Raw genomic sequence first — 57,671 nt, 5'->3', positions numbered from 1 at the left:
TGCGGATTTGATAAATCACCCCATCGCCATCGAGGTCTTCTTCGGGGTCTTCGTCGAGCAGGCCGTCGCGGTCATCGTCTTTGGGCCGCACGGTGCTTCGGTTGCGTTGCGCCGTAAAAAGATACATCATAGAGCCATCGGGATTATTCTCGGGGCGCAGATAAATGGATTTGGTGTCAATGAGTTGGGTAATAGACGCATCTTTACCGTAGTTTTCGAGCAAATGCTGCGTAAGCCAGAGAATGGCTTCGCTGCTCGTGACCTCGCCGCTGTGTCGGCCAGCCTCAAAATAAGCCGCGGGTTTGTCGGTATGTTTGCCCGTTTTTTTGTTGGTAATGGTCATTTGCAAAATAGGCCGGCCCTCGTAGCTTTTAGCTACTTCGTAGAGGTCTACGATGTCGGGATATTGGGCGGCCCATTTTCGGTACCAGTGGTACATTACATCGGGTGAGTGATAAACGTCAAATGCCAGTTTATTGCTGGGTTGGTATTCCACATCTTTAAAATAATGTTTCTTGAAAAAGCTAACGCCATGCCGCTCACCTTTGACGGTGTAAAACTTATTGGCCGTGTCTTGTTCGGGCCATTTTTGTTCACCATAATAGGGTTTCTGGGCGGCAGCATTTGCCAACATAAACAGCGATAGAAGCAGTATAAAGGGTTTTTTCATAAGAAAAAGAATAGGAAAAAAGTGTAAAATACTATTTGGTTTTAAGGGGTTAATTTTCAGGCTGATATTACTAAAATTTATCTTCCGGGCGTAGTCTTGAATGGAGTAATTTTTTAAAAAAAAAAGGGCGTTGGTTAATGATTGTTAATCCTCGTGTTTAGGGGATCCCAATTGAAATAGAATTGGGGGGAATTTCGTTTCATTTGTAACCGAACTACGTCGCCGAAATGTACGCCAACGACGAGGGAAAGTTTCATTTAACCAAAAGAAATGTCATGAAAACAATCCATAAAATACACGCCGCTTGCCTGCTCTTTGTGCTGGCCATCGGGTTGACCATTCCGAGCAATGTTCTTGCCCAGCCCGGGGTGGGTATTTCGCGGCAGGACTTCTACAATGAACTCTCTCCCTACGGCGACTGGATGGACAACCCGTCGTATGGGCAGGTGTGGCGGCCGCGCGTATCGCAAGATTTTCAGCCTTATGCCACCGATGGCCATTGGGAAATGACCGAATACGGCAATACATGGGTTTCAGACTACGAATGGGGCTGGGCTCCTTTCCATTACGGCCGCTGGCTGTTTGATGATTACTACGGCTGGATTTGGGTTCCCGGCGATGAGTGGGGACCGGCGTGGGTATCTTGGCGCTCGGGTGGAGGCTATTACGGCTGGGCACCTTTGGGCCCTGGGATGGGAATAGATATAAATATTAATATCAACATTCCGTATAATTACTGGGTCTTTGTGCCTGATATTTACATTCGAAGCCCGCGCGTGTACAGTTATTGTGTACCGCGCAACCGAATTGGCGTAATTTATGGTGGAACATCTTATCTCAACAATTACTATCGCTACAACAACCGAGCGTATGTATATGGCCCCCAACGCTATGATATTGAGCGTATAACGCGCAACCGTATCAATGTGTACCGGGCCGATGACCTTTATCGTCAGGGACGGGGCCGCAGTTATGCCCGTGGCAACGGCAATAATCGTCAATACGACTCTCGGCCCAATTACAACGACCGAGGACAGTGGAACAACAACGACCGTCGAAACCAATCTCCGCGCTATGACGACCGGATATCGCGCAACGAACGTGATCGTTATGATAACAACAATCAAGGACGTGAGCAGCGGCCAAACAATCCGCAGCCGCGCCAAGATGACAGACCGTATACGGCTCCTGAGCGCGGCAATGCCCAACGGACTTGGTCGGACAACAACGGCTCAAATCAAAATCAACAGCCTCGGGCCAATAATCGGGAACAGGCACCGCAGCGTTCATACGAAAGCCGCGAAAACTTGCCCCAACGCAGAAACAATGATGCTCCCCAACAGCAGCAGCGCACTGCAGAGCCTCGGCAGCAACCACAATCGCGAGGAAATCGTGAATCTGCCCAGCCAAGGGTGCAGGAACAGGGACAACGCAATGCGCCAGAGCATTCAAGTGAAGGCAGTGGTAGACGCAGAAATTAAGGACTGCTTTTTAGGAAAATCGAAATAAGGGTAAATAATAATGGACGTAAATCGGAGTAATAAAAACCCCGGTTTACGTCCATTTATTTAAGAACTGCGTGAAGGTATCTTTGTACTGGTCGCTGACTGGAATCGTGACATTGCCGATTTGAATACTATTGCGGGTCAGAGACGTGATTTTATCCAACGAAACAATAAATGACCGGTGTACCCGCATAAACTTACGGGCGGGAAGTCGGTCTTCGAGGGCTTTGAGGCTGGTGAGTGATAAAATCGGTTTCGTGGAGCTTTGCAAATGGACTTTTACATAGTCTTTGAGGCCTTCGATGTACAGAATATCATTGTACGATACCCGTACCAACTGGTACTCCACTTTCAAAAACAGAGAATCTTCTTCGGGTTCTGGTGCGGTGGGGGCAGCGGCGGTAGATGCAGGTCGATTGATTAATTCAAAATAGGCTTTAGCTTTGGTGGCCGCCCGCAAAAATTCTTCGTAATTAAACGGTTTGAGCAGGTAATCCAAGGCATCTACTTTGTAACCTTCGATGGCGAAATTGTTGAAAGCTGTCGTAAAAATAATGCGGGGACCAGCGCCCCCTTGTTGGGATTGCCCCAATACCCTTGCCAATTCAATGCCCGTCAAATCGGGCATTTGAATGTCCAAAAATATCACATCCACCTGCTGATGATGCAACGCCTGCAATGCTTCGATGGCGCTGGAATACTTTCCAGCCAAATGCAAAAAAGGTGTTTTTTCAATGAAAACACTCACCAATCCAAGGGCGAGGGGTTCGTCATCAACGGCGATGCAGTTAAGCGTCATAATGCGTGGGGCTTAAAGTGGACGTTTGCTGTTTAAGGGGGGCGGTATGGAGGGTTAACTCTACTAAATACTCATCGTTGGGGGTGCGTTCGGTAATAACCAAAGCATACCGATTAGGATATAATAAATCAAGCCGGCGGCGCGTATTGACCAAGCCTATTCCGTTACTTTCATCCAACGTAACCCTTTTTTCAGTAAAGAGCGTATTCCTCACTTCTACCCGTAGTGTTTGTTCGATTTGGGTCAAGCCAATAAAAATTTCGCTTGGGCGCGTGGCGCTGACCCCGTGCTTGAAGGCATTTTCAAGAAAAGGTAAAAGCATCATCGGCGCAATGGCTACGTCTTGGTGCGCGGCGGGCAAGTCAAAAGTCACTTTGACTTTGTCGGTCAGACGGAGTTGCATCAATTGAATATAATCCTGCAAAAAAGCAATCTCCTGACTCAGTCTAACGGTTCCTTCTTTGGTTTCGTACAACACATAGCGCATCATTCGCGACAGACGGTGCAGGGCTTCTTGCGCCGATTCTACGTCCATCATGGTGAGGGCGTAGATGTTGTTGAGGGTATTGAAAAAGAAGTGCGGATTGATTTGTGCTTTCAGAAAAGAAAGCTCTGAAACTACTTTTTCGCGTTCTAGTTGTTCACGAATTTGGGTATCCTTCTGCCATTTTTGCACAACCGTTAAACTGGTACTTACGCCGAGCGATAACATTGAATATAAAAAGGTAAACATATCAAAACGATGTCCACGCTTGGGGTTAAAAGGGCGGTCGGGGCGGGTGGCTTTGTGCCATAGTTCGGGCAAATGAAGCCATGATTCTACCCCCTGAATTGTCCAATAAATAGCCAATACTGCCCCAACAATAGAAATTATGTACCAAAGAGAGTGGTTTTTAAATAACAATCGAGGCAGAAGAACCTTGGCATTGAGGTAGAAAGCACCTGCGAGCAATCCCAACAAAATGCCCTGCTTTATCCAATACTCATCGGGCATCGTAAAACGCCCGCCAAAGGGGGGCATCATGACCAGCGCGGCCAATAATCCCCAGGCTAATATATGGATAACAAGGGTTATATTTTTTCTGTTTGGGCGAAGTAACATAGTTGTATTTTTTTTAGGTCGGTCGATAGGAATACAAATCGACTTTTTCAAAATGACAACAATCCTATTAAAACAATTTCATACTTCTTCTAGCAATCGCCAGTTTGCTCATTTTTACCGATAATTGAACATTTTTTATCTTTAAAGGTACCTACTATACCTTGTTTGTGCCCCAAAAGGCAACTCATCGGTCATTAATTGCCGCTTATCGGTATTATACGGGCGGTCGGTCTATTGTATTTTTTTGTGAATATAAGTCGACGTTACTTTGAATCATCAAAACGGAAAAATCCGTCATCAATATAAAAGAAACGTGACGACAAACAAATAAAAAAATGAAAACACTTATCACCTCCATTCTTTTTGCGTTAGGTATGACAGCCGCCTACGCTCAGTTTCCCGGCGGTATGCAAGGCGGCGACGGAAACGGTCGCAACAGAAATACCGGTGCTATGCAAAACCCTACTTTGAACCTAGAAGGAACTGCTCCCAAAGGCAATTCAAAGATAACGGGTTTTGTGATTGATTCTGCCGCTACTCAAGCCGTTGAATTTGCCAATATCGCCCTTTATAGCAAAGCGACTGGCAAAGCCATCGACGGCACAATGGCCGATGAAAAAGGAAAGTTTACCCTTAAAAGCATTGCCGTTGGAGAATATAAATTGATGATTTCCTTCATCGGATTTAAAGATAAAACGATTGACAACTTAAAAATTGCCAAAGGTCAAGACCTAGATTTGGGCGTCATCAAAATGAACCCCGACATCAGAACGCTTGATGAAGTTGTGGTAACGGGCGAAAAATCACTCATTGAAGAAAAAGTAGACCGCTTGGTGTACAACGCCGACAAAGACCTCACAGCCCGGGGCGGTGATGCAGGCGATGTGCTCAAAAAAGTACCAATGTTGTCGGTCGATTTGGACGGAAACGTATCGCTTCGTGGTAGCCAGAATATTCGGGTATTGATTAACAATAAGCCTTCTACGATTGTAGCGAGTAGCATTGCCGATGCCTTAAAAATGATTCCAGCAGATTTGATTAAATCGGTGGAAGTAATCACTTCTCCTTCGGCCAAATACGATGCAGAAGGCTCGGCAGGGATTATCAACATCATCACTAAGAAATCAACGCTGCAAGGACTTACCCTCAGTGCCGATGCGGGAGTGGGAGCACGGGGTTCAAACCTTAGCCTCAACGGAAACTATCGCCAAGGAAAATTAGGAATTACACTTGGAGGTTTTGGACGGGCTTTCTACAACAAATCTGCTACTTCTTTAGACCAAACTATTCTGCAAAACGGAGCTTCGTTGTTGACTAAACAAACCTCTGATGCGTATGATAATGGACTTTTTGGTCGCTACAATATTGGTTTTGATTATGAATTAAGTAAAACACAATCATTGACCGCTGGCGTAAGTTTCGGAACCCGTAACATGACTCGTTCGCAAGACATGACCAGCAACCTGTTTACTAACAGCGCGTTGACTTCCACAACGTATCGGGATGTGACTACCAAAGACTTATCCAACAACGTCGACATGAACCTCGACTATATTCGCACCTTCAAAGTGCCAGGTAGAGAGTGGTCTATCTCAACACAGTATAGCCGCAATAACCTCACCAACAACTTCAATGCCGATTTGCTGAGTGAAAGCAACGCTTTGTTGAGCCGTCAGAAAAACCTGAATGCCAACCTGAACCAAGAAGCCACGATTCAGACCGATTATCAGACGCCCATCAAGAAAAATCAAATGATTGAGTTTGGGGCAAAAACGATTATGCGTCAGGTAAATAGCGATTACAGCTATCAAGTAGCAGGGTCTACGGGTGCTTTTGCCGCCGATGCTCGCAACCCTGTTGGTAATTTGGATTACAGCCAAAGCATTGTGTCGGGGTACTTATCTTACACGTATTCAACCGCCAATAAATACACATTCAAGTTGGGGTCACGGTATGAGTACACCACCATTGATGCTAAAGACCAAATCGGTAAAATCTCGATTCCAAGCTACGGAACGCTCGTGCCAAGCATTAACGTATCTAAAACCATCAAAGCGGGAACAACGCTGAAAGCCGCTTACAACCGTCGTATTCAACGCCCGGGTTTGCAACAGTTAAATCCCAACTACAACGCTGCTAACCCGTTCAATATCAGTATCGGAAACCCGAATCTGAAGCCTGAAATGACCAATAACTTTGAGTTGAGCTTAAGCACTAGCATTAAGAAAACCTACTTAAATGCCTCGGTATTTAGCCGCTCTACCAACAACAGTATCATGCGCTTGAGCGCTCCTTCCGATACCTTGGCGGGTGCCATCATCACCACTTTCCAAAACATCGGTAAGCAGCAAGTGATGGGTGCCAACGTATTTGCCAACGTGTATCTGACGCCCAAATGGACATTGAACGGTGGGGTAGATGTATATTATAACTACCTCGAAGGAAAAGTACAAGGATTGGATGGTACTTCGATTAATACCAGCAACTCTGGAATCGTGATTGGTGGACGTGTGATGTCGAGCCTCGCGCTTAACAAAGGTTGGGCCATGCAACTAAACGGCGGGATGCGCGGAAACCAAGTCACGCTTCAAGGGGTTCAGGGTAGCTTCTACATGTACTCATTTGGGGTGAAGAAAGACCTGAACAACAAAAAAGGAAGCATTGGTTTAGCTACCGAAAACTTTTTTGGTGGAATGAAGATGAAATCTACCTCAGTAACGCCGATATTGAACCAAACGATGGTCAACAATATCTACAACCAAAACATCAAATTGACGTTTAGCTATAAAATTGGTAAAATGACTTTCGTCGCTCCTAAGAAAACCAAAGGTGTGAAAAACGACGACGTGAAAGAAGGTGGAGACAACAACTAAATTCTTCCTCTGACAATCCAAAATAAACAGCAATGAATGGATTAAAACTTGGGCTGGCTTCAATGGCTACTGTTGTAGCTGGCCCCTACCAAACAATCCCTGGAGTACAGGGATTGTTTGTTTCACACCTCGAAAATGTACTGGGAACGTCGTTTGATTTAAAAATTGTGGCTCGTTCCTATGCCGCAGCGCGGCAAACTGAAAAGGTTGTTTTAGCAGAAATAGAGCGTCTGAACAATATTCTCAGCAGTTATCTTCCCACCAGCGAATTCAGCCGCTGGTGGGTTTCTGCAAAACAAACCACACCGGTATCCGAAGATTTGTGGGCAGTTTTGAACGAATTTACCGAATGGCATCAGCAAACAGATGGCGCTCTCAATGCCGCCGCAGAGGTCATTAATCAACTCTGGCAAAAAGCTGCTCAAACGCAGACCTTACCCTCGGAGGCAGAACGACTAAATGCGGTCTTAGCGGCCAATCAACCCCACTGGAATCTTGACCCTGCCCATCAAACCGCCGCCCGACTCAGCCAAATCCCTTTGCGGCTGCATACGTTTGCCAAAAGTTATATTTTGGACCGTGCTGCCGAAGCGGCACTAAAAAATGTCGACGTTGATGCGGTGGTTTTAAACAGCGGCGGTGACTTAGTCATACGGGGAAATTGGACAGAAACTGTTGCCCTAACCGACCCCAAGACCCATGCCGAAAATGCTACCCCTTTGACTTGGCTGAATGTTAGCAACCGGGCGGTAGCCACGAGCGGCAATTATCGCCGAGGAGTATGGGTAAACAATACATGGTATTCGCACATTGTTGACCCCCGCACGGGCGTGCCCGCTCAGGACATTATCAGTGCTACGGTAGTACACCCCAACGCGGTCACCGCAGGAGCACTGGCAACGGCATTTAATGTGCTTACCCCCACCGAAAGCATCAAATTGGCGGCTTCTATACCGCAGACCGATTACCTCATCGTCACCAAAGAAGGCCAATCATTTACAAGTCCTGACTGGAATGATTTAGCAATGCCTCCCGCGTCGAATCCTTCCGTAAAAACGGCGCAGATTTTGTCGGTCTCAAACATCAAAGATAAACTTTGGAATGCCAATCAAGAGCTGCTTGTTTCGTTTGAACTCAATCGGTTTGAGGGGCGTTCGCATCGGCCTTTTGTAGCCGTGTGGATTGAAGACCAAAACCACGTTCCTGTGCGTCAGTTGGCGATTTGGTACAACAAACCCCGCTGGCTTCCTGAATTACGGACTTGGTACACCATGCAGCGTAGCAGTGGTTTGAATGCGGCGGCTATTGCGGGCGCTACTCGCTCAGCAGGCGTCTACTCATTGGTTTGGGACGGTAAAGACGACCAAGGGCAATACGTAAAACAAGGTAAGTACACCATCAATATCGAAGCGGCCCGCGAGCATGGTACGTATCAATTGACACGACAAGAAATGGATTTTAACGGAAAACCGAAACAACAGACACTAAATGGAAACACCGAGATCGCAGCCGCAGCCTTGGACTACCGTGAGAAAGGAAGCAACCGTTAATACCCGAGCGCGTGCTTCCGACGGAAATGCTGCTTGGCAGCGCCAAATGCCCGCACTGGCGCGTTGGCTTCATTTGTATCTTTCTATGTTCAGCTTTGCGTTGGTGTTGTTTTTTGCCGTTACGGGTTTGACGCTTAACCACGCAGATTGGTTTGACGATGCCTCTCGTACTTCTGAGTACAAAGGGAAGTTGAATGCAAGTTGGACAAACGTTACCGACACCTCAAAGGTGAATAAATTGGCAATTGTTGAGTACCTGCGAGAAGCGCATCACCCCAAGGGAGCCATGAGCGACTTTCGCATTGATGCAGCCGAATGTTCGGTGGCTTTTCGGGGCCCTGGGTATACTGCCGATGCATTCATAAACCGCTCTACGGGAGCGTATCAACTTACCGAAACCCAGATGGGCTTGGTGGCCGTCATCAATGATTTGCATAAAGGACGCGACACGGGAAAAACATGGTCGCTGGTGATTGATGCCTCTGCCATTTTTATGACATTAGTTTCGGCGACAGGACTGCTACTTTTACTTTTCTTAAAAAAACGTCGCACAAGCGGTTTGTTATGGACTTTGATAGGACTGGGTGTTTGTGTGGCACTATACGTGTTTTTATTTTAATGCCTTTTAAATTAAAAAATTACGCCAAGAAATTCAGCTTTTTTCTCAGCTTGAGAAAAGTGTCTTAACATCAAGAATGACTAAAGACAATGTAAAATAGATAATTGTGAGCTATTCAAACGGCGGGTATTTGCCCGCCGTTTGATTTTTTTTGTCCATAATAATGGCTTCGCGCATTAGAGCAGAAGATGCATACTATGGATGCATTGGTGGAGAAGCTCACCGAAATTTTTATGGTGGGCAATGGCGTAACGCTGGCGATGAAATTGAAGTAGCCAGTCTTAATTTTTATCGCTTCCTGGTCTCGGATTTGCTTAAAAACAAGCAGCGAGGTCGGGTTTTGTTTTGATTAAAAATGTATTTCATTAAGGGTAAATAAACTTCATAATTACTCCCAAAAGTGCTCCCATCAGAATGTCATTTCGGTACTCGTAGCGTTTTAACCGTAGTTGCTCTCTTTTTTATGGCTTTTGGGTAGGAATCGCTGTCGGCTTCACCAACGAATACATATATTTGTAGTTATATATTATTATGAGTTATTCTGCTGATTCAACTTTATATTATTCGACTACTTAACTGGTATTTTAATGAATTGCCCTAAAAGAATTCCCTCTACCTATATCCCTTTGTACACAATTTTGTTTTGTTTGACTTTCGCGGCCTGTAAAGAAAAGAAAGAAAAACCGAAAGGCGGCGATGAGAAAAAAGACAAGCCCACGATGGTAGATGTGATGGTAGCCGCTTCTCAACCTGTTACCAATGTCATTGAAGCCAATGGAACCATTATTCCGGGTGAGTCAACGGAACTGCGGCCCGAAGTCAGCGGGCGGCTCACTTACCTGAATGTCCCAGAAGGAAAATCGGTGGCTGAGGGAACGGTAATGGCCCGTATCAATAGTGCAGATCTAGAAGCACAGGTAAAGCGGACGAAAGTTCAGTTGGAGACTGCCATAAAGACCGAAGAGCGACTAAAAAAACTTTTGGAGGTAAACGGAATCAATCAGAGCGATTATGACGCTGCTTTGAACACGGTCAATACCCTGAAAGCAGATATTGCTTATACCCAAACATTGATTGATAAAACCATCATTCGTGCACCTTTCACGGGTACAGTTGGATTGCGGCAAGTGAGTCCTGGTGCGTATGTGACTCCGACGAGTATTCTTGCCACTATGCAGCAATTAGGTAAAATGAAAATTGACTTTACCCTTCCCGAAGAAAACAGCGACCTAATACGGATAGGAAGTGTGGTGAAAGTAAAGCTGGAAGGTAGGGATACCACCATGAGAAGAGCTACGGTAATAGCGCTTGAACCCCAAGCCAACCGCCTGACCCGCAACCTGATGGTGCGGGCATTGTTGGATGATTCACGGGTTAACCCAGGGGCTTTTGCCAAAGTGATTGTTAGTAGTGGCAATAACAAAAAAGCCATAATGATTCCGACCAATGCCATCATCCCCGACGATAGAAACAGCCAAGTGATTTTAGTAAAAGGAGGTAAGGCTTCCTTTGTCAATGTCCAAACAGGAGTACGTACTGCCAATAGTGTTGAAATCACGCAAGGAATCAGTGAAGGAGACTCGGTGGTAGTGACGGGAGTATTATTTGCCAAACCTGATGCCATTCTTAAAGTACGAAAAGCAACAAAGCGATGAACATTTCTGAATTATCAATTAATCGTCCCGTGCTTGCCACAGTCATGAACTTGGCAGTGGTTATCTTTGGAGTCGTTGGACTTACTTTTTTGGCCGTTCGTGACTACCCGGCCATTGACCCACCCCTGATTTCGGTCAGTACGTCTTACACAGGAGCCAACTCCGACATCATCGAAAGCCAAATTACCGAACCGTTGGAGAAACAAATCAACGGGATTCAAGGTATCCGTACCATCACCTCGTCTAGCTCGCAAGGCAACAGCCAGATTAGCGTAGAGTTTAACTTGGGAGTAGATTTGGAAGCCGCCGCCAGCGACGTACGCGATAAGGTAAGTCAGGCCGCACGCAGTTTGCCGCAGGATATTAATGCCCCGCCAGTGGTATCGAAAGCCGATGCCAACGGGGATTTTATTATGATTGTAGCCATTCAGAGCGAGACCAAAAGCCTCTTGGAGCTAAGTGATTATGCCGAAAACGTATTGCAACAACAGATTCAAACGGTTGATGAAGTAAGTGCGATTAACATTTTTGGGCAGAAAAGCTACGCCATGAGGATATGGCTCAATCCTGATAAAATGAGTGCCTTTAATGTGGCTTTTTCGGATATACGTACAGCACTCAACAGCGAAAATATTGAGCTGCCCCCTGGAAAAATATACGGCAACAACACCGATTTAACAATTCGTGTATTGGGGCGCATGACCACCGAAAAGCAATTTCAAGACTTAATTATTCGTGAAGATGCCACGGGAATTGTACGTTTGAGCGATGTCGCTAAAGTAGAACTAGGCCCCGAACAGCTTGAACAAAGCTGGAAATTCAACGGTCTGCACGCAGTGGGCTTGGCGATTATTCCTCAGCCGGGAGCCAATAACATCAAAATTGCTGACGAAATCTACAAACGCCTTGAGCAAATTCAGAAAAGCAGCAAAAGCGACATTCAGCTCAAAATCTTAAGCGATAACACCAAAAACATTCGTAATTCACTGGCCGAAGTAGAAGAAACCCTGATCATTTCTTTCATTTTGGTGGTATTGGTTATCTTCTTTTTCTTCCGCGATTGGCTTATTGCTATTCGACCATTGATTGATATTCCAATTTCGTTGGTCGCGACGTTTTTCATCATGTATTTGGCGGGCTTTTCGGTCAATATTCTTACCATGCTCGCTATTGTATTGGCCACGGGATTGGTGGTGGATGACGGGATTGTGGTCACGGAAAATATCTTTAAAAAACTCGAACAGGGATTCCCCATCCGTAAAGCGGCGATTGAAGGCAGTAAAGAGATTTTCTTCGCCGTTATTTCTACTTCCATTACCCTTGCTATCGTGTTTTTGCCCGTGATATTCTTGGAAGGCTTTATCGGAAGTCTATTTAGAGAATTTGGGGTAACGCTCGCTTCGGCGGTGTTAGTGTCGGCATTTGTATCGCTCACGATTACCCCTGTACTAAACGTGTATTTGACCCGCAAAAAAGCAGGGCATGGGCGGTTTTATCAAAAAACCGAACCATTTTTCAGGGGCATGGAAAACTTATATGAGGTCATGCTCAAGGCTTTTCTTAAAGTACGCTGGGTTGCTTGGATTGTCATAGCGGGTTGTGGAGGAATTATCTGGTTTTGCATGGGTAACCTAAAAAGCGAACTCGCGCCATTGGAAGACCGCAGCAGTATCCGTTTTAACGTGACTGCCCCCGAAGGCACGAGTTATAGCTCTATGGCCCAAATTGCCGACGATTTGGGCAAGTTTTTGTATGACTCTATTCCAGAGCGAGATTTTATCTTTGTACGTACTCCAGGCGGTGGTGGTGGAGGAGGTGGTAGTACCAACAGCGCGGCTCCGCGTTTGGCATTAGTACCCCCTACTGAACGTACACGCAGCCAAAGTGACATTACGAATGATTTACAGAAAAAACTGAGCCGTTTCAATCAAGCACGGATATTTGCCGTGCAAGAGCAAACGATTTCGGTGGGCTTTGGCTCACGCGGCGGACTGCCTATTCAATTTATTCTTCAAAATCAGGATTTAGACAAACTCAGGAACATTATTCCAAAATTTTTGGATGCAGCACGTTCCGATAAAACGTTTGCCAACGTGGACGTAAACCTGAAATTTAACCGTCCTGAATTAAAACTGACCGTAGACCGTATGAAGACCAAGGACTTGGGGCTAAGTACTCAAGATGTGATTGCGACCATTCAGGCGGCCTTCAGCGGTGGGCGATTGGCTTATTTTATCCAGAATGGCTTTCAATACTCGGTCATTGCGCAGGTAGAAAGAAGCGACCGCGACAAACCCGAAGACATCGGGCGGCTGTACGTACGCAACGTGCGGGGCGAAAATATCCCATTGAGTTCCGTCATTAAATGGGAAGAAAGCACCAACCCTACCACGATTTACCACTATAATCGTTACAAAGCAGCGACCATTTCCGCCTCCTTATCAGAGGGGTATACCATCGGCGATGGCCTAGCGGCTATGGATAAAATTGCCGCTAAATTATTGGACGAAAGCTACCAAACAGCTCTTTCTGGTCCTTCGAGAGATTTCTCGGAAAGCTCTTCCAATATCCTCTTTGCATTTGCACTGGCTTTGGTGTTGATTTACTTGGTACTAGCGGCTCAGTTTGAAAGTTTCATTGACCCCTTCACCATCATGATTACGGTGCCGTTGGCACTGGCGGGGGCGCTATTGAGCTTGTGGGTATATGACCAAACCCTCAATATTTTCTCGCAAATCGGGATGATTATGCTCATTGGCTTGGTGACCAAAAATGGAATTTTGATTGTAGAGTTTGCCAATAAACGGCGAGAACAGGGCCTCAAAAAGATGGATGCCGTGGTGGATGCGGCGACCCAACGCCTTCGTCCTATCCTCATGACCAGTCTGGCTACCTCATTAGGTGCGCTGCCGATTGCGCTGAGTTTGGGCGCGGCTGGTTCAAGTCGTATTCCTTTGGGTATTGTGGTCGTCTGCGGAATTTTGTTTTCGTTGGTACTTACCCTGTTTGTGGTGCCTGCCGTTTATACGTTTATTTCTGGTGAGCACAAAACCATAGAAGCAGAAGAAACGCCTAAAGAAGCAGAAATGCCCGTGCATTAACATCGCATTTCGACTTACTTAATAACGTCGGTGAGGTTCAAAACCTCACCGACGTTATTAAAAAACATAAAATTCTTATTTCTGTAAAATACGATCTTCAAAATGAAGAAATACACTTTAGTACTGTTCGTTTTATTTCTTTCTCCAAGAGTCTTTTCGCAAACACTTTCCCTATCTGATGCGGTCAGTATTGCACTGAAGAACAACCTTGATATTGAAGTGTTGAAAAATAACGTACAAATCGCCGACATCAATAACCACATTAGCATTGCGGGTGGGCGGCCTACCGTCACTGCGACCATCAATGACAATGAGCAGATTACGAACGTAAATCAGAAACTGAATACGGGCGTAGAAATCAGACGAAACGGGGCTGCGGCCAACCAGTTGAACTCAAACGTAACCGCAACGATATTGCTCTACAACGGAAATCGGGTGAAATTCGTAAAAAAGCGCTTGGAACAAGTGGAATTGCAGAGCCTCCAGTTGGTGAATGCGCAAGTACAAAACACCATCGCGGCGGTGATGACGAAATACTACGACGTGATTCGGCAACAGGCCTATACCCGAACCATTGACCAATCCATCGACGTAGCCCAAAAACGCCTTGACATCGTGAAAGCCCAGCAAAGTGTGGGGCTTGCCAACAATGCCGATTTGTTTCAGTCGCAAATTGATTTGAACACCCTGTACCAAACAAAACAATCGCAGCAACTTATCATCGAACAAGCCAAAACCGATTTATTGTTGTTGATGAATGTACGTCCTGATACGCTAATTTCGGTGCAGGATACCATCATCGTAGAGCGCGGAATTGGATTAAACGATATTCTAAAAAAATTAGATAGAAACGCCGAGTTGATGGCAGCCGATTATCAAATTCGGATTGCCGAACAATTGATTAAAGAAACAACGGCCTTGCGTTATCCTTCGCTTCGGGCCAATGCGGGGTATAGCTACAACCGGAACCAACAAGCGGCGGGCTTAACCCTACTCAACCAAAGCAGTGGCCCATTGATTGGATTATCTTTAAGCATCCCAATTTATAACGGTGGAATATTTAAAAGACAAGAACAAATAGCGGGGATAAACGCCAAGAATGCAGACCTGCAAAAAAGCATTTTGATGCGTAATTTTAGTAATACGGCCGTGCGGACCTATCAAGCCTATACCATGAGCCTGCAACAATTGGAGGACCAAAAAAAGAATATAGACTTGGCCAAACAACTATTGGATTTGACACTCCAGCGTTTTCAGCTTCGTCAAGCCACCATCGTGGAAGTGCGCCAAGCGCAGCAAAGCTTCGAGAGTGTAGGTTATACGTTTACCAATCTAAGCTTTGCGGCCAAGGCGGCTGAAATTGAATTATTGCGGTTGGTTAACGAACTGAAGTAGCTTCTCCCAAAAACTTACGTTTACTGTCGTAGGCGAGGCCAACGCCAACGCTGTCCAGTTTGTTTTCTTCGGAAACGGTGGCGTTGGGAAACAATTCACGGAACTTCAACTGTACCGCAGGAATCTCCGTTGAGCCACCCGTTAAGATAATCAAATCAATGTTTTCTGGACGTACCCCTGCGTCTTGCACGCATTGGGTGGCGGCATTGGCCACGTTGGTAATCTCCTGCGTGATGGCTTCTTCAAACACCGATTTGGCTGTTGTTACGGTAAAGCCATTTTCGATAAAATCTAACGGGGCATCGTGAACCTCGTCGGAAGTAAGGGCAATTTTGGTGTCTTCCACCACGCCCAAAAGAATGTGTCCGCTTTCCTGCGTAAACACGTTGAGCAGCCTCGAAAAACGGGTTTTGTCGTGCGACTGCCCCAAATATTGACGTAACAACATCAGGTTTTTGGGGGTGTACAACGAATTTATTTTACTCCACTCCGACAAATCATAATAAAACTTCAACGGAACGGGCAGGTTTTTGTCGCCGTAGGTGCTTCGGTAGCCCAGTTCGGGCATAAAAACGTGTAGACTTAGGTCTTTGTCAAAATCATTTCCCCCAATCCGGACGCCCGTATTGGCCAGAATGTCGCCCGAGCGGTCGAGTTTATTCAGGTATTTTTGGGAAAGCCGAATCACGGTAAAGTCGGACGTACCACCACCAATATCGACCACAAGCGCCAGTTGTTCGCCCGCCACATTTACCTCGTGTGCGAATGCCGCCGCAATGGGTTCAAACTGAAAATCAATGTTTTTAAAGCCTATATTTTGGGCAATGATTCTTAATTCTTCTTGCGCATTTTGGTTGCCAACGGGGTCATTGTCAATAAAATGAACTGGGCGGCCCATGATGACGCTTTCAATTTCCTGCTGCGCGTCGGTTTCGGCTTTGTCTTTTAGGTGTTTGATAAATTGGCCGATGATTTTATTGAAATGCATCGGAGCGCCGTTGACCATCGTTCCCTGTTTCATGACCGACGTGCCCAGTACACGCTTTAAACTGCGCATAAAACGCCCTTTTTCGCGTTCCAGAAATAAATCGACCGCTTCACGCCCATAGTGGGGCGCATTACTAATTCGTTCAAAAAAGAGGGCACTGGGGATGGTCGTATGGTGTTTTTCGACGGGCACCAACCTAAGGCGGTCGCCACGGTAATAGGCAATGGTAGAATTTGACGTTCCAAAATCTACGCCACAAGATATATCAGACATTCTTTCTTTTTTATTCTCCAAAAATTTCTTTTGCTAACGTTTTATCCAGTCCGTACAAATCATTACGGAAATTCAATTGACCCGTTTGGTCCACCCACGCCGTAAAATACACGATGTAAACGGGAATGGAGGGCCGCACGGTAATCCATTTTTCGCTTTGTGTGGCCCAAACGCTCTCCAGTTTTTCCAAATTCCAAGACGGAGTGTCTTTCAATACGTGCAGTGCCAATCGTTCGGGCTCCGCCACGCGGATGCACCCGTGGCTAAACGCCCGCCGCGATTCCCCAAACAGCCCTTTGGAGGGGGTATCGTGAAGGTAAATGCTGTAACTGTTTGGAAATAAGAATTTTACTTTTCCTAAGGAATTGGATTTGCCTGGTTTTTGTCGGATGGTGTACGGAACATGATTGCTGTAGGAACGCCACCGCACTGAATAGGGGTCGATGACTTTATTGCCCGAAACCACCTCCATGTTGTTGCGAGCGAGGTAACCCGGGTTTTGCTTTAAACGGGGTAATATTTCATTTCGAAGGATATTGTTGGGGACTACCCAGTACGGATTCAGGACCACATAAGACAGATTTCCCTTAAAAATGCTCGTTTTGGTCGCTTCTTTTCCCACCACAACGTTACACATCCAGAGTTGTTTTCCCTCGTCAAAAACGTGCAGTTTGAACTCAGGAATATTGACCAGCAGCATATTAGGTTCCATCTCGGTCGGTGCCCATCGCAGTCGCTCCATGTTGACCATGATTTGGCGGATGCGGAAACTTACGGGACGGTTGAGTTCGGTGGCGGTAGCGGCGTCTAGCTTGCCGCTTTCTTTTAGACCCATGCGGTGTTGAAATCGTTTAACTGCCATGGTCAACGAATCCGTGAAAACACCCGTAGTGTCAATGGCTTTTAAATCGCCCAGCACCAGCAACGTTTTTTGTACGTCCAAAATCACTGAACCAGTATCGCCTTCACCAAATGTTTTTTTGCCAATGTCGATGCTTGGCCATCCTCCTTGCTTTTCGATGCGGCGAAAGCGGCGCAGCTGTTCTTTAAGCAAGGTATAATAACGGTTGACGGGCTCGCGCATGGGATTGCCTTTGGCCGAAACAAGGGTATCGAGCAATGCTTGATAATTTTTCTTTTTTCGGGGAATGAACCATTCCAAGTCCAACGGATTTTTGATTGTTCCCGTAAAGGCTTTGTCCGTATAATTAAAAAAGGCCGCTGTCAGAAGTAGTTCTAATTTCTGAGCGTTTAAGGGATTTTTTAGAAATTCGGCAGGGCGGTTTTGTGCTTCTGAAAGTAAGAGGTCAATTTCAGCGTTGTAAAGGCTACTGTCGGCAAAATCGTTGATGTAGGCTTCGCGTTGCCCGTTGAAGTTGATGGCCGCGTTGGTGAGGCTGTTTTCGCTAAACCACGCATACTGATATGCTCGTCTTTGATAAAATTCAGTAATGTTTTTCTGCGTGCTGTCTGAGATTAAATGCGTTCGGTAAAAAGAGACCAAGGCCGCACTGTCCAGAATAAAATTGGTATAATTTTGCTTAGAATAGACGCTTGAATCAGGTGCAAAGGCCACCTGAGGTTGTTGTTTCTGACGAAATTGGAAGTACAAAACTACCGCGATAATTGCGACAACTCCTGCACCAAGTGCAATATAAAGCCGATTTTTTTTCATTCAACAGCGTTTGGGGGATTTCCTTTCCGCCGCAAATCTACGAATTTCCCCGTCGAAGAAGGCGCTAAAAAAGAAATCCCCCCAAACGATTATTGTACTCGACCGCTCATTCGTACATTTTTGCCAGTACGTTTTGTGATGTCATCTCCTAGATCTTCGCGGGCTTCTTCGGCTACTTTTTGGAGTTCGGCCAAAATTTCTGGATAAACTTCTTTTACATCATAACGCTCAGCGGGGTCGCGGCGGAGGTCGTAGAGCGCCAGCGGAAAAGGTGTGTTTTCGGGAGCTTTTCCCGGAAATCCGTCATTGCCAGGAATTTGCCCTTCGTAGGTACGGCCTTCGTGGGGTAAGACCAGTTTCCAGTCATCGCGGCGAACGGCCTCAAGGTTGTTGCGGCGGTAGTAATAATAAAAATACTTGCGTGGCGTTGCTTCCATATCGCCCTTTAAAAGTGGTAAAATATCAACACCGTCGATTTTCTTGGCGGGGAGCTTGGTGCCGCAAATGGTAGCAATGGTCGGCAATAAATCAATGGTGGAGGTCAGCTTGTTGCACACCAATCCTTCGGGCGTCACGCCTTTCCAGCGCACGATGCACGGCACGCGTTGCCCGCCTTCAAAGCTGTTACCTTTTCCTTCTCGCAAGCCGCCTGACGAACCAGCGTGGTTGCCGTAGTTAAGCCAAGGGCCATTGTCGCTCGTAAAAATGACGACGGTGTTTTTGTCCAACCCGCTTTCTTTGAGGGCTTTCATGATTTCACCCACCGACCAGTCGATTTCCATCAGCACATCGCCGTAGGTGCCTTGCTTGCTTTTTCCTTTAAACTTAGCCGATGCCGCGATGGGTACGTGGGGCATGGAGTGGGGCAAATACACGAAAAACGGGCTTTTTTTGTGTTGTTTGATAAAATTCACGGCCCGCTCGGTATAGATTCCCGTCAGCTTAGCTTGGTCATCGAGGGTTTTTATTTCCTGGAGGGTATCCGTGTTGTGCAATAAAGGCAAAAACGGGAAGTTTTTTTTGCGGTTATCGGAGGTGTTGGTGATGGCGGTTCCGTCGTAATGAACGGCCCACATATCGTTGGAGTAGGGAAGGCCTACGTACTCATCAAAGCCTTGTTTGTTAGGTAAAAACTCGGGACGGTCGCCCAAATGCCATTTTCCGAACATCCCCGTGGCATAGCCTTTGTCTTTCAAAAGTTCGGCGATGGTGGTTTCGTCGGGGTTCAAACCCACCTTTGCGTTGGGAAACAAGGCCCCCGAAATACCCACACGGTTGGGATAGCAGCCCGTCATTAGAGCGGCGCGTGAAGCGCTGCAAACGGCTTGGGCGGCCAAAAAATTGGTAAATCGAACGCCTTCACCCGCCAGTTTGTCGAGGTTGGGCGTGCGGTATTGGAGTGCACCGTAGCAACTCAAATCGCCGTAGCCCAAATCATCCATAAAAATCAAAATGATATTGGGTTGCCCTGCTTTCGGTGCTTTTTCTACGGGCAGGAATTGAAACGCCGAAATAATCGAAACGATAAAAAGGCTAAGGAGAAAGGCGGTTGTTTTTTTCATGATTGGAGGATAGTCTTTCAGCGTGTTACTTTTTTGTTTCAAATTTGGGGTCTACAAATTCCCATTCTTGCAAGTGCGACGGGCGGTGTTCGCGTTTAACGATGGCGTCAAACTGCGGAATAAGTTCAGGATGCTGGGCGGCCACGTTGGTTTGCTCGCTTTCGTCGGTTGCCAAATTATAGACTTCCCAAGCGGCGTTAGGATTGGTTTTCATGTTGCGTTTTACGCCTTTCCAGTTGCCGATTCGGATGGCCAGTTGACCGCCGTTTTCGGGAAATTCAAAATACAGAAAGTCATGTTTTTTTTGCGTTCCTTTATTGAGCAACATGGGTAAAAACGAAATTCCGTCGGTGGCGATGGCGGGTTTAATACCGACCAATTCGGCGCAGGTGGCGAGTACGTCGTATTGCGCTGATATGTGGTCGGTGGTCTGACCTGCTTTGATTTTATTTTTCCAATAGGCAATCATCGGCATTCGGATACCACCTTCGTACACGTCTCTTTTTACCCCACGCAGGTTACCGTTACTTGCAAAAAAACGGGTATCTACGGCTTTATCAAACGTAGCGCCGTTGTCGCTCGAAAACATAATGATGGTATTTTCTTCTAAACCTGATTTTTTCAGTAAATCCCAAATAATACCTACTTGTTTGTCTAGGTACGAGACCATCGCGGCGTAAGTTGCGTACTGGTAACGCGTTGATGCATAGCCATTTTGGCCGCGATAAGGCTTGTCTTCAAATTGGCCAATGTACTCCTTTACGGCCTCGGCGGGAGCCTGCAACGAAAGGTGCGGTAGGGTGTAAGGGAGGTATAAAAAGAACGGCTTGTTTTTGTTTTCGGTGATGAATGCGCTCGCCTGCTCGGTCATTTTGTCAATGGCGTATTCTTTTCCAGTGTAGTACTCGTAGTTTTCGTCGCCTTCGGCCATGGGTTTATGAACCCGAATAAATGAATTGTTCAACGGTACTTTCTCCCCGTTTTTCCAAAGGTGAGTGGGATAAAAGTTGTGGGATTGTTTCTGACAAAGCAAGCCGTAAAAGAAATCAAAGCCCTGTTGATTGGGGTTGCCAGTGGTGTTGGCCATGCCCATGCCCCATTTTCCTACGGCCCCTGTTTTGTATCCAGCTTGTTGAAAGAGGTGTCCTAGCGTAAAAGCTCCTTCATTGAGGGGCATTTGGCCGCCTTCTTTGTCGTCTTCAAAGCCGCCCAGTTCGTAATTCCCGCGAATATAGGCATGACCCGTATGGCGGCCTGTCATGAGACCGCAGCGCGAGGGCGCGCAAACAGGCGCGGATGAATAATGTTGGGTAAAACGCAACCCGCCCGCTGCCAAACGGTCAAGGTTGGGTGTTTTAATCTTTTTTTGTCCATAACAGCCCAATTCACCATATCCCAAATCGTCGGCAAAGATGTAGATGACATTGGGCTTTGGGCTTGGTTTTTGGGCAAATAGTAAAGCAGAAAATAAAAATAGGGGCAGGAATAGGAGTCGTTGCATAAGGATATTTTAGTTTAACCGTTGGGAGCAAGCAGGTTCTTGCCCCCGACGGTTATAAAACAAAAATGGGTGGAGATACTACTTTTTGTTGTGCTAAAATTACCAACCAGTGTTCTGGGTCAGCTCTGGATTTAGTTCACGCTCTTTTTGTGGAATGGCCCACAAATAATGTTTAGCAGGGTCAAAAACCCGTGTAAATGACGCAATCTGAATGGTTTTTAATTGTGTACCATCTACGTAGGTCATGCCGTATACATCGCCGACCATCACTTTTTCGGCGATTTTCCAACGACGAATATCGTACAGCCGCAGCCCTTCAAAGGCCAACTCCAACGTACGCTCTTTACGTACCGCTTCACGAAGTTGTGCTTGGGTCAGGCCAATTTCTAAGGCTGGAAGTTTGACGTCTGCGCGTTGACGAATCTGGTTGATGGCGTCATAGACGCTCGCGTCGATTTGATTTAGCTCGATTTTGGCTTCAGCGTAGGTCAACAAAACTTCAGCGTAGCGGAGCAGAATAAGGTTGATGCCGCAATTGCCACCCGTGGCCAAATCTTCTTTGTTGATGTATTTTTTCAACACAAATCCTGTTGAGGTAGCCAAATACGTGTTGCCAACGGCGTCGGCAGTGCCGCTTGTGGGGCGGGAGTCGAATTTTTTGCCGTCGGGAAGGTCATCGCCAGTCACAAAAATAGAAGCGCGCAGGCGCGGGTCGCGGTTAGCGTAAGGATTTTTAGGGTCAAATCCACTCGTTGGGTCGGTGATTTCTTTGCCATTGGCCATCGGATACGCATCTACGAGCGCTTTGGTGGGTACGTAGGTATTGTTGGCGGTGCGTTGGCTATAAGGCCCCATGTTTGCAAATACGTTGTTGGAATAAGTGTCCTTGATGAATTGTTTGTCCAAAATCACCTCTGAATTGTTTTCGGCCGCGTACGAGAATAAGTTGGTGTAGCTCGAATAAATCGAGTAGGTTTTGGAATCAATGACGGCTTTGGCGGCATCGGCGGCTTCCTGATAGCGACCAGCGTACAAGGCCGCGCGGGCTTTGAGGGCAAGCGCAGCCCCTTTGGTTACGCGTCCTTTTTCGGCCTGAACTGCGGGTAAATCGTTGGCGGCTTCGGTGAGTTCTTTCAGCACAAAATCCCAAATTTGGGCCGAGGGCGCCCGTTTCAACGCTCGACCTTCGTCAATGCCAATGCTCGTAGTGACCAATGGCACATCCCCAAACATCGCCACCAATTTAATGTATTGGTAGGCGCGTAGGGTACGTGCTTCGCCTTTTAGGCGGGCAATAAAAGCGGTATTTGCCGTTTGGACGGTGCCAATGTTCCCCAAGAAATCATTGGCCAAACGGATACCTCGATAAGCGCTTGTCCACTCGGTTTGGGGCCGTGAATTGAGGGCGTCGTGGATGCCCTTTTCAATGTTGGATTCCACCTGAAATACCTGATTTACGTGGGCAATATCGGTAACACCGTCGATGGCGAAAATGTTAACGCCGTCCAATGATGGGTATAAACCGTTGGAAGCCAGCGTAGCATCTTTTTCAGTTTTCCAAAAAATATCGGAAGAAATACGGTCGTTGGGAACGGTATCAAGTAAGTCTTTTTCGCAGCTGGTAAGTAGCCCAATGGTTAAAAGAGCTGGAAGGATATGTTTGATATTCATTGTGTTAAGACAGTTTGAGTTTTTGATGAATGTTTGGAAGACAAATCCAAACAAGCTTAGAATTGGACGTTCAAGCCGATGGTTGTCAACGAGGTTTGTGGATAATACGTTGCCCGTCCTGACTCGGCTTCGGGGTCGAGATTCCATTCGTTAAGCTTAGAGAATGTCAGCAAGTTGGTGCCGCTCACGTAAATCGTGGCGCGGTTGGCTTTGACTTTTTCCAGAATTCCTTTTGGCAGACTGTACGACAATTGAATGGTTTTTAGGCGGAAATACGACCCGTCAATAATCATTCGGTCGGAGGTGGATACGTTGCGTAAATCCAACTTTACAGGACGAGGAAAACGGGCGCTGGGGTTTTCGGGGGTCCAGTAGTTATCGGTGTATATTTTATGGGTAAAGCCTTCGTAATTTCCCATTTCGGCCAAAGCTCCCGACAAACGGGTATCAACGTCGGCAGCGCCCTGCCATTGGGTAAACAAGTTGAAATTTTTGTAGCTGAAATTGGTATTTAGCCCAAACGTATAACGCGGAAAGGTGAGTCCAATGAAGGTCATATCGTCGCTGTTGATTTTTCCGTCATTGTTCAAATCTACGTATTTAACATCGCCGGGTTTGGCATTTGAGACGATGGTCGGGTAGGCCTTGATTTCATCGGTTGTTTGAAACAAACCGTCGGTTTTATAACCCCAATGGGCATTGTAAGGCAATCCTTCTTTAATGATGTAGCGGGGGTCGATGTCGGAGCCAGAAATGTAAGGGCCAGTTTTGGCGAGGTCAATGACCTTGTTTTCGTTTTGGGCAAAGTTCAGCCCGAAATCATACGCAAAGCCGCTTTTGGTTTTATTGCGGAAATTAAGTCCTAATTCAATGCCTTTGTTGCCTACTTTACCCGCGTTTTGCGGCGGTGCGTTCAATCCTACGGTTGTTGGAATCGGTAGGTTGAGCAAAATTCCGTCCGTAAGTTTGTCGTAATAATCAAACGTAAAACTCAGGCGATTGTTCCAAAGTTGTGCATCCAAGCCGATGTCGGTTTGCGTGGTGGTTTCCCAAGTAAGGCCGGGGTTGGCCAGATTGGACTGGACATAGCCCTGAACCACACTGCCGCCAAAGGTGTATGTGGAAGAATTGAGGGTTTGGAAATAGCTGTAGAGACCCACGGCTTGGTTTCCTGTTTTTCCCCACGAGCCGCGTAGCTTCAACTCGCTGATGATGTTTTTGAAGGCATCGAAGAACTTCTCTTCGGATACTCGCCAACCCGCTGAAAATGAAGGGAAAAAGCTGTATACTTTGTCGCCAGTGAAGCGCGATGATCCGTCGTAACGGGCGTTGGCTTCAAACAGGTACTTGTCGGCAAAGGCATAATTGGCGCGTCCGAAAAACGAGCGCAGGCCCCATTGTGAGTCGCTGCCGCCGTTGTTTTTATTGTTGTCTGAACCTGCCCCGATGGATTGCACATCGTTGTTATAAAAATCTTCGCGGTAGGCGTTGATGATGTTGTATTTGTTCTGAATCTCGGAGTATCCAACGAGCGCTTTCAAGTCATGTTGGCCAAAAGTATTGCTGTAACCCAACAAATTGTTGAGGGTAGTTTCGCGGATATTACTTCTGATTTCGGTTAAGCTGCTCCGTGGAATGGTTTTTCTTACGAGTGAAGTATTGAAGTAGTCTGTCACTGTGTAGGCATTCGTGTAGTTTTTGTTTTGCTCAAAAGTATAACGAACGGCGTACTGCGTGCTGAATTTTAGGTTAGGAATAATCTCCCATTCGGCCTTGGCGCTACCAAATAGATAGTCCTGAATGTTTTTGGAAAGCCCCGCAATTTCGGCGTACATCAGTGGGTTATTGCCTTGGGCACTGAGGCCGTAGGTGCCGTTGGGGTATTTGGGAACGGCCCACAGCGAACCGTGAAACATGGTATTAAAGACGTTGAATTCGCTGACGGGCGTTTGCCAGTTGTTGTTGCGGTAGTTGATGTCCATGCTCGCGTTTAAGCGGCTTGAAATTTTAAAATCAGTATTGGCGCGGATTTCCCGAATATCGCTGTCAAAATTGGGGGCAATGCCTCCCTGCTTTTGATAACGTACCCCAACACGCCCTCTAAAAACATCGTTTCCGCCACTCACCGATAGGTTGTGGTTCATCTGCGGCGCTGAGCGCAAAACGGTATTAAACCACGTATTGGGTAGAGGGAATTTTAAGCGGTCGGTTGCGTTTACGTATTCGTTGATTTGTGCTTCCGAAAATCTTGCGGCTGCTCCCGAATTGATGTAAGCAACATTTTGTAAACGCATATACGGCTCCAAATCCATCATTTCGGGTTTGTTGATGGCCTGCTGAACGGCGTAGTAGCCGCTGTAATCTACGACAGCCTTGCCCGATTTGGCGCGTTTTGTGGTGACCAATACGACTCCATTGGCCGCTCGTGAACCGTATATTGCGGTAGATGAGGCATCCTTTAGGACTGAAATACTTTCAACATCGTCCAAATTGATGGTGTTGAAGGGTTGTTCTATGCCGTCTACGATAAAAAGAGGGTCGTTGGAACTAAGCGTGGTGATACCGCGTACCCGAACCGTAGCCCGAGAATTAGGCCCGGGTGAGCCGCCACGGTCCAAAATCGTTACTCCGGGAGCAATTCCCTGCAACGCCTGATTGGCATTGGATACGGGGCGGCGGGTAAGCTGCTCACTTTTTACTTCGGCAACTGCCCCCGTCAAGCTTGTTCTTTTTTGGGTTCCGTAACCTACCACAACCACTTCACTCAAGGCCTTAGTATCAGCGCCCAAGGTGACATCAATGGTGGTGCGATTGCCAACGGCGATTTCTTGCGGCAAATACCCCACGTAGCTGAATACCAAAATGGCGTTGTTGTCTGGAACGCTGATTTGGTAGCTTCCGTTTCCGTCGGTTGTGGTTCCACGGTTGGTGCCTTTGAGGAGAATGCTTACGCCCGGTAGGGTCAAACCGCTTTCGTCGGCTACTTTTCCAGCAATTTTAATTTCCAAAGGAGCCGTAAGACCGCCCGTAGGAATGGCAACGCGATTGAGTATTAAATTCAAACTTGCCGATTCGTTTGCGGGGTTTCCTGGGGCGGTGATGTTGAGCCGTTCTGGCGTTGTTTCGTTGGGTACGGGGTTACTAGAGGGAGCTTTCGCTTTCAAGCTACGAATAATATAGGTATTGCGCACTTTTTTGTACGTCAACCCAGCGGGGCGCAGCGTACTTTCAAGCACCTCTTCGAGCTTGCCAGACATGGTTTCGGTGGGAATGCTACGATTGGGGATTTCATCGGTTTTGTAAACGAAGTGAATCCCAAAACGGGTTTCAATGTCACGTAGGGCATCTTTTAGTAACAGCGTTGATTTTTGGTCGCTTTTACTCTGGCTTTGTTGGGTTGGGAAATTAGCCGCAAATACTTGAGCATTTACAATGCTAAAAAACCCTGTTATTCCACCGATTAAAAAGGTTAATAGAACTTGTCTGAACATAACACAGGAGGGGTTTGATTTATTTAATGATTAGTTTATGATTTGTGAGGACACAATTTGCTTTCAATAAATCCGAGAGGATTTCATTTACTTCTTCCAGACTTCCAGTGGGAATGGTTCCCGAAATTTTTTCATTGGCGAGAGAAGGATTTTCAAAAACTACTTCCACACCAAAGCTATCCTCGATACGCTGGGCTACGTCGCTCATGGCCTCGCCTTCCAGTAGCCAAACTTTTTCTTTCCAAGAACTGTAGCGTTCTACGGGTACTTTACGCTGGGCCAATTGCTTTGTTGAGTGGCTGAATTCCACCATCTCTCCCGGCTGCAATATGGCAGACTGTTTGCCAGACTTGATTTGTACTTTGCCCGATTGGAGCACCACTTTGGTCGTGTTACGTCGGTCCGAAACATTAAATTCAGTTCCGAGTACATCTACGTCCAAGCCCTCGGCGTGTACCCGAAATTTGGTATGATTGGCAGTGTGTTTTACCGAAAAGAAAGCCTCTCCTTTCAGCCACACTTCACGGATTGGCTGCTCGCTGAAATTCTGAGCAAAAGAAATGGAAGAATTGGCATTCAGGTTTACAACGGAGCCGTCGGGAAGCGTTACTTGGCGCGTTTGCCCAAAGGAGGTTGTATATTCGGTGGGTTGGTTCAAGTATTGCCAAAAAAAGATGGTTCCGAGCATCAAAATTACCGCCGCGGCCGCCATCCAGCGGGTGCGGACAAAGAAAGACTGGCGAAGCGGAAGTATTGGCGTTTCCGAAACAAAAAGTGGTTGGCCGATGCTGCTTTCAAGCCGCTTTTTTAGGGCAACAACCTTTGTTTCTGCCAAGGCAGGTAGTTGGAAATGAAGTACTTCAATAAGTCGACGAGCTTCCTCGATGGAGGTTTGTTTTTCGGGATTTGTCGTTAAAAACTGTTCCCAAAACAAAGTCGCTTCTCTCGAAGGATTCAACACCCATTGTTGGAAAAACTCATCCGTTGCCAACTGATTGGCATCAAATAACTCATATTTTTTCTGTGATTCCGCCATGCTTCCGGGTGATGTATAACCAATAGAGAAAGCAAGGCACTGGATTACCTCTTTATTTTTGTGATTTTTTTAAAAATTTTTGAACCCTACAATGAAAATCAAAAAAATGAGGTCAAAAACCCAATTGTCACGAAGCTGAGAGAGGGCTTTGTAGATTAAATTATAAACCGAGTGGCGCGTTAATACCATGAGTTCGGCAATTTCGTCGTAACTTAAATTGTCGTAAAAACGCAATATCAGCGCTTCCTGTTGGCGTTTGGGAAGCAGTGCAATTTGCTGAGCAAGTTGGTGTTGCTGATGCCGGTCTATTTCCTGCGATACAATGAACAGTTCTGCCGATTCAACGTATTCATGAAGGTATTCCTGATTGTCGGTGAGTTCGGTATGGCGCGCTTGTCGGTTTAAGTATTTTAAGAGCTTAGTTTTGAGCGATTTGAATAGATAAAACTGAATATTAGACGTTTCTACGTCGCTCAACGTAGCGCGATAATTCCAAATATCTTCAAAAACATCATGAATGGCGTCCGTGAGCAGCTCTTCATCCTGACAGTGGCGTTTGCCAAATTTGTAAAGTAGCTGAACATAAGCGTCGTACAATTCCCCCAACGCGTAGCTGTCACCAGCTTTTAGCCGTGCCCATGCCGTAGCGTTTATTTTTGGGTGTTGTTCAGCGTGCATCTTGGTACGGGCTTATTTGGGGCTATTTTATTGTTCGGAATCAAAAATAGAATATATAAACAATAGATTAAATTAGTTTTTAAAAATTTTATAATATTGCTAAAAAAGTACAAAAAAATCTAAACAAATAAAAAATAATAAGGCGGCCACTGGGAGAGTGGCCGCCTTGAGGGATGAATGGATAAATACTTTTATTTCAAGCCCAACAAGAATCCAATGGTAAAGTTGGCATCCCAGTCAAAAACGAATTGCTTACAACCCGTAGCATCAGCGATGGCCTTATAAATGTTGCCGCCTGCCTTGGCTTTGGCTTTGTCGAGTTTATAGGCTTCGGCTGCTTTCAAAACGGTATATCTTTCTTTGCCATTTCGTACTTCTTTGGCCAAGTCGAAAGGAACGCCCCCGATGATAAAACAGATTTCTCTTTTGGAGGCAGGGACTTGTTTGGCTTTAGCGCCCACTTCATCATAAACGACATCGTCACTGGTGCCTTTTTCGTAATATTTAGCTCCGTAAGATTCTAAACTTTTAATCCCAGAATCGGTCGTCCAAGCAATTTTGGTATTGCCCGAGCCGATGTCAGCGAAGAAACCGCGACCGCTAAAAGACTGCGGCAAGGCGCATTTTAGCCCCAGAGTTCCTTCTTGCTCGGCGGTAACGGTGTTGACCATGTATCCCATATCTTTCAATACTTTGATGATTTTTTGGGTTACATCCGCTTTTACGGCTCCCGAGCTTACCACAAAGTGAATGTCTTTGCCGCTCACGCCGTGGTCAATCATGTTGCCGATATATTTCTTTAGACCCACCCGGATGTCGTAGTCAGAGGCCATATTTTCGATGACCATGCTGTTGCCAAATTCCGCTTTTTCGAGTTTCCAATTTTTGTCTTTGTCGATATTGACCACAAACGAATTGAAACCGCTGGCCCCCAATTCGACGACTCCTTTCAGTTTACCGTCAACGGGTTCGGGGGCAGTGTACGAAAAAGCGGAGGTTTCCGAAGCAGCCGTTGATGATTCGCTGCTTGCGGTGTTGTCGTCAGAGGCCACATTTTCATTGGCGGCACTTGCGGGGCCTCCTTCGGGAGTTGTGGAGTTGATGGAGGTTTCATTGGTTGCTTTATTGGGGTCGGGCCCAAAGAAATAGTATCCTGCCCCCAGCGCTCCTGCGATTAGCAGAATCAAGGCTATTTTTCCTGCTCCTGTAAGATTCATAGTGTTTGATTGGTTTTGTTTTAGGTAAAAATAAGTGGTGAATGATTAAGAGATATATTGTTTGATGCCGTTTTCGATGAGTGAAATTTCAGTGGCTACGCCCTCTTTGGCGGTTACGGTTGCCTGAATTTTTTGTTCAATTTCGACAAATTTATCATTGAACTTTCCTTCAATGCCGTTCAACGCGGTCAATTTCTCGGATTGGGCTTTTTCCAATTCGGCGATTTGTTGCTTCAACTTCCCAAGTTGCTGTTCAATATTGGCTACTTCGTTGTTGAGTTGTTTTTGCTCGTTGCTTTTTTCAGCGTTGAGGGCTGATTTTTTTTGTTCGCCCGCACTGACCGTAGCTTCAAAAGCCTTTTGGAGTTCGCTTTTATAAAAGTTGGCCGATTCCAACAAAAACTGTTGGTTGCAGTTGGGATTCAACAATTTAGCGCCTTCGTATGCAGTTTTAAAATGCTCAACCGAAGGGTTTGTGCTGGTACGGAGCAACATCAACGAAAATTCGTAGAAATCAAAACCCGGCTGATTCTTTTCTTCCAATATTTTCCGAAAGCGATTCCGTAAATCATCCACAAAATCGCTCGAAGCAGGTGGGGTGGAAGCCAAGGTGCTTGTGCTCGGCGCGGGGGCGGTTGTTTTGCTTGTCGACGTGGCCGGTTGAGCAGGCGCGGGCGTTGACGCTGGTTTTTCCTCCGTTTTTGTTTCGTCAATGACCACAAAAATGCCCGCTAAATCGCGTAGCCATCCACCCATTTTACTTTTTTGAGGTTCTTCTGCCACAGTTGTGTATGTTTGAAAAGTTAAGAATTGGAGTGTATGTTGCGGAAAGTTATAAAAACCCCCGTAAACATAGTGTAAAGGTAGAGAAGAAATTATTTGCAGGTACGGTAGGACTAGAAGAGCGGTTTAAATTAAGGCCCACCAAGGAGAATTTTAGGATGAACTGTCTTTTAAAAGCTTTGAAGTAAGATATACCGTTTTTAGCCTGCTAATCCCCATTGCTAAACCATGATTAAATTAAACAAACTCGTTTACGCTTTCGGCGTGCTTGTTCTTTTTACCCAAATGGCATTCAGCCAAGCGGTACGACCCAATGTCATCATTATTTACGCCGACGATTTGGGGTACGGTGATGTAAGTTGTTACGGAGCCAAAAAAGTAGCTACGCCCAACATTGATAAACTCGCCAAAGCAGGCACACGTTTCACCAATGCCCATACGACTTCAGCTACTTGCACGCCATCACGGTACTCAATGCTGACGGGCGAATACGCTTGGCGCAAGCCGGGCACGGGCGTAGCCACGGGCGACGCCGCCGCGCTGATTCTGCCCGGACGCAGTACGTTGCCGCTGGTTTTCCAAAAAGCAGGCTACAAAACGGGCGTGGTAGGTAAGTGGCATTTGGGCCTGGGACCGCAGGGCGGGCCCGATTGGAACGGAGAAATCAAACCGAGCCCGTTGGATATTGGTTTTGATGAGTCGTTTATCATGGCCGCTACCGGCGACCGCGTGCCGTGTGTCTACGTTGAAAACCGTCGGGTGGTAAATCTTGACCCTGCCGACCCCATTAAAGTAAGTTTTAAGGAACCCATCGGTAATGAACCCACGGGGCGCGCCAATCCTGAATTGTTGAAAATGAAACATTCGCACGGGCATGATTTTACGATTATCAACGGCATCGGCCGCATTGGCTACATGACGGGTGGGAAATCAGCGCGGTGGAAAGATGAAGATATGGCCGATATTTTTACCGAAAAGGCCGTTTCATTCATCGAAAAACACCAAGCCGAGCCCTTCTTTTTGTATTTCTCTACCCAAGATATTCACGTGCCCCGCGTACCGCATGAGCGTTTTACTGGCAAAAGCGGCATGGGGCCGCGCGGCGATGTTATTTTGCAATTGGACTGGACGGTGGGCGAAGTGATGAAAACATTAGACAAACTGAAGTTGAGCAATAACACCCTCGTCATTTTTTCTAGCGATAATGGTCCCGTGGTAGATGATGGTTACCACGACCAAGCCGTAGAGTTGCTCAACGGTCATACGCCCGCCGGGGCATTGCGAGGGGGCAAATACAGCGCTTTTGATGCGGGTACGCGCGTGCCGTTCATTGTGCGTTGGCCGGGGCAGGTGAAAGCGGGAGTTTCAAATGCGTTGGTGAGCCAAGTTGATTTGTTGGCTTCTTTTGCGGCATTGACGGGGCAAAAATTTGAGGCTTCTACGGCGCCCGATACCAAAGATTACTTGTCGGCATTTTTGGGTAGAGATAAAAAGGGGCGTGATTATTTGATAGAACACGCGGGTGCTTTTTCCATTATCAAAGGAGACTGGAAATACATTGAGCCGAGTAAAGGTCAAAAAATGAGTGTTCAGACCAATACAGAATTAGGAAATAGCCCCCAACCGCAATTGTATAATCTGGCCAAAGACATTGGTGAGAAAAATAATCTGGCGGAAATTAACCCTGAAAAATTGAAAGAATTGCAGGTGGTATTGCAGGAAGTGAAGGAGAAGAAGAGATGACAGAACCGGGCAATTAAATCCGCTTTTCTTCAATAGTAGATATAATTTTTCAAGGATTTATATTGATAACACCACAACCACCTATTAACCAAACTTGACTAAGTAGGATTTAAATGATTTCGATAAATATCTTTAACAATTTTATAACACTTACAGCGGGCTTAATCAGAAAGTAGTGTGCCATAAAATATTTGAATCACCCAATAGGTATTGAACCTTTTCAATAATTTCTCACCGCTAAGTTTCAGATAATGTTTTAAAAACATCAGCCCAAAATAACCTTGAGGCGGAAGTCAACAGGAGACTCCTGCCATCGTCTTTTTTCAGGAAGAAGCTGAGTTAATGAAGACCAATTATGGTCTAATAGAGAGCACCTAATGTTGCCTTATTCTTAAATAAGTACAATTTAGGGGAAATGGGAGAGTTCAGGTCAAAAAGTGTATATTGTATCTGTATTTTTGTTTTTTTAGCAGATGCCAAATATTAAAAACCCGAGATATGCCAAGTTTGCGCATTAATTATGGAGTAAAATATTGATTATTAGTTAGTTATTAATTTAAAGGAAAACCGCAGTAACAAAATTTTCAAAAGGGCGCATAACGAGGATAATTAAATCATTAGCTGCTTGTTATAAGCTAATTTCATCAATTCATTCTTACTTTTTATATTAAGTATTTTATAGATACGTTTTACATAAAAGCGTATAGTGTCTACACTTAAATTAACTTTTTTTGCTACTTGTTTATACGTTAAGCCATCAGCTAATAATTTTAGAATCTGCAATTCACGCGGGTTGAATAATGATTCGGAATGAGATTTTGGAGGAGCAAAATACTCAACAAGTTTTTTTGCCATACGAGGAGCAACAACTGCTCCACCTTCTTTTATTATTTGAATAAAAACACTTAATTCCGACAGAGGTGTCTCTTTCAAAATGTACCCTGTAGCTCCCATACATAATGCCTTAAACAAGACATCAGCATCTTCATTGACGGTATAAATTATGATCTCTGTTAAAGGAAGTCTCCTACGGATTCTTTGGATTATTTCTATACCCTGATCTGTATTTAGACCAGCGTCCAGAAATAGAATATCAACAGTAAGTTGCGATTCATATTTAAAATACCTAAAAAAACGCTCTGAATCCTGGGCTCTTATCACGCATGTTACGTTTGGTAAAGTACTAATGTAGTCATAGAAAGTGTCTAAGAAGACGGTGTTTTCGTCGAAAATTCCAACATTTATCATAAAGTAGATATGATTTACTCAAATGAAAAGATATTCTAATTTCATGCGTAACTTAATTTTTTGATTTTAAAAATGTTCGAACTATAATATAAATATAGTTCAAAGTAAATTATATACCTATTGATTCATTAATAGATACAAGTCAATGAATTTCTTGCCCTTTGACTTGTATCTATAAACCAAGAATTCGGGATATTAAAATAGTAATATATGCTAAATTGTCTAATTTTTGTACTTATTATATACTATTGACTTGCCATTGTCAACAAAGTTTCGCTACATATAGGGGTAAATTTTATTTTTCCCTTATCAACAACAAAACTATCCCTAACCGTTTGACAATTTCGGCTGATTATTCAACTTTGAAATTCAAGCAAGATGCTAAGTGAGTTTATAAGCCCCGCAATAAATGAATCGTTATTCTTATCTTTTGGGGAACACTGAGGAGGGCTACGGGCTAAATTAAGCATTTTGCTATCAATCCAAAGCCTATTCGAAAAGGGGTAACTCCAAGAGAAGATAGATAGTTGTGGAGCAGTCGAACATGAGGTAGGCTAACGCAGCGATTGTGGGAGGGGTCTGTTTTAAAATAAATTTCTCAAAGATATTCCGCGAAATTCGCTAAACTTCTATTTTGTGCACTCTGTTGTCTGCCGTTACGGTGCCATTCATTGGGTTCTTTATGGTAAGAAAAATCAAAATTTAACCGCTTCAAACATAAGAAGAGAGCCCCCAACAAAAAGTAAGGGCTCTCTTCTTAGTTTTTGGCTAACCTCTACTTTTTCTTTTTATTGATCGTAAAAGGGATACAAATCTGGATCGGGCAGCAATTATCACCAGGCTCAATGATAATCGGACAACAACCTTCTGCAGGACATTGCTGATTGGATGCCGTGAAGGTATAAATTCCCACCTCGCTTAACAGAACGGTATTACCCGATACAATCGGCGTACTGCCTCCATCTTTGTACCATTGTACATTGGTCAGGTAAGCGGGAACGCTGGCCTGTACCTTTTCTATTGGGCACAACTTAAACGGTACCGTAAAGCACTCTTGGTCGTTATCATCTTCGCTATTATTGCCATTGCCTGGCGTACTATCCACATCAGGCTCGTTGGTCTTGCTGATCTCGGCCGTATTGAAATGAATACCTTCCGAAATCGCTTTCACTTTATACGTCAGCGTGACCGTATCTCCATTGGCCCCTATGCTGCCGATAGTCCAGACAATCACATTATTGCTAAGCGTGGCCGTGCCACGAGTCGTCGTAAAACTGCCCGTGATAAATTGTACCGATGTGGCCAGAGAATCACTAACTTCTACCCCCGTGGCCAAAGTACCTGACTGGTTGAAGACTTTAATCGTGTAAGTAAGCGTGTCTCCCAGTTCTGCAATCTTGGTGCTAATCATCTTTTTCAATGACAAGTCTACTTGCGCAGAGGTAACCGTGATGACCTCAGGGTCGTGGTCGTCCTCGTCACCGCCCGTCAAGCCATTTTCGTTGATGACGTCATTCTTTGGCGTGCCGTCGTTGGCGGGGTTACTATCGGGACTTGAATCCACATCCACACCGCCCGTTGCCGAGCTGATTTCAGCTAAGTTACTAAGCGAGCCCGTGACGCCTGTGCCTACCGTGAAGGTGATGTCTCGCGTCGTGCTTGCGCCCGCCGCCAAACTCGCAATCACCGTGTTCAAAGTCGCGGTGCTTCCCACCACGCTCCAGTTGGCATCGTTCAAGGTCAATCCCGCAGGAATATAATCCGTTACTTGTATATTGGTCGCATCTACGTTGCCTTGGTTGAACACCGTGATCGTGAACGTCACCGTGCTGCCCGCCACTACATTCGCGCTCTGGCCAACGGCCAACGTCTTGCGCAAAGCTAAGTCGAACACGGGGGCAGGCGTGACCGTGATGACCTCAGGGTCGTGGTCGTCTTCGTCACCGCCCGTCAAGCCACTTTCGTTGATGACGTCATTCTTTGGTGTGCCGTCGTTGGCGGGGTTACTATCGGGACTTGAATCCACATCCACACCGCCCGTCGCCGAGCTGATTTCAGCTAAGTTCGTGATTGAGCCCGTGACGCCTGTGCTGACAACGAAGGTGATGTCTCGCGTCGTGCTTGCGCCCGCCGCCAAACTCGCAATCACCGTGTTCAAAGTCGCGGTGCTTCCCACCACGCTCCAGTTGGCATCGTTCAAGGTCAATCCCGCAGGTATGTAATCCGTTACTTGTATATTGGTCGCATCCACGTTGCCTTGGTTGAACACCGTGATCGTGAACGTCACCGTGCTGCCCGCAACTACGCTCGCGCTCTGGCCAACGGCCAACGTCTTGCGCAAAGCTAAGTCGAACACGGGGGCAATACAAGTAGGGACCTGAATCTGAACCGTGTCTGAGCAATCATTCAACGTATAAATAAATTGATAGGTACCTGCTACTGTCATTCCACTTACTGCCCCTGCATTTGTGACCGTCGCAGCGGCAGGATTACTGGCCAAAGTGGACCATACTCCCCCTGAAGGTGCCCCAGTCACGTTAGCAGTAGTCGGTGAAATACCCGAGGGGGGACACGTTAAAGTTTGATCCGCTCCCGCATCGGGCTTGGCTGTCCGTACCACCGAGACGGTATCCGTACACCCATTAATCATATAAATAAAATTGTACGTGCCGTTGGCTGTCATGCCAGTGACTGTACCTGCATTCGTGATTGTTGCCGCAACAGGATTACCCGATTGTGCACTCCACGTGCCGCCCAAGGTAATCGCCGTTAACGTCGCCGTTGTTGTCGGTGAACAGATACTTTGATCTGGGCCCGCTTCGGGTTTAGGATTACGAATCACGGAGACCGTGTCAGTACAGGTTTGGCCTCCACTTGTCACAGAATAAATGAACCGATAAGTACCATCAACCGTCATGCCCGATACCGCACCCAAGTTCGTAATCGTCGCCGAAGCTGGGTTGCCCAATTGAGCAGTCCATGTGCCGCCCAAGGTAATCGCCGTCAACGTCGCCGTCGTTGTGGGTGAACAGATACTTTGGTCAGGACCAGCATTGGGTTGAACACATCCTTGGCAGGGAACTACCGTCACCGATACCGTATCCGAACAATCGTTCAGCGTGTAAATAAATTGATATGTCCCTGCCATGGTCATCCCTGTTACGTTGTTACCTGTAACAGTGGCTGTAGTCGGTGTAGTGCCAATCTGTGACCACGTACCGCCGGGTGTTACTGGACTAAGCGTCGTGCTCGTCGCTAAAGTATTGGTCAAGGCATCCACGCAAGCCAAAGTGGTGTCTCTGCCAGCATTGGGAGCGGGCGTTACCGTAATGGTGTGACTATCGGTATTACTGCAATCCGTGGTAGCGTCGGTGTAGGAATAACTGAATGTCAAACTCGTAATATTAAAACCAGGGTTCAAGGTGGCAACATTGCTGTTGATGGTCACCGCTCCCGCTGGTAAACCCTGTGGCAAAGTGAAAGTGCCGCCCGCAGGTGATCCCGTGAAACTCACTGGCAATTGATTCCCGCATATCAGTGTTGGACCAGTAATAGTCACTAAAGGGCGAGGGTTAATACTTACCAGACCGCTGTCAATTCGACTACATTCTCCAAGAATTTGTGTGTAATAAATATAGAAATTCACTGGGGCCGATTGACCAAGTTGCGTCAGAGCAGCGGCTGCGCTCACTGTGGCCCCAGTGCCTGTATCGCTCACTCCTGGACCGCTCCAAGTACCGTTGGTCCCTGAGGCATCCGTATAAGTCAGACTTTGGTTTTCACAAATGGTGGCAGGGGATAAATTGACTTGAATTGGCTGAGGGTTGCGAACCACCGAGACGGTATCCGTACAACCGTTGAGCGTATAGATAAAATTATACGTTCCGTTGGCGGTCATGCCACTCACTGCTCCTGCATTCGTTATCGTCGCCACCGCTGGGTTCCCAGATTGTGTCGACCACATGCCGCCCAAAGTTATGGCCGTCAACGTAGCCGTTGTGGCTGGTGCACAGATACTTTGGTTTGTTCCTGCATTTGGTTTTGTACGTGCCTGAATGGTGATGACCGTATCACGATAGCAACATTCACCGTTGTATAATCTAATGATATAACTTCCTCCTGCACTGCTGATTCCAGTCTGTATATCTTTAGGAAAGGTATTGCCGATCAATAATGCAGTTGCATATGACGTATCAGCTGCTCCTGTCCAATTAGTACCCGAACGAATCCGGAATCGGTCAGCGGATTCAACCGCAGCAGTGATTTGAATTTTCCCGTCAGTTGTATTAGTACCTAATGTAGGTGGGCAACTTGGAAGAGATACTTGTATATTATTTGAAGTAGGAAATATACAGTAGAAGCCCGCATCAAAGGTATGGTTGACGCTCGCCAAATCGCCGGTCGTAACAGATATAGTAGGAAAACCATTTATCTCGGCGATATCACTGTCATTTTGGTCATTCCCATTGTTAACGGTAGCATCTTTCGTCGTAATTGCAAATTTTCCATTGCCCGACACGGTCAATGTCCCAGCCGAATACTGACTTCCGCTTTGTCCGAAAACCAGTGAATATTGGGTAGTGGGCAACAATGTGGTATCGGCTCCAGTACCAGACCAAGTACCTGTTGTAAGTTTAGATTTTGAGCTGAAGTAGTATTCTCCATTAGCGTTGGTTGTGGTTGTCGCAATGAGCGTTGCACCTTTGTAAAGAGAAACAGTGACACCTGGCAATGCTTTTTCACAAGGGTCCTGCACGCCATTTTTATTTGTATCAACCCAAACTCGATTACCGATTTCGATGAACTCAGGTAAAGAGCAGCGCAAAACGATATCCCCCAAACCCGTTGACTTGCCAAACAAGCCTGACATCAGATTACTGGAATAAACAATATAAGCAGAATTAACTTGACCCGTTTGATTATTGTAATGACGCACGCCACCTGCCTGTAGATAAGGCAAATAACTAGTAATAACGAGAGGTACATCCAACGGGTCTACGGTTACGGCGATTACTTCGCCACTACCCGGACGAACGGCAAGTCCACCCATGGCAATCTCCGCGTGGAAAACCGTACCGTCACTATCATCCTGAAAGTTATCATTGTAATACTCACCAAAGCCTGGGCCTTGATTGTTGTCTGGACCATAACCGATATTAGGGCCAGCTTTGGCGTTATTTTCCAATACATAGGCCCCGCTTTGGTTATAGAAAGCCCGGAGGATATCACCACCTACGTGTCCTGAATAAAGAGCGGTTGAAGTACCTGTCGGCATATAGTTCCGATACCCCGTCTGTACACCGTTACGGTCGCCGAAAGCCAGAATCATGGTTCCATCAATGTCAAATTCTATATCTTCAAATATGGGTTGCGGATAGACAACTTCATTGGCAGCGGTAATGAATCGGTCTGACCAAAGGTCTGACCAAGGATACCAGCCGGTTGCATTTAATGCATTGGTGTTTGCGTACCCTTTTGGATAAGTTAAAGGAAAATCAAAAACGACGGTTGACGTACCAGTAGTAGGATTTACTTTATAGACAAAAGCCCGTAAATCTGATTTATTTCCTGAAGTTTGTGCATCGCAAACAGCCCCTACATAGACATCCCCCTTGTAAAATTTGGTTGCCCATGGGCGTATTGTACCACCAGGGCAACTTGTCGAACCAAACACATCAATCGAAGTAGCCGTAGTAGGATTTGTACCACTCGTATTATAAGTAGTCATATCTACCTTATACAGTTTGGCATCGAATAGGTTGGTAAAAAATAGGGTATTACCATCATCTGACAACGCAATACCTCCAATACCAATTTTTGCGGCTTGTGTAAAGGCAATTGAATCTCGGCTAGGTTGCGTAGGGTCGGTTGACAAACCGCGTCCCCCCGCTCCATTTACTGGCACACTGCCTACATTAATAGGCACGCCACTAACCGTTAAGGAGGTGACACTTAGCCAAGAAGTAGTTATGGGATTGATAGGGTCTGCCCAATCAGTAACATAAATCCCCCCCAAACCCAAAGGCCCAAGACCTGAATGGCGCTTGAGCGTAGCAGACATGAATAACTTTTGAGTTGATTTATTGTAGGCTTCTCCCCACACAGTTCCAACTTGTGAAGCCGTGGCAATGTGAGTCATGGCAGCCATATTTGTTAACCCTGACAAATTATAATCAAACCCCACTACGGCATCTCTAGTACCTGATACCGAGCCAGCAGGCAACGGGTCGCCGTAAACATAGCATGGAATAGATAACATTGGATTACTTTCACAGTAATCTACAGGGTTCAAAACACCCAAATCAACGTTGCAGTCTGGGGCATTTATAAATTGAGTCGTTGTACGGCCGTCGGCACCATTCATAGTTCCTTGGCCATAAAGAGCAGGTAAACTGCTGAATTCTACCCTCAAGGGGTAGTTTGCGGCTGATATTGCTGTAAATACGTACTTTCCATAAGCATCCGTTGTGGTGGTCCCTACCAAATTACCGTCACAGTCGAACGCCTTTACTACCACGTTGGGCAAACCTAACGATTCTCCAGCATCTTTCTGACCATCGGCATTGTAGTCGTAAAATACGGTACCTCCCAACTCGTTACCTGTACAGGTTAATGGTAAACACGCAGAGGGTAGGCTGAAAGCTGTACTCGTGGCGGAACAGCCAGTATTCGTAACAAAATTAGCCGTTATGGTCTGCCCCGTAGCGCCATTGGCATCTACTTCAAAAGCTACCACTTGTGGAGAAACTATCGTACCATTACCCCCAGATGTAGTATAAGGTCCGGGAATTATAGTACGGGATTGTGCGCCGTAGGTTACAACAATATTGTCGCCAGAAGGTGCATTACTCCAAGCTACCTCCACACTTACTGTAGCCTTGGATCCATTGCTCTGATAGCAACCTGAAACGCTCGTTTTCACAGAGATACTGCAGGTTTGAGCCAATACTCTATGTTGCGAAAGCATAATAAGCAATACAACACTGTAGAGGAGTATCACCTTAGAGTGAACGATTAGGGATATGTTTTTCATACAAGCAACAATAAATAGTTTATTTCAAAATCTGTAGTTGTCTAGTTATCTATGACGTTAAAAAGCCAAAATGTAACAGCGTCGAATGGATTGCCTCACCTTTACTGGCAGTCAAAACAGAAAAATTTCTTTCAATTAGTTTTTATACTTTAGACCACGATGCCTCTCACTTGGGGCTTAGAAAGCTGTTATTATAAAAAAAGAGGAAGGATAACTATTTGAAGTTTTATTGGGAAAAAAACTTCAAATACTGCAGATACTTGTTAATAATTAAGCTCATAGTAGGGTATCAATTAGATATGTTCGAAAACCTGAATTGGTTAGAGTATGGCAATTCTTATGCCATTTTATAAAAGACACACTACATAGAAGGGGGGAGAAATGGAAGAATTTTTATACCAATGAGTATATTTTTGGCATAACATCAAAAAAAGCACGTTTTACCAGAATTTTGCCACTCTGTTATCCATCACAAAATAAATGACTAATTCAGTTATTTTAATATCCTCAGCCAATGTACCGAACGCAAAAATAACCTTGCCAGATTTTGGCACTATAATTGACAGAAGGAAAATATGGCTTAAAGCTTATTTATATTCCCAAGACTGCCACAAAAAAAAGATGGCACATCGGTGTGCCATCTTTTCTCATCAAACTGTTTTTATTTATTTTTCGCCTAGTTTTTCATTATTGTTTTGCCGTAAACATCGCGTTCTTTTCGTTTCCTCCAGCCATCAAATAAGCCATCAAATCCTTCAGTTCTTCTTCGCTGAGGCTATTGATTAAGTTACCATACATGATAGACACCGGTGAATACTTGTGCGATGCTACGTTCTTTTTCGCCAACTTCATGACAGTCTCAGGTTCGTACGGATTCTGAGAAACATAAAAGTTATTGGCATCTTCGTTGGTCAATCTTCCAACAACTGTCTGTCCGTTTTTGAGCGTAAAGTGCGTCGCAGCATATTGATCCGAGATGGTTTTATTAGGCTCAATAATGGCCTCCAACATATCTTTTGCGGAGAAACGAGTGGCTAACTGCGTCAAATCAGGACCGATACTTCCACCTTCGCCGCGCATACTATGGCAACGGTTGCAGGTAATGGCGTTGTACATGTTTTTTCCTTGTTCAAAATTCCGGCCCGACAACCCCGCTTCCACCAACGGAAGTGCATTGTCCAGTTTCCAGTTTCTGCCCGGACCTTTAGGATAAATTAGTTTGACCAAATCATTTCCGTTTTTGCTCAACAACTCGCCACCCGAAAGTTTGTCGTAGTAAGCAACCTTGTTTTCAGGAACGTGCTTCAAGGCCAACTTGCGGGCCCGGTCAATGAAACCAACGTAGCTGCGACCCCCTTTATAACTAAACGCTTTATAGAACCATTTGAAATAACGCTCATGCAACTCTGGCGTCCAGTTCTTGCTCGCTAAGCTCAGCATGGTGGCGTAGTAGGTCTGTTGGGCAGGTGGCATGTTTTTCAACATATCGGCAATATCCAAGCCGTATTGCGGGTTACGCATAATCAACTCCGCAGAAGCAGTGGCGGTATTACCACCAGCGGTAAGGTTAGTAGGTTGCTCTTTTGCCTCCAATAATGCCAGCGTTTTAGGAATTACTCCTGGCGCTTCCAAATAAATCAATGCCTTACTGAGCGCACGGTTAAGATCTGCTCCTGTGGCAGGGAAATAAGGATTTAGGTAAGCGGCGATTTGCGCATTTTGGGCGGCATCAGGAGCACCCATCCGAAGGAATATCAACTCAAATGCCCGCAAAATATCCAACTGCTGCGACTCAGAAAGTGCTTTAAAATTGACATTTAATAGCGACTTAATCATCGCACTTTTTTGCTCAGGCTTGCCTTGACGAGCAAGGGCAATCATGGCATGAATCGACGTAATGGGGTCTTTCTCGTTGAGTGCCTTATCTTGCCACTCCGATACGGGCTGATGTTCTACCGCCAAGCGAGCTGCATAACGAATAAAACGGTCGGGGTGCTTCAAATAAGGCCATGCCGTAGCTACCGCCTGAGGATTGGGCTCGCCATGAAACTTTTCTAAGCTTCTTCTCAGTTCATTTTCTTTGTTGATTGGAGCTGCTGCAACAGGAGCCGTACTTTCAGTACCTGTATAGTACACTCGGTACAAATCAGCTTCCAACCGGCGGCCGCCCGTTAAGAAATAAAGTGCACCGTCGGGACCAATGGCACCGTCGGTCAAAGGTAATGGAATACCCGACAAAAACTCTTCGTGGTCGGCGGTGTAAGTAGATCCAGAAGGCTTCAAATGAATCGCGTGAACAATCCCGAAGCTCCAGTCAAACGCCAAAAGGGTCTTTTTATATTTAGCGGGGAATTTAGCATCTTTCAAGTGGATAAGGTTGGTTGGTGAACCCTGTCCAATGTTCATTACTGGCGAAAGGTTATCAGGAAACGTAGCCGACCACTTGCTATTACCTGTACGCCAGCCGTATTCACTCGCGCTGGTTGCGTGGCAAATACGCGTAGGGCGGTACCAAGGCAAACCAAAATCCCACTCCATATCTGCATCATACACAAACAAATCACCTACTTCATTGAACGCCATGTCGAAAGCATTACGGTAACCCGCACTGATCAACTCCCAACGTTTTCCTTCAGGGTCGAGGTTGGCAATCCATCCTCCAGGCGCCATCCGGTCATTGGCGTGGCCGCGTGGGTCTTTGATGAGTGGAAATAAGTTATCCTCCTGCCAGTTGGAAGGCAAACGGTAAGCATCCATTTTAGGTACGTCGGTGTGGTTACCCGCAATAACGAAAAGAGATTTCTTATCTGGTGATAAAATAATGCTGTGCGGGCCGTGCTCACCTTCTCCTACCAACTCTTTCAATAAGGTAATTTTATCATATTGATCGTCGTTGTCGGTATCTTGCAAACGGTACAGGCCGCTTTTACGAGGAAACGTCTTGTTGTTTTTGCCATTGTTAATCATCACATAGAGACTATTGAAGGCATAAAGCAAGCCATTAGCGTAGCCCATACCTACCGTATCTATGTTTGCTCCTTTGCCAATCTTAAGTGGCTCTACTTTGGGTGCGCCTGCGGTGCCGATGGCAGGAATTTCCAAACGATACAACGAACCATACTGGTCAGATGTAATCATTCTTCCTTTATCATCAAAGGTCATGGCTACCCATGAGCCCTGTTTGTTGTCGGAAGGACTGTAAAGGTGATCGGCTTTAAAACCAGGTTGAAGTTTTAATTTCTCCGTTTTGGGGTTGTCCCGGCCATTGACGGCCGGCTCGGTTTTATTTAAAATCGTAAAGGAAGCTCCCAGTACGAATAAGGCTCCCACTGCCAACAATTTAGGGATAGACTGGTGTTTAGGATACATAAAAGTGTATGCTTTTAAATGTAATTAGTATGAAATTTTCTATTGTAACAAAAGCTAGTCTGTCAGTATGTTTTACCCTATCGTTTACAAAATGGGCCATCCTTTTCTAATTTCATCACTCTAAAATCAAAAATGAGCCAGTTTCCATAGAAGAAACCGGCTCGTTTTGGGGTATACGTTAGAAATTAGGACTCAAGTCTGCCTCGGCAGCAGGAAGACCGTAGTAAGGGGTGATGTTAGTGAAAGCATCGCTTGGTACGAAGCCTTCAGCTGGGAAATAATATCTGAATTTATCAGCTTTGACCCGGTCGCCGTAGGCTTTGATCACGGTTTCAAGGCGGCCCGTACGAACTAAATCATGCAGACGCTTTGATTCGAAAGCCAACTCAACCCGGCGCTCCTGATACACGGCATCGCGCAGGGCGGCTTGGGTAGTGGCCGTAGTATTGGCCAATCCCGCACGAGTACGAACTTGATTGAGGAAAGGAGCCGCATCTGCCAATTTGTTTTGCTCAATCAACGCTTCTGCCAAGAACAACAACACTTCTGAGTAGCGATAAATAGGCCAGTTCATGCCGTGGTTGTTGTGCAATGCGTGCGGTCTTGCATACTTCTTAATGTAAGGAAAAGTTTTGTTGGCGTGCAAAGCACCACCTAAAGTAATCGTGCCAATCGTGGCCTCTTTACGCTTATCGCCTGTTTCATAAGCCTCTATCAAATCGGGCGTTGGAATGTTGTTGCCTTCTCCTGATAAGGGTTGAGGGTTTGTAGTTCCTGTAATTGTAACCAGTTCATTGGCCGCGATGGGAAAAGGAAGCATACTGTACAAAAAGTTTCCGTTAAGTCCTTGCGAACCTTCCAAATACTGCACTTCAAATACCGATTCTTTGGTATTTTTGTTGCTTGTACTGTTAGAAAATGCATCGGCATAGTTGGGCATCAAGCTATACTCACCGCTTGATACAATGGCCCGAAGCTGCGTTTCGGCATCTGCCCATTTTTTCTGAATCATGTAGACATTGGCCAACAACGCACGAGCAGCGCCTGAGGTGGCACGACCTGCTTCCTGAGCTGATTTGGCGGGCAATAAACCCACCGCATCGGTGGCATCCTTGATGATTTGGGCGTACAACTGGTCGCCTGTACCAAGCGCAGCAGCAGCTTCTGAGCGCGCACTCACAGGGGTCAATTGGAGTGGGCCACGGTTAAAATAACGTGCTATTTCTAAATAAGACAACGCTCTCAGAAATAGTGCTTGTCCTTTTACATTTTTCTTGGTATCATCTGGGATCGTGGCTGCATCAATCAATGCCAATACTTGGTTAGCCCGGGCAATGATGAGGTAGTTTTGACGATAAGCCGTCAGAACGTTACCGTTCGTAGTGATACCGTTAGCGGTAGGGACGTTGAAATCGGCCAAGTTAGATTGGTTTTCGGTCGCCCCAAACAAAACGTTACGTACGTAGCGCGCATTATCCGAATGTTGCTCAGAAAGCAAATGCGAGTTGATATTGTGAAGGGTACGCAGAGGCACGTAAGCACTATTGACGGCTTGGATGAAGTCAGACTCCGTTTTGAAGAAAGTAGCCGAGCTCAACGCAGTTTCTGGCGTAACGGTCAGAAAGTCTTCACTACAGCTAAATGCTCCTAAACTCAAGGCAATAGAAAATATGATTGATTTTTTCATGTTTTATTCAGTGTTTTTAAGTTGATTTTATGCGATTTGGAGCGGTGCAACCACAGTGTAAATGGATTTACACCCTCCAAATCAACTCAATCTACTTTGCTAGAAATTAAAGTTTACCCCAATCGTCGACGTACGTGGTACTGGATAGTTAAACAAATCAACCCCAGGGCTCAGGTTTCCACCATCACCTTGTCCGTTTTGCTGCGCGCTGGTCTCGGGGTTAGATCCACCCCAGTATTTGGTAAACACCAACGCCTGCTGAATAGAGGCATACACACGTGCCGAGCGGAAAAGCTTATTGCGCTTGTTGATGGTATACCCTACCGTAATATTCTTGATAGTGAAAAAGGAAGCATCCGCTACAAAGCGACTGTTTTGCCAGTCACGCTCGATACCCGTTGCAGTACCACCACCCACGGTGGTTCCGTAGAATCCTTTGCCGGGGTTGGCTTCTGAGCGGAAGCGATATTTTACTTCTCTGTGAAGGTTAAACACGCCATCAAGGTTGGCAGTACTGTACAAGTGACGTACCCACAATTGGTTGCCCTGCGAGCCCGAACCGATTACGCTAAAGTCAAAGTTACCGTAGTTTAAGTTTGTGGTTATTCCGTAAGTAAATTTAGGGAATGGATTACCCAAAATCGTGCGGTCATCTTTGTCTCCACCGTTGGTAAGAACACCGTCACCATTTACGTCAACGAGTTTAATTGTACCAACAAATGAACGCCCAGGAACAACAGGAGAGTTTTTGAGGTCCTCCGCGTTCATATATACTCCGTTGGCAAGGTGACCATAGAATTGGCCAAACGGCTCACCCACCTTTGTAATATGGTGTAGGCCATAAACACGGTCAATTCCGTCGGCGAGGGCCAGCACTTTGTTGCGGTTGAACGAGATGTTAGAGTTTACACTCCACTTCAACTTACCACGGTCAACGATGCGAGTGTTAAGCGAGAATTCATGTCCCCAGAATTTAATCTCACCAATGTTGTCGTTGAAGTTGGTAAAGCCCGACTCTTGAGGAATCTGTACCGCATACAACAGGTTGGTGGTATTCTTGGTATAATAGTCGTACGTGAATTGGAAACGGTCGTTGAGGAATCCAAGGTCAAAACCAATATCCACCTGACGAGTCGTTTCCCAACCGAGGTTGGAGTTAGCCAATGAGGTAACAGCCGCACCAGCAGCAACGTTGTTTCCAAAGACGGCGTTCACCGTATTGTTAATCAACGCGTACTGTGTATAGTTACCGATGTTGTTGTTACCCGTTACCCCAACACTTGCTCTTATTTTTGCAAAAGAAACCTTACTGAAATTCTTCATAAAGTCCTCATCCGATACTACCCAACCTGCTGATAATGACGGGAAAGTACCCCAACGATTGTTTGAACCGAAGCGAGAAGAGCCATCACGACGAATAGAGGCTGTGAGGAGGTATTTGCCTTTATAATTGTAGGCCAAACGAGAAAGCAACGAAGTCAATCTCCACTCTTGCACGTTGCTGAAGGTTCCCCCACGGTTTACGTTGATTGCTCCTTGAATTGTCGGAAGGCGGTCGTCGGAGTAAGTATCCGCTTGGATACGGCTTGATTCGGCACGGAAGCTTTGATTTGTATAACCTGCCAAAAGCTCAAAGTTGTGGTTGTTAAATGACTTGACATACGTAGCCAAGTTCTCGTTCAACCAGCCAAAGTTGTCGGTGGCTTCGCGTATCGAAACTGCCGTAACTGGTACTGCTGTATTGATGGCACTGGTGGCCGTTGAAGGGTTAAAGAAGAAAAACTTCTGATTCAGCAACTCGACGTTGAACGTTGATTTCAAGGTCAAACCCTTGATAGGGCTGTATGAAATGTATGCGTTTGACAGAATATTGGTTTGCTTCGTTTCATTGACCAACTCATTGGCCGCCCGAACCCAGTTAGGATAGGCAAAGATATTACCCGTGCTTGAAGGAAAACGGTTGAAAAGCGTCAATTCCCCTTTGTCGTCCCGAATAGGCATTACCGGCCAAGTGTGGATGGCGTTAAACAAAATACCCGTACCACGGTCGCCGTCGGTACGTGGCGTATTGTCAAACACATACTGGGGAGCGATGTTTAACCCAATCGTTACTTTGTCCGAAACTTTGTATTCGCTGTTCAAGCGAAGTGAGTAGCGTTGGTATTTGGTATTGATGACAATCCCCTCTTGGTTGAAAACCCCCGCCACCAATGAAGTGCTTACACGATCTTTGTTAGAGGTCACTGTCAAGTTGTAGCTTTGTAGGGGAGCACGACGAAGCACGGCATCGTACCAGTCGTTATCTTTGCCCGCGTATTGGGAAGGGTTCTGAAATTCAGCAGGAACAGGCTGCTTGGCATCTTCGTAGTATTCTTTTTTAAATTGGGCAAACTCTTCGGCATTCATCATCTCAAAACGCCCTTTTTTCGGCACTACTTGCGTACCTGTAAAAACGTTAAAGCTTACGTTGGTTTGACCCGATTTGCCTCTTTTAGTGGTGATGAGTACTACTCCGTTGGCCGCCCGCGAACCATACAACGAAGTAGAAGCGGCATCTTTCAAAATAGAAATATCTTCAATTTCGTCGGGGTTTAAAGCCCCAATGTTACCCGTGATAGGAAAACCATCAACGACATAGAGTGGGTCACTACCACCCGATACCGAAAGTTGGCCTCTGATACGAACGTTCATTCCTTGTCCTGGCCGGCCTGTCGTTTGGTTAATCTGTACCCCAGCCACTTGCCCCTGAAGTTTCTGGGCTATTTGAGATACTGGCAAGTCTTTGATTTCTTTAGCTGTAATCGTCTGTACGGCACCCGTAACTTCCTTCTTTACCTGGCTACCATAACCCACTACAACAATCTCACTGAGGGTTTTGTCATTAACGGCTAAACTTACATTAATCGTTTGTTGGTTTCCCACAACAACCTCTTTGGTCAGATAACCAATGTAACTGAATACCAACGTTGCACTGCTCGCTGCTTCAATTTTGTACGTACCGCTTGCGTCGGTTGTGGTACCTCTCGTGGTTCCTTTAACGCTCACGTTCACCCCAACCAACGTTTCTCCGTCGGCGGAAGTTACTTTACCCGTAATTGATTGTTGCGCAAACGAGGAAGTTGTAAAAAGTAAAACCAGCGCCAGCAGGGAATAAAGCGTCCGGAATTTACTCTTAGATAGAATAAATTTTCTTTTCATTTGAAAATGATTTAAATGTTAAGTAGATAGATAATAGTAAAGAGGATTCATAAAAATAGAAATATAAATCCCCTTTATTGTACAAATATTTAAAAGTCCGCTAAAAGAACTATCCTATGCCATCCTGCCAAAGTCAAAACATACCCTGAAATTATCCTAGTGTTATACCACTTTGAAGTCGGTTTAGGTCAAATGAAGAAGAAGCTGTCGGCACTCAAATTGGATTTAAACGCCCATTTGAGCGTACCTAAAATAAGAAAGCCCAGTGTAGAAAAGTATACTTTTCTACACTGGGCTGAATATCAACACGTTGTATCGATTTTTATAAGTTTTTTTACTTAAAACAGAAATGTCTACACCTAATGAATTGGATATTTTTGTGATAGAAAGTTTTTCAAACACTTCTTTTAGAAGTGTTTTTTTTAAGTAAACAAGGGCAATAACTTAAAAAAAATATCCCTAACTATCCTTATTTGATGAAGGTTGCTACATTGTTTTTGGTAACCAACTGGAAAGGAATAAGCACCTCTTTTTCAACGACTTCTCCTTTGTATAGCTTCATGGCGGTTTCTATGGCTTTGGCTCCCTGCTGTTGCGCATTTTGAAAAACGGTCGCGTCCAAAGTGCCCTTTTTTACCGCTTGCAATGCATCAGGAATCGCATCAATACTGACAACAATCACTTTATCTTTCATGCCCGCCGCTGTCAGGGCATTGACGGCTCCCATGCCCATTTCATCGTTTTGGGCAAATACCGCATTAATGTCTCTGCCATAAGATTGAATCCAGTTTTCCATCAGCGACATCGACTTGGCGCGGTCCCATTCGCCCGTTTGATGCGCAATTAGTTTCAGGTCGGGGTATTGTTTCAAAATTTCGCGCGCGCCCTGCTCGCGTTTGATTTGTGCGGCTTGTCCCATGTAGCCGTGCATCATGACCACGTTCCCTTTGCCGCCCAGTTTTTCGGCAATAAATTTCATGGCAATTCGGCCCGACTCCACGTCGTCAGACCCAACAAATGCCGAAGGTTTAGTGCTGGTTTCTGAGTTAACATTGATAATGGGAATCTTGGCCGCCAAGGCTTTGGTCACCGCAGGCGAACTGGCCTCCACTTCGCAAGGATTCATCACAATAGCGTCTACTTTTTGGGCAATAAAGCTCTCGACCTGCTCAATCTGTTTCAACGCCGAGCGCTCGGCATCGACAGTGATGAGTTCAATACCCAATTCCTGCGCCTTTTTCTCCATTTCATCGCTGACGTTAACGATGAACTCATTTTGCATACTCAGCATCGTAACGCCAATGACCATTTTCTTCTCACCGCTCTCTTTTTCACTCGTTTGGTTACATCCTGCCAACGTCGCCAAAGCAATCAATCCAAGGTATATTTTTTTCATTTTCAGTTAATATAGTTCAGTTTGTTACTACAAAACAGTCAGGGCTAAAGTCCTTTTTGGCAGCGTTTTATTTTCACTCCTCAAGCAGGGGGTTAAAGGAGACGGCCTGCTTACTTATCGCTGCGCGGCCGACTGATTCCAGCCATCCAGGACCACGGCTCCGATAATAATGGCTCCCATCACGACTTGCTGGTAATAGGAAGTGACATTGAGCAAGTCTAACCCGTTGCTAATCACGCCAATCAGCAACGCACCGATGAGAGTTCCGGTCATGGTTCCTGTTCCTCCAGAGGTGCTTGTGCCACCGATGATGGCCGCCGCAATGGCATCAAGTTCAAAACCAGCGCCCGCGTTTGGCTGTCCAGTGGTGATTCGGGAAGTCAGCAAAATGCCCGCTAAAGCCGCCAATCCGCCGCATATCGTATAAACCGCCATTTTGACTTTATTTACTCGAATTCCCGATGCTTTTGCCGCCTGTTCGTTGCCTCCAATGGCATAAATGTAACGCCCCAAAATCGTCTTTTTCAAAACTACCGAACATACCACAAACGCCACAATAAGCACAATAATAGGAAAGGGAACCCCAAAAATACTTCCTCCACCAATAAAATTAAACGAGTCGGAAAGATTGGAAACAGGGCGACCTTTGCTCAAAATCAAGGCCAAACCCCGCCCGATAGTCATGGTGCCGAGCGTAACAATAAACGGCGGCACCTTGCTTTTGGTGATGATGGTTCCGTTGAACGCTCCCATGAAAACGCCCGCCAACAAACCCGCCAAAACGGGCACAATGACGGGGTAATCGTCGGGATGGGCCAATAGTGATGCCACAATCCCCGTTACGGCCACCATTGAACCCAGCGAAAGGTCAATCCCGCCCGTGATGATGACAAATGTAACCCCAAATGCCAGTAACGCATTGATTGACACCTGCGTAACAATGATGGTCCAATTGGAAACGGTCAGAAATTTGGGGGTAATGAGCGACAGGATGAGACAAATCATCACAAAAGCGATGAAAATCCCGTATTGCCCCATGCCACGGGCCCGTTGTTTGGTGGAATTCCCTAATTGCGTAAAATAATTATTCATTCTAAAGTATTTGGGTTCTCGTTCCTATTTCGTCCATAAGGGCGGCGGTTGTGAGCAACCTCCACCACAGTTTTTTATAAACCCTTGCGTCTATTGCGATTCTATGGCGTTCATTGCGGTAAAAAACGACATTTACATTTATCCAGCCTGGTGCAAAGAACTCAAAGGTCGCAAAGGGTTAATTAATGCTGCATTGCGTATTTCATAATTGTTTCTTGCGTGGCTTCTTCTTTGGAGAGTAGGGCCGTTTGTTTGCCTTTTGATAACACGACAATGCGGTCGCTCATGCCGAGTATCTCGGGCAGTTCTGACGAAATTACCACCATGGCTATTCCCTTGGTTGTCAACTCGTTGATTAACTTATAAATTTCAAATTTGGCTCCAATGTCGATTCCTCGCGTGGGCTCATCCAAGATGACGATTTCGGGCGAGGCAAGCAATACTTTCCCGATGACCACTTTTTGTTGATTTCCACCGCTCAAATGCGTCACTTTTTGGTCCATACCCGACGCTTTGATTTTCAGGTCGTTAATCATCTGGGTGGCTACTGCGCTTTCGCTTTTATCCTGAATCATCCCCCATTTGGTATGATTTGACAGGCTCGCCAAGGTAATATTGTGTTTGACCGACAGTGCGGGGATAAACCCTACGCCTTTTCGGTCTTCGCTCACATAACCGATGCCGTTTTTGATGGCGTCGCACGGCGATTTAATGTTTATTTTGTGGCCTTTGAGTACAATTTCGCCGCTGCTGAATGTATCCAATCCAAATATAGCCCGCGCTATTTCGGTTCGACCAGCTCCCATCAATCCTGCGATACCGACTACTTCTCCAGCATGTACATCAAAACTAATATTATCGAATTTGCCGCGTTCATTAAGATTTTTTACGGATAAAACTACTTCTCCTTTTGAGGAAGACTTCTCGGGAAAAAGCGTGTTTATTTCACGTCCGACCATCATCGTTATCAGGCTTTTACGATCAAGTTCGGCGGCAGATTTGGTGCCGATGTATTTCCCATCCCTCAACACCGTAATCGTATCCGCGATTTGGTAGATTTCATCCATCTTATGCGAGATGTAAATTACCGATACGCCTTTGGCTTTCAGGTCTTTGATGATGGCAAACAGTGTTGCTACTTCCTTATCTGAAATCGCCGATGTTGGCTCATCCATGATGATGACCTTGGCGTTGTTTGAAATGGCTTTGGCAATTTCTACCATCTGCATTTCGGCCACGCTGAGGTATTTCATTTTGGTCTTGGGACTTACCTCTAGCCCTATTTGCTGCAACAGGGTTTCTGCTTGCTGATTGATGTCGCGGTCGTTTAACCAACTCGAAAACCATTGGGTCGACTCTCTTCCCAGAAAAATATTTTGGGCAACGGTCAATTCAGGCACAATCAGAATTTCCTGATGAATCATGGAAATCCCTTGTTTCAGGACATCATTTACATCATTGTTTTTCAGCTCGTTTCCTTCAAACAAAATCTCACCAGCGTCGGGCGTAAGGAGGCCAATCAGAATTTTCATGAAGGTCGACTTCCCCGCCCCGTTTTCTCCCATCAACGCGTGAACCTCTCCTCTGTGCAGGTTTAACTGCACATCATCAAGCGCATTGACACCCGAAAACGATTTGGAAAGACCGTGAACCTGAAGAATAGAATCCGAATGTAGGGTCATTTGGAATGGATACCGTTATTGAGAAAATTATTCTACTAAGAAACAAAAACGTCTAAAATACTCACTCAAAGGCATAAATTGAAGCAAAGGAGCTTGTCTGTGCGCTCACCGCAAAGGGCACCGTCACGGAATAAACGTCTACCGGTTGACGGGCAGCGGAGGAGCAAGTTTTTCCAAACCTTCAATCGTCCACGCCTCATTGAGTACGGCATGTTGCTCTCTCATTTTCTTAACATCGGCCGGATACACCGCCGGATAAGGCAATCCTCGGTATTCTCTGGGGCGGTTGGCCCCAAACTCATGCCGGGCATAGCTCAGCACCGCCGAAATCCACTCATCGGTGTTGTCTTTCATTGCGGGCATTTCGGTTGGGTACGCTTTCCCCTCAATCGGACCTTTCAGGCCGTGGAGCAGAATTCGGATGGAGGTTTCTTTGTCGGCAATCAGGTGCTTGGCCCCCAGCAGCGGTGGGGCGATATTGGAAGACAAGCCTTTTCCGTCATTCCCGTGGCATACTGAGCACATGGCTTTATAGATTTCGGCCCCTTCCATCACTAATTTTCGGTCACCCGCCGACAGTCGCCCCAATCGACTACCGTAGGTTTTAATGTCTTCGTTTTTATCAATGCTCGCTTTGGCGCTGACCAACATTTGTTTGTCGGCATGTTGTTCCAAAATACCTTTCACGATGCGCTTGGCGCTTTCGTTTTTGCTCGCACCCAGCGACAGAATCAACTGCGTTTTGACATCATAATCGGCATCGGAAGTAAGCTCGCTTAGTTTTGCGATAAACTCCTCGTCGTTTTGTTTCAGGTACATTTCACCAATCCAGATGGCCGCCCGTCTGATTTGTGGGTCAGGGTCTTTCATGGTGGTATAAATTACTTCCTTGTCAATGGCGTTTAGGCCTTCTAAGGTCCACAAGGCATGAAGCTGGCCCAACGCCGAGGGGCGCTTTGGCAACGCGCCCTGCTGCCCTTTGGCCATTTGTTTCAGCACAGGAATGACCGATTTATCGCCCAAAATAACAATCTGTTTCTGGGCATTATCTCGCCACCAGCCATTGGGATGGTCCAAATACGGAATCAGATTGCCCGCTGGCACGTCCAACATTTTGGGTTGGGGGCCTCGGGTATATCCGTCATGGACCAGTCGCCAGATGCGACCCCGTTGGTTCACTTTGTCCAACTTATAACGCTCAATTTGGTCGCGTAAAAAGCTTCCTTTGGGCGTCCAGTTAGATTCCTGAATGATTCCCCGGTTCATATCGATGATGTACACACAGCCATCGGGGCCAGTGTAAGTATTGACGGGTCGGAAAAAGAAATCAGTACTAGAAATAAACTCTTTGTTTTGGTACACATTTTCGAGATAGGTTTTTCCCTCGCGATTCACGACGTTGGCGCGTCTGATAATGCGGGCAACGGGCTCCGTAATTAAGTAATCACCCGCCAAATCAGATGGAAGACGGTCGCCCCGAAAGATAGACTGACCATTGGCCGATGTAAAGTGGTTTAGGGTACTGTCGGAACGCAATCGCTTAGGTCCGCCCTGCACATCGGGGTTGGAAATGCTCGACCACACGGGGCTGAAGGTTTCTTCGCTGTACGCATCAGAAAATTCCAACGCTCCGTATTTAGGGTTGATTTGGAAGCCCGAACCCGCATTTTCGCCCCCGCCACGGCTAAAAAACAAACGTCCATAATTGTCGTGCGTCAGTCCCCATTGGCCGTTGGAGCCGCTGGGTAGGGAATCGGCCTTCAAAACGCCGTTGGTATATCGAAACCGGACGGGGTCTACGGTCTGATAAATATAATTGTCGAGGTTCCATACCAATCCGCTGCGCTGATGCTCTAAGTTGCCAGGCGCTACTTTCCCAACAAGGTAGACTGGCTTTTTGACGTCCGCCACGCCGTCGCCATTGGTGTCTTTGTAGCTGTAAATATCGTAGGTGTCCGTTTCGTTGACCAACAATTCGTGGTTGACGCAAAGCAGCATTCGGGGCAGCATCAGGTCTTTAATAAAAACGGAGCTTTTGTCCATTTTTCCGTCATTATCGGTATCTTCCAGCAACATCACTCGACTGATTTTTGCTTTGGTTCCTGTGCCGTCGGCGTCTTGGGTGTAGGTTTCCATCTGCGCCACGTACATTTTGGCGTTGCCGTCCCACGCGAGTGCCACCGGCTCAGTAATCATGGGTTCGCTGGCCACAAGCTCCATGTGATAGCCTTTGGGCACGCGAAATGCCTGCTGGCTTTGCGCGGGACTCAGCGGCACCATGGCAGGAACCGTCTCCACGGGTAAGTTCAGACTGGCCTGTTCCTCCGCCTGCGTAATGACCACTGGTGTGGCCGACGAAGCAGATGAAGAGGTGGTGGTCATCTGCACTTTGCAGGCATAGATCAGGGCCGTTAGGCTTACCAAAAAAAATACCAAATTCTTACTTTTCATTGAGCTGACTTATTGAGGGATATTGTTGGATAGCATCATTCGGAAACAATGACAAAATCAATTAAAGGCTCTTTTTTACTCGTTTGAGTAAACGAAAGTGCCGTATCACAAAGCCCACGGGGCCAAAAGCACCGCAATAGTCCACAAAAAATTGCCCTGAGACTACGTTTTCCCATCTTTTGGGGGAGAGCGATTTTAGAAAGGAATAATAACTTGCGGCCCTATTTATATCCCATTTCACTTCCTCGTATGAACTATAAGTTTGCGCTGGCCTTTTGCTTGTTTCCGTTTCTCTGTTTTTCGCAAGATGTGCTTCTGTTTAAACCCGATTCAGTCCGTAAAGAATTTGAAGCCGTCAAGGTTTCCAACAACTTGAAAATAGACGGATTGCTCAATGACAAAGAATGGCAGCTGGCCAAACCCAAAAGTGACTTTGTAGAAATAGACCCCCATCAAGGCAAAATTCCACGCCACCGTACCGAAATGCGGGCGCTGTACAACCAACACTATTTGTACATTGGCGTGTTTAATTATGATACACTGGGCAAAAAATCAATCCGCGTCATTGATTTTAAGCGGGACTTCAACACCCGCAATTCCGATTTTGTGGGTATGACCATCGACGGTTTTAACGACCGCCGCAATGCTATGGTGTTTACGACCAATCCGCACGGCGTTCAGCGAGACTTTTTGGCTTTTGACGCCAACTACATTGACTTGGATTGGGATGGCCTCTGGCGTGTGCGCACTGCTCGTTTAGATTCGGGTTGGGTGGCGGAATTTGCCATTCCTTGGAAAACCCTCCGCTATGCCAAGTCCGACTCGGTCTTTCAAAGTTGGGGCTTTAACCTCAACCGAAGTCGACGCATGACCAACGAAAATTATGCGTTTTCCCCGTTTCCCCGTTCATTCAACGTGCTACGCATGGACTACGCGGGCATCATCAAAGGCCTGCAACCGCCCCCGCCGACGGCCAACGTACGCATACAACCGTTCTTTTTGACTTCGTACGACCGCTACCGCAACATGGACGGACGCAAACCCCAAGATGCCGCCGTGAAATTGGGGGGTGAAGTGAAATGGGCCATCAACTCGCGAGCCGTGTTGGATTTGACCTTTAATACCGATTTTGCACAAGCCGACGCCGACCGCCAAGTCAACAACGTAACGCGCTTTTCGGTGCTTTTTCCCGAACGTCGGCAGTTTTTCTTAGAAAATGCCTCGCTGTTTGGGATTGGCGTTGGCCCAGCGGCTGATATGTCGGGCGGTTCGATGCGTATTCAGCCCTTTTTTAGCCGACAGATTGGCTTGGACGGAGGCGGCAATCCTATTCCGATTGATGCCGGTGCTCGTTTTGTGAGCCGTTCGGCCAAGACCAATTACGGTGCCATGTATATTCGCCAGCGAGGGACCGACTCTTCGCCGTTGACGAACTATTTTGTAGGTCGCTATTCCGAAAACTTTGGTAAACAAAGCCGTTTGGGAGCCTTAGTAACGGTTAAAAATGACACTGGTAATACCAATATCGTGGGGAATCTGGATGGTTTTGTGCGGTTTAACGAAGCCCATTCGCTCAACTGGATGTTCAATCTGAGCCACGATTCCAAAGGCAACGTCACGGGTGTAGCGGGAGCAGCGCAATACTACTACGCCACCAACCAATGGAAGATTTGGTGGACGCAGTCGCTGATTTCAAAATCGTATAACCCTGCCGTTGGGTTTATTTCACGTACCGACGTCATCGGCACTACGCCCGGTATCTTTTGGTTTTACCGGGGCAAACACATACCCTTCAAAAAAATCATTCGTTCGTTTGAGCCGAGTTTGTTGGTCGAGTTTTACAACCAAGCGAGTACGGGCCGGCTCATTGAGCGCTCATACGGCTTGAGTCCTTTCTGGATTATGCTTCAGTCGGGTGGGTTTATGGGGCATGTCATGACGCCCACGTACCAGTACCTGACGGAGCCATTCAGCCCGTTGGGGGTGAAAATTGCGGCGGGTGCCTACAACTACACGCGTCATGCGGTGTATTGGGGAAGCGATGGTTCTAAAAAACTGAGTTTTACGTGGAATGGCGAATACGGAACCTATTATGACGGTAAGCTCAATACCACCAACTTGAGCGTATTGGTCGCCCCGGTTCCGCATATTTCCATCACTGGGCGGTTTAATCGAAATAATTTTAGAAATGTGGGCGTGAACAATACCACCAAAAATATAGATTTATTGTCGGTAGAGGGGCGTTTTGCGGCCAACCCGCGCCTTCAACTCATTGGTTTTTACCAACGCAACACCGACACCAAAGCCAACAACTTCAACATTCGTTTGTCGTGGGAGTATCAGCCGCTGTCGTTTATTTACATCGTGTTCAACAAGCGTGAGTTCCAATCCACCACGCGCCTCGATAACCGCAGTCAGGAAGACCACCTGATTGCCAAGATTAGTTATTTACGGCAGTTGTAGGCAATTGATGGTAAGCAACTCAAAAATTTCCAATAGGGCCTGTCCTCATTCCCCGAACCGTATCCATTTAAAAGTAGAAAAAATTATAAATTTCACTTTTAAACGGTATCCAAATGAAAAAAAGCAATTTTACAGAGGAGCAAATCGTAACGATTTTGCACAGTC

General features: G+C 46.2%; 32 protein-coding genes (1 of these 32 running past the window's edge). 10 read left to right on the top strand and 22 right to left on the bottom strand.

Annotated elements, in window-relative coordinates; translation table 11 throughout:
* Window positions 1-670, bottom strand: partial view of a M14 family metallopeptidase gene (locus tag DVG78_RS09565; RefSeq protein WP_114460874.1) — the beginning only. 1,247 nt of this gene lie to the left of the window's left edge; 670 of the gene's 1,917 nt are visible here — the first part of the coding sequence; it begins with the start codon at window positions 668-670; the stop codon falls past the left edge of the window.
* A 275-nt stretch (window positions 671-945) separates the two neighbouring features.
* Between DVG78_RS09565 and DVG78_RS09560 the strand changes: the two genes are divergently transcribed.
* Window positions 946-2,151 carry a DUF6600 domain-containing protein gene (locus tag DVG78_RS09560; RefSeq protein WP_147277034.1) on the top strand — a complete coding sequence of 402 codons (1,206 nt, stop codon included), beginning with the start codon at window positions 946-948 and terminating at the stop codon, window positions 2,149-2,151.
* Window positions 2,152-2,224: 73 nt separating this feature from the next.
* Here DVG78_RS09560 and DVG78_RS09555 read toward each other — a convergent pair whose 3' ends face one another.
* Window positions 2,225-2,974, bottom strand: a complete 750-nt coding sequence (locus tag DVG78_RS09555) for a LytR/AlgR family response regulator transcription factor (RefSeq protein WP_114460872.1) — start codon at window positions 2,972-2,974, stop codon at window positions 2,225-2,227.
* Window positions 2,964-4,076 (bottom strand): sensor histidine kinase, encoded by a 1,113-nt coding sequence (locus DVG78_RS09550; protein WP_114460871.1) that lies wholly within the window; start codon window positions 4,074-4,076, stop codon window positions 2,964-2,966. The genes DVG78_RS09555 and DVG78_RS09550 overlap by 11 nt, the downstream gene beginning before the upstream one ends.
* A 335-nt stretch (window positions 4,077-4,411) precedes the next feature.
* On the opposite strand from DVG78_RS09550, the gene DVG78_RS09545 reads away from it, so the two are divergent.
* The 7 genes from DVG78_RS09545 (at window position 4,412) to DVG78_RS09515 (ending at window position 15,269) form a co-directional block, all read left to right on the top strand.
* Entirely contained in the window at window positions 4,412-6,949 is a 2,538-nt protein-coding gene (locus tag DVG78_RS09545) for a TonB-dependent receptor (protein WP_114460870.1), read from the top strand.
* A gap of 62 nt (window positions 6,950-7,011) precedes the next feature.
* The gene (locus DVG78_RS09540; RefSeq protein WP_229598179.1) at window positions 7,012-8,499 is read left to right on the top strand and encodes a DUF2271 domain-containing protein; all 1,488 of its coding nucleotides are present in this window, start codon (window positions 7,012-7,014) and stop codon (window positions 8,497-8,499) included.
* Window positions 8,438-9,118 carry a PepSY-associated TM helix domain-containing protein gene (locus tag DVG78_RS09535; protein ID WP_114460868.1) on the top strand — a complete coding sequence of 227 codons (681 nt, stop codon included), beginning with the start codon at window positions 8,438-8,440 and terminating at the stop codon, window positions 9,116-9,118. The genes DVG78_RS09540 and DVG78_RS09535 overlap by 62 nt, the downstream gene beginning before the upstream one ends.
* A gap of 163 nt (window positions 9,119-9,281) precedes the next feature.
* Window positions 9,282-9,467: a hypothetical protein gene (locus tag DVG78_RS09530; RefSeq protein WP_114460867.1), complete on the top strand. Its 186-nt coding sequence runs from the start codon at window positions 9,282-9,284 to the stop codon at window positions 9,465-9,467.
* Between the two features lie 238 nt (window positions 9,468-9,705).
* Window positions 9,706-10,773, top strand: coding sequence for an efflux RND transporter periplasmic adaptor subunit (locus DVG78_RS09525; RefSeq protein WP_114460866.1), 1,068 nt, complete (start codon window positions 9,706-9,708; stop codon window positions 10,771-10,773).
* A complete protein-coding gene (locus DVG78_RS09520) occupies window positions 10,770-13,874 on the top strand; it encodes an efflux RND transporter permease subunit (protein ID WP_114460865.1) in 3,105 nt (1,034 codons plus the stop codon). The genes DVG78_RS09525 and DVG78_RS09520 overlap by 4 nt, the downstream gene beginning before the upstream one ends.
* A 102-nt stretch (window positions 13,875-13,976) precedes the next feature.
* Window positions 13,977-15,269 (top strand): TolC family protein, encoded by a 1,293-nt coding sequence (locus tag DVG78_RS09515; protein WP_114460864.1) that lies wholly within the window; start codon window positions 13,977-13,979, stop codon window positions 15,267-15,269.
* On the opposite strand, the gene DVG78_RS09510 is transcribed toward DVG78_RS09515, so the two are convergent.
* The 10 genes from DVG78_RS09510 to DVG78_RS09465 form a co-directional block, all read right to left on the bottom strand.
* Window positions 15,253-16,530, bottom strand: coding sequence for an Hsp70 family protein (locus DVG78_RS09510; protein WP_114460863.1), 1,278 nt, complete (start codon window positions 16,528-16,530; stop codon window positions 15,253-15,255). The genes DVG78_RS09515 and DVG78_RS09510 overlap by 17 nt on opposite strands.
* A 10-nt stretch (window positions 16,531-16,540) precedes the next feature.
* Window positions 16,541-18,205 carry a L,D-transpeptidase family protein gene (locus DVG78_RS09505; RefSeq protein WP_114460862.1) on the bottom strand — a complete coding sequence of 555 codons (1,665 nt, stop codon included), beginning with the start codon at window positions 18,203-18,205 and terminating at the stop codon, window positions 16,541-16,543.
* Between the two features lie 89 nt (window positions 18,206-18,294).
* Complete coding sequence (locus DVG78_RS09500; RefSeq protein ID WP_114461016.1) at window positions 18,295-19,767, bottom strand: sulfatase family protein; 1,473 nt, start codon at window positions 19,765-19,767, stop codon at window positions 18,295-18,297.
* A 25-nt stretch (window positions 19,768-19,792) separates the two neighbouring features.
* The gene (locus tag DVG78_RS09495; protein ID WP_114460861.1) at window positions 19,793-21,268 is read right to left on the bottom strand and encodes an arylsulfatase; all 1,476 of its coding nucleotides are present in this window, start codon (window positions 21,266-21,268) and stop codon (window positions 19,793-19,795) included.
* Window positions 21,269-21,367: 99 nt separating this feature from the next.
* Window positions 21,368-22,939 (bottom strand): RagB/SusD family nutrient uptake outer membrane protein, encoded by a 1,572-nt coding sequence (locus DVG78_RS09490; RefSeq protein WP_114460860.1) that lies wholly within the window; start codon window positions 22,937-22,939, stop codon window positions 21,368-21,370.
* Between the two features lie 56 nt (window positions 22,940-22,995).
* Window positions 22,996-26,430, bottom strand: coding sequence for a SusC/RagA family TonB-linked outer membrane protein (locus DVG78_RS09485; RefSeq protein WP_229598178.1), 3,435 nt, complete (start codon window positions 26,428-26,430; stop codon window positions 22,996-22,998).
* A 19-nt stretch (window positions 26,431-26,449) separates the two neighbouring features.
* On the bottom strand, window positions 26,450-27,466 hold the full coding sequence (locus DVG78_RS09480; protein WP_114460859.1) for a FecR domain-containing protein: 1,017 nt from the start codon (window positions 27,464-27,466) through the stop codon (window positions 26,450-26,452).
* 69 nt (window positions 27,467-27,535) lie between these two features.
* Complete coding sequence (locus DVG78_RS09475) at window positions 27,536-28,144, bottom strand: RNA polymerase sigma factor (protein WP_114460858.1); 609 nt, start codon at window positions 28,142-28,144, stop codon at window positions 27,536-27,538.
* Between the two features lie 191 nt (window positions 28,145-28,335).
* Window positions 28,336-29,361 (bottom strand): hypothetical protein, encoded by a 1,026-nt coding sequence (locus DVG78_RS09470; RefSeq protein WP_114460857.1) that lies wholly within the window; start codon window positions 29,359-29,361, stop codon window positions 28,336-28,338.
* Between the two features lie 45 nt (window positions 29,362-29,406).
* Window positions 29,407-30,144, bottom strand: a complete 738-nt coding sequence (locus tag DVG78_RS09465; protein WP_114460856.1) for a kinetochore Spc7 family protein — start codon at window positions 30,142-30,144, stop codon at window positions 29,407-29,409.
* Window positions 30,145-30,372: 228 nt separating this feature from the next.
* Here DVG78_RS09465 and DVG78_RS09455 point away from each other — a divergent pair, with 228 nt between their 5' ends.
* The gene (locus tag DVG78_RS09455) at window positions 30,373-31,887 is read left to right on the top strand and encodes a sulfatase family protein (RefSeq protein WP_114460854.1); all 1,515 of its coding nucleotides are present in this window, start codon (window positions 30,373-30,375) and stop codon (window positions 31,885-31,887) included.
* Window positions 31,888-32,496: 609 nt separating this feature from the next.
* Here the strand turns inward: DVG78_RS09455 and DVG78_RS09450 are convergent.
* From DVG78_RS09450 to DVG78_RS09410, 9 genes are all read right to left on the bottom strand, one after another.
* The gene (locus tag DVG78_RS09450) at window positions 32,497-33,135 is read right to left on the bottom strand and encodes a response regulator transcription factor (protein WP_114460853.1); all 639 of its coding nucleotides are present in this window, start codon (window positions 33,133-33,135) and stop codon (window positions 32,497-32,499) included.
* A gap of 775 nt (window positions 33,136-33,910) precedes the next feature.
* Window positions 33,911-40,057, bottom strand: coding sequence for an SdrD B-like domain-containing protein (locus DVG78_RS09445; protein WP_158549995.1), 6,147 nt, complete (start codon window positions 40,055-40,057; stop codon window positions 33,911-33,913).
* 798 nt (window positions 40,058-40,855) lie between these two features.
* On the bottom strand, window positions 40,856-43,537 hold the full coding sequence (locus tag DVG78_RS09440; protein WP_114460851.1) for a c-type cytochrome: 2,682 nt from the start codon (window positions 43,535-43,537) through the stop codon (window positions 40,856-40,858).
* A gap of 178 nt (window positions 43,538-43,715) precedes the next feature.
* Window positions 43,716-45,224, bottom strand: a complete 1,509-nt coding sequence (locus DVG78_RS09435; RefSeq protein WP_114460850.1) for a RagB/SusD family nutrient uptake outer membrane protein — start codon at window positions 45,222-45,224, stop codon at window positions 43,716-43,718.
* A gap of 99 nt (window positions 45,225-45,323) precedes the next feature.
* A complete protein-coding gene (locus DVG78_RS09430; protein WP_114460849.1) occupies window positions 45,324-48,422 on the bottom strand; it encodes a SusC/RagA family TonB-linked outer membrane protein in 3,099 nt (1,032 codons plus the stop codon).
* A 469-nt stretch (window positions 48,423-48,891) separates the two neighbouring features.
* Window positions 48,892-49,818, bottom strand: a complete 927-nt coding sequence (locus DVG78_RS09425) for a sugar ABC transporter substrate-binding protein (RefSeq protein ID WP_114460848.1) — start codon at window positions 49,816-49,818, stop codon at window positions 48,892-48,894.
* A gap of 114 nt (window positions 49,819-49,932) precedes the next feature.
* Window positions 49,933-50,910 (bottom strand): ABC transporter permease, encoded by a 978-nt coding sequence (locus DVG78_RS09420; protein ID WP_114460847.1) that lies wholly within the window; start codon window positions 50,908-50,910, stop codon window positions 49,933-49,935.
* 182 nt (window positions 50,911-51,092) lie between these two features.
* A complete protein-coding gene (locus DVG78_RS09415; protein WP_114460846.1) occupies window positions 51,093-52,592 on the bottom strand; it encodes a sugar ABC transporter ATP-binding protein in 1,500 nt (499 codons plus the stop codon).
* 138 nt (window positions 52,593-52,730) lie between these two features.
* Window positions 52,731-55,043: a DUF7133 domain-containing protein gene (locus DVG78_RS09410; RefSeq protein WP_114460845.1), complete on the bottom strand. Its 2,313-nt coding sequence runs from the start codon at window positions 55,041-55,043 to the stop codon at window positions 52,731-52,733.
* 249 nt (window positions 55,044-55,292) lie between these two features.
* Between DVG78_RS09410 and DVG78_RS09405 the strand changes: the two genes are divergently transcribed.
* Window positions 55,293-57,506, top strand: coding sequence for a carbohydrate binding family 9 domain-containing protein (locus DVG78_RS09405; RefSeq protein ID WP_114460844.1), 2,214 nt, complete (start codon window positions 55,293-55,295; stop codon window positions 57,504-57,506).
* Window positions 57,507-57,671 lie beyond the last annotated feature (165 nt).

Source organism: Runella aurantiaca, from assembly GCF_003339505.1.
Lineage (GTDB): Bacteria > Bacteroidota > Bacteroidia > Cytophagales > Spirosomataceae > Runella > Runella aurantiaca.
The sequence above is the reverse complement of the archived record's forward strand: the minus strand, read 5'-3'. Positions and strand labels throughout refer to the sequence as shown.

What these genes read in the sequence shown, in the direction of transcription:
- DVG78_RS09410 (WP_114460845.1), bottom strand. Translation starts at nt 55,043, where the DNA reads ATGAAAAGTAAGAATTTGGTATTTTTTTTGGTAAGCCTAACGGCCCTG.
- DVG78_RS09530 (WP_114460867.1), top strand. Translation starts at nt 9,282, where the DNA reads ATGGCTTCGCGCATTAGAGCAGAAGATGCATACTATGGATGCATTGGT.
- DVG78_RS09500 (WP_114461016.1), bottom strand. Translation starts at nt 19,767, where the DNA reads ATGAAAAAAACAACCGCCTTTCTCCTTAGCCTTTTTATCGTTTCGATT.
- DVG78_RS09545 (WP_114460870.1), top strand. Translation starts at nt 4,412, where the DNA reads ATGAAAACACTTATCACCTCCATTCTTTTTGCGTTAGGTATGACAGCC.
- DVG78_RS09455 (WP_114460854.1), top strand. Translation starts at nt 30,373, where the DNA reads ATGATTAAATTAAACAAACTCGTTTACGCTTTCGGCGTGCTTGTTCTT.
- DVG78_RS09475 (WP_114460858.1), bottom strand. Translation starts at nt 28,144, where the DNA reads ATGCACGCTGAACAACACCCAAAAATAAACGCTACGGCATGGGCACGG.
- DVG78_RS09505 (WP_114460862.1), bottom strand. Translation starts at nt 18,205, where the DNA reads ATGAAAAAAAATCGGCTTTATATTGCACTTGGTGCAGGAGTTGTCGCA.
- DVG78_RS09440 (WP_114460851.1), bottom strand. Translation starts at nt 43,537, where the DNA reads ATGTATCCTAAACACCAGTCTATCCCTAAATTGTTGGCAGTGGGAGCC.
- DVG78_RS09470 (WP_114460857.1), bottom strand. Translation starts at nt 29,361, where the DNA reads ATGAATCTTACAGGAGCAGGAAAAATAGCCTTGATTCTGCTAATCGCA.
- DVG78_RS09420 (WP_114460847.1), bottom strand. Translation starts at nt 50,910, where the DNA reads ATGAATAATTATTTTACGCAATTAGGGAATTCCACCAAACAACGGGCC.
- DVG78_RS09560 (WP_147277034.1), top strand. Translation starts at nt 946, where the DNA reads ATGAAAACAATCCATAAAATACACGCCGCTTGCCTGCTCTTTGTGCTG.
- DVG78_RS09525 (WP_114460866.1), top strand. Translation starts at nt 9,706, where the DNA reads ATGAATTGCCCTAAAAGAATTCCCTCTACCTATATCCCTTTGTACACA.
- DVG78_RS09450 (WP_114460853.1), bottom strand. Translation starts at nt 33,135, where the DNA reads ATGATAAATGTTGGAATTTTCGACGAAAACACCGTCTTCTTAGACACT.
- DVG78_RS09495 (WP_114460861.1), bottom strand. Translation starts at nt 21,268, where the DNA reads ATGCAACGACTCCTATTCCTGCCCCTATTTTTATTTTCTGCTTTACTA.
- DVG78_RS09490 (WP_114460860.1), bottom strand. Translation starts at nt 22,939, where the DNA reads ATGAATATCAAACATATCCTTCCAGCTCTTTTAACCATTGGGCTACTT.
- DVG78_RS09510 (WP_114460863.1), bottom strand. Translation starts at nt 16,530, where the DNA reads ATGTCTGATATATCTTGTGGCGTAGATTTTGGAACGTCAAATTCTACC.
- DVG78_RS09415 (WP_114460846.1), bottom strand. Translation starts at nt 52,592, where the DNA reads ATGACCCTACATTCGGATTCTATTCTTCAGGTTCACGGTCTTTCCAAA.
- DVG78_RS09520 (WP_114460865.1), top strand. Translation starts at nt 10,770, where the DNA reads ATGAACATTTCTGAATTATCAATTAATCGTCCCGTGCTTGCCACAGTC.
- DVG78_RS09485 (WP_229598178.1), bottom strand. Translation starts at nt 26,430, where the DNA reads ATGTTCAGACAAGTTCTATTAACCTTTTTAATCGGTGGAATAACAGGG.
- DVG78_RS09480 (WP_114460859.1), bottom strand. Translation starts at nt 27,466, where the DNA reads ATGGCGGAATCACAGAAAAAATATGAGTTATTTGATGCCAATCAGTTG.
- DVG78_RS09430 (WP_114460849.1), bottom strand. Translation starts at nt 48,422, where the DNA reads ATGAAAAGAAAATTTATTCTATCTAAGAGTAAATTCCGGACGCTTTAT.
- DVG78_RS09550 (WP_114460871.1), bottom strand. Translation starts at nt 4,076, where the DNA reads ATGTTACTTCGCCCAAACAGAAAAAATATAACCCTTGTTATCCATATA.
- DVG78_RS09405 (WP_114460844.1), top strand. Translation starts at nt 55,293, where the DNA reads ATGAACTATAAGTTTGCGCTGGCCTTTTGCTTGTTTCCGTTTCTCTGT.
- DVG78_RS09425 (WP_114460848.1), bottom strand. Translation starts at nt 49,818, where the DNA reads ATGAAAAAAATATACCTTGGATTGATTGCTTTGGCGACGTTGGCAGGA.
- DVG78_RS09540 (WP_229598179.1), top strand. Translation starts at nt 7,012, where the DNA reads ATGGCTACTGTTGTAGCTGGCCCCTACCAAACAATCCCTGGAGTACAG.
- DVG78_RS09435 (WP_114460850.1), bottom strand. Translation starts at nt 45,224, where the DNA reads ATGAAAAAATCAATCATATTTTCTATTGCCTTGAGTTTAGGAGCATTT.
- DVG78_RS09515 (WP_114460864.1), top strand. Translation starts at nt 13,977, where the DNA reads ATGAAGAAATACACTTTAGTACTGTTCGTTTTATTTCTTTCTCCAAGA.
- DVG78_RS09535 (WP_114460868.1), top strand. Translation starts at nt 8,438, where the DNA reads ATGGAAACACCGAGATCGCAGCCGCAGCCTTGGACTACCGTGAGAAAG.
- DVG78_RS09555 (WP_114460872.1), bottom strand. Translation starts at nt 2,974, where the DNA reads ATGACGCTTAACTGCATCGCCGTTGATGACGAACCCCTCGCCCTTGGA.